We start from the raw sequence: 56,184 nt of genomic DNA, 5'->3' as shown, positions 1-56,184 counted from the left end.
CGCGGCCCAGGACGTCACCGGCAGGCACACCGTCAGCGCCGCCGAAGCACAGGGCGCCAGCCACCATCTGTAACTGCGACTCATCTCGCACCATCTCGTAGGAAGGGGGACGTACCGCACATCACCTTGGCCGACTTGATGAAAATCCCAAGAGCTTGAGGGCTGAGGTGGGAACAAAAGCGAGAAATGCCATCCATTCGCCGTACATCCGGCACCCCGAACGGTCCTGATGGCCTGTCAGACCGGTACGGGAACCGGAAACGGGCCCTCCGCGTCCTCTCCCGAAGGCCGGAACGATCACCGTCCCGCGCTCCGGCGAGAGGAAACCACCCGCATGGCAGCCACCACCGTCAGACGCACCCGGCGCACCCGCCGCGCCCCCGCCCGAGCGGCGTTCCGGTCCTGCGGGGCGCTCCTGGCACTCCTGGTGCTCCTGCTCGCGGCCCGGGCCGCCGGGCTCGACGCGGGCACCGTACTCGCGGTCCCGATGGTCCTCTTCCCGTACGCGAGCGTGCTCAGCGCGCTCGTGCTCGTCGCCGTCCTGTGCGTACGCGCCCTGCGGGGTTCACGGCTCCTGGTCGCCGCCGCCGTACTGATCACCGCCGGTTACGCCGTGCCGCTCGCGCCCCGCTTCGTACCGGACGGCCCGGACGCCCCCGCCGACGCGCCCGTGCTGCGGGTCGCGACACTCAACACCCACGTCGGCGCCGCCGAGGCAGCGGCCGTCGTACGACTCGTACGGGACGAGCGCGTCGACGTCCTGGCCCTGCAGGAACTCACGGCCCCGGGGATCGCCGCCCTGAAGGCGGCCGGGCTCGACGCGGTACTCCCCCACCACGAGCTCCACCCGGAGAACGACTCCTCGCTCTACTCACGCCTCCCGCTGACCGGGGGCGGCCCGCTGCGGGCGGACACCGCCTGGCCGCAGACCACCGCGCGGGTGGCCGTGGGCGGCCGGAGCGTCCGGCTGGTGGCCGTGCACACCTACTACCCGCTGGGCGACGCGGGGCGCTGGACGCGGGACATGGCCGCGCTCGCCTCCACCGCCCGGAGCAGCGGCCCCGACACGGTGTTCCTGGGCGACTTCAACGCCTCGCTCGACCACGCCCCGATGCGCGACCTGCTCTCCACCGGCCGCCTGGCCGACGCGCACGCCGACCTGGGCCGGGCCTGGGCTCGCACCTGGCCCGCCGGGAAGGGGCCGCTGCCGCCCCTGGTGCAGCTCGACCACGTGCTCCACGGCCCCGGGCTCGCCACGGCCTCGGTGAGCGAGCGGACCGTGCCGGGGACGGACCACCGGGCGGTGGTCGCGGCGCTGGCGCTGCTGCCGGTGGAGCCGCACGAGAACCAGGGCTGAGCCATCCGGCTCACTCCGCCGCCGGCACCTCCGCGAGCTGGCGCTCGGCCCGCTCGAGCCAGGCCAGGTACCAGGCGCCGAAGTCCGTGCCGGTCGGCGCGATCCCCCGGTCCATCGGGCGCAGGTCCTCCCACACGGACCCCTTGTGCGGGCCGGTCATCACCAGCAGCGAGGAGTAGCCGCACCCCTGCTCGCTGAGGAAGACCGCCCCGGCCTCCTGGGCGTCGTACAGCTCCTCGTACCGGTCGTCCCAGGCGGTGTGCGCCTGGAGGAAGGACGCGTCGTCGTCGAACGCGTCGGGCTTCGGCTCCTGTCCGTCCAGCACGTCGAGCTGCTTCTGGAGCGCTTCCGCCACGAAGGGCCGCCCGGCAAACCGGGCGGTGGTGGGCTGCCCCGAGAAGCCGAGGCCGACGCCGCGCCACTGCCAGCCGTCCTCAGCGGGGACCGGCGTCATCAGGCCGTAGTCGGGCCCGGCTCCCCCGGCGCCGACCCGGAGCAGGAACTCCCGGTACTCGACGGGGAGTTCCTGCCCCAGCTCCGCTTCGAGCGAGCGGACCTGACCGTGCTCCATGGCGGGACCGAGCGCGAAGCCGTGTCCGCGTGCGCCGAAGACGTCACCCGCGCGCGGGTGCGCGGCGAGACGGAGCACGCGCTCGCGCACGCCGGTCCATGTGTTCGCGTCCATGGCGGCACGCTACTGACGGCGGGCGCGCGGCGGCAGTGGTTTTTCCGGGGCGGGTGGGTCAGCGGACGACGGTTCCCGGCAGCGGCACGTCGTAGAGGAGGCAGCCGGCCCGGTTGTTCAGGTCGACGCGGTCGTACCTGCTCCAGGGCACCTGGGCGCCGTTCTTCCACTCCCACCAGCTCGCCTTGTGGCTGAGGCCCTCCCTGTTGTCCAGGCTGGGCCGGCGCCACTTGTCCCCGATGCCCCCTCCGTGGAAGAAGCTGACGTACGACCAGTCCTTCGTGGGCTGGCCGAAGTCGGCGCAACTGTTGGGCGAGAGCTTGACGTTGGCGAAGTCCCGGTCGGTCAGCACGGCGGACCGTCCGAAGTCGTAGGCGGGCGTGCCCTCAAGGTCGATTTCCTGTGAGCCCGCCTCGCTGGTGTGGACGACCACGATGTCGGCGTCCGTTTCGCCGTTGTAGTCCTCGTGCCGGTACAGGCAGAAGGAACCGCCGGGGCAGGCTTCGATTCCGTGGCCCTTGATGACGGTGACGGTGTGGACGGGGGCGGAGGCCGCGGTGCCGGAGGGGGCGCCGGTCAGGACCACGGCAGCGGCGGCGAGGGCCGCGAGGAGAGTCTTCTTCACGTGGGCGTGAACGGGTCGGGCGCGGCGAGGTCACGGGGGTGTGCGCCGTTGCGGTGACAGCGCTTTCCCCGCCTTGATCTGCGGAAACGTTCTCCCCCATGCCGTGCGGCGGTCGAGGCCGGCCCGGTTCGCACCGTTACTAAGTGTTACCCTTGGGCCTTCCTGCCCGCGGGCGCCCCGGACGGACCCCCGAGGCACCGAGCGCCCGCGCCGCACCCAACCTGCCGGGCCTTCCTCGGTACGTCCCTCTCGTGGAGGCTCCGCATGAACGACACCGACCCGCGCGGCAGTTCGCCCGAGACCGGGGACGGGGCCGAAGCCCAGGCACCGGCGGCGACCGCCCCCGCGTCCTCCTTCGCCGACACCGCCCTGCCCGCCGCCCTGCTGCGCACCCTCGCCGAGCAGGGCGTGCGCAAGCCCTTCCCGATCCAGGCGGCCACCCTGCCCAGCGCCCTCGCCGGGCGCGACGTGCTCGGCCGGGGGCGCACCGGCTCCGGCAAGACGCTCGCCTTCGGGCTGCCGCTGCTCGCCCGCACGGCGGGGCGGCGCGCCGCGGCCAAGCAGCCGCTCGCGCTGGTGCTCGTCCCGACCCGTGAGCTGGCCGAGCAGGTGGCCGACGCCCTGCGCCCGTACGCCGAGGCGGTCGGGCTGCGCCTGGCCGCGCTCGTCGGCGGCCTGCCCGCGGGCCCCCAGGTGGCCGCGCTGCGCGACGGCGTCGAGGTGGCCGTCGCCACCCCCGGGCGGCTGCGCGACCTGGTCGACCGGAGGGCCTGCCGCCTGGACCGGGTGCGGATCACGGTCCTGGACGAGGCCGACCAGATGTGTGACATGGGGTTCCTCCCGCAGGTCACTCAGGCACTGGACCAGGTGGCGCCCGACGGGCAGCACATGCTGTTCTCCGCGACCCTGGACGGCGACGTCGACCGGATCGTGGAGGGCTACCTCAAGGACCCGGTGGTCCACTCGGTGGACCCGTCGGCCGCCGTCGTGACGACGATGGAGCACCACGTGCTGGTCGTGCACGGCCCCGACCGCCACCCGGTGGCCACGGAGATCGCCGCCCGCGACGGGCGGGTGCTGCTCTTCCTCGACACCAAGAACGCCGTCGACCGGCTCACCGAGCAGCTGCGCTCGCAGGGCGTCCACGCCGCCGCGCTGCACAGCGGCAAGTCCCAGCCGCAGCGCACCCGGACCCTCGACGACTTCAAGGAGGGCCGGGTCACCGCGCTGGTGGCGACCAACGTGGCGGCCCGCGGCCTGCACGTCGACGACCTCGACCTGGTGCTCAACGTGGACGCGCCCACGGACCCCAAGGACTACCTGCACCGGGCCGGCCGTACCGCGCGGGCCGGCGGGTCGGGCCGGGTCGTCACGCTCGTCCTGTCCGGCCAGCGGCGGGACTTCGGCGCCCTCACGGACGAGGCGGGCATCAAGCCGACGGTCACCAAGGTCCGCCCGGGCGACCCGGAGCTGCGCAGGCTCACCGGCGCGCGCAAGCCCCCGGGGACGCCGCTCGACGCCGAGGCCGGGGACGGCAAGGCCAGGAACACCAACGCCCCCTTCCGCGGCCTGGGCAGCACCAAGGGCGCGGCGAAGCCCTCCGGCGGCCGCTCGGCCCGCAAGAGCGACGAGGCGCGCAAGCTCGCGGAGGCCCGCAAGGCGGCCCGCGCGCGCCGGGGACGCTGACTCCCGTACGACGACGGCCGTGACCACGACGGCGGCCACGGCTGCCGGCCAACCTCCGGGAAACCGAAAGGTGTTGGCAACACTGCGGCAATGGTCTCGGGCGCGACCGTAAGTGATCATGACTGGTGGACGCGGTGCCGCGTCCACCAGCCCTGTTCGCCGTACGCCGAGGAGTCAGCTCCGTGTCCGCCACGCCCGACGCGCCCGAGACCCGACCGCAGACCCACGACCGCGACCGGCTCGCGGACCGTACCGTCGTCCTGATCGGCGGCGGCTCCGGGATCGGCCTGCGCGTGGCGCACCAGGCCGTCGCCGCCGGTGCCCGGGTCGTCCTCGGTGGCCGCACCGAGGAGCGACTGGCCTCCGCCGCACGGGAGTTGGGCGCCGCCGCCACCTGGCGGACCGTCGACGTGACCGACGACGCGTCCCTGGCCGCCTTCTTCGACGGACTCGACCGCGTGGACCACCTGTTCACCTCCGCCGCCGACTACCAGGTGGGCCCGCTCAGGGAGTTGGGCCCGCGGGAGGCCGAGAGCCCGTTCGCGTCCAAGTTCTGGGGCCAGTACCACGCGGTGCGGCACGCGGCGCCCGCGCTGTCGCCGGACGGGTCCGTGGTCCTGATGGCGGGGGCGGCTGGTGCCAGGCCGCCCGGGCCCGCTCCCGCGTACGCGGCCTGCAACGCGGCGATCGAGGGCCTGGGGCGCGGCCTCGCGGTCGAGCTGGCCCCGGTGCGGGTCAACGTGGTCTCGCCGGGCACGATCGACGGCGACCTGTGGGCGCGGCGCCCGGCCGCGGCGCGCGAGGCGGCGTTCGCGCAGTACCGGCGCGACACGCTGCTGCACCGGGTGGGCGGCGAGGACGAGGTGGCGCACGCCGTGCTGTTCCTGTTCACCAACGGCTACACCACCGGCTCGACGCTCTACCCGGACGGGGGCTACACGCTGCGCTGACGCCGGGGGGACTACCCTCGGCGCGCGGAGGGGGTGGACGAACGCGGCGAAAGGACGTGCCGATGGAACCGGCCGGGCAGACCTGGATCCAGCTGGGCGAGCTCGCCCTCGCCCTGCTGCTCTCGGGGGCCATCGGAGTGGAGCGCCAGCTGCGGCAGAAGGCCGCCGGGCTGCGCACGTACACCGTCGTCGGCGTGGGCTCGGCGCTGTTCATGCTGGTCAGCAAGTACGGCTTCGACGACATACTGCGGGCGGGCACCATCAGCGTCGACCCGTCCCGGATGGCCGCGCAGATCGTCTCCGGGCTCGGTTTCATCGGCGCGGGCGTCATCTTCGTCCAGCGCGGCTCGGTCCAGGGGCTCACCACGGCCGCCACGATCTGGCTGACCGCCGCGATCGGCGCGGCGGCGGCCGCGGGGCTGCCGGTGCTCGCGGTGCTGACCACGGTGGCGTACTTCCTCGTCTCGTACGTGGTGCACCCCCTGGTCCACCGCCTGACCGCGCGGGGCACCGCGCCCTCGCGCTACCGGCTGACCCACGTGCGGCGGCCCGGGGTGCTCCAGGAGATCGTCGACACCTGCGCGCGGACCGGCTTCGAGATCCGCGAGCTGAGCGTGGAGCCCGGCGACCGCAAGGCCGCCGCGCTGGGGGACGGGGAGGTGCCCGTGGACGTGGTCCTGACCGCGCTGGGCGACGCCGAGCCCGGGACGCTCACGATCGAGCTGGCCCAGCTCAGCGGGGTGATCGCGGTCCGCCGCCTGGGGTCCTGACGGTGCGCGGGGCCGGGTTCCGACGGTCCGTGGGGCGGGTCCTGACGATGCGTGAGGCGGGCGCCGTACGAGCTCCGTACGGGCCCCGTACGGCCGCGCCTCGCCGGACCAGCGCAGTGGGCCGTACGGTCGTTCCTTGGGCATTCGGAGTGATCTGCCATCCGTTTCGGTGAATGAAGGCCGCGTCCGAGGAAGTCATATCGGCGTTCTGACGGGTCATCACACGGAGGCGGCATGGCGCGCTTCAAATGGACGAGTTCTGTCGTGCTGGGGTCGATGGTGCTCGGGGCGACCACCCTGATCGCGCCCGCCACCGCGGACGACGGATCGAGGACGGCACCGGTCACCGGCGTCGTCACACCACCGGTCGACAGCCGGGGCACCCCGGCCACCGACACCAGCGAGGAGACGGGCGTGGAGGTGGTGCGCTCCCGCGAGGCGCGGGTCGTGCCCGGCGCGCTCGCCCCCATCTGCGGCCGGTCCGCCAGCCGCGAGGTCGTCTTCCCGCTGTTCGACGACGTGACGGTGCGGGTCGTGGAGGAAGGACGCTCCACGGTCGACGGCCGCCTGGTCTGGAGCGGCGCCGTGGACGGGGCCGTCGGGCAGGACGTGATCGTCACGCTGGACGGGGGCTGCGACGCCAAGCCCGGCAACGAGCTGCTGAGCGCGCAGTTCATGCTCGGCGGCGACGTCTACGCCGTGGAGCCCAGCTCGCCCGGGAACGTGACCATCAGCGAGCTCACGCCGATGGCCGAGGAGGACGAGTCCGAGCTGGCCCCGCCCCCGGCGGCGCCCGCGCGGGTCCGCCCGGCCGCGGGCGCGCCCCGCGCGCCCAAGGTCGTCTGCAAGGGCGGCCAGAACATCTCCCTGGTCGACGTCCTGGTGGGCTACACGCCCAAGGCGGTCAAGGAGGCGGGCGGCGACGCCCAGATGCGCGCCCAGGTGACGCGCGGCATCACGCTGGCCAACGCGGCGTTCGCCGGCAGCGGCACGCGGGTGCGGCTGCGGCTCGTGCGCACGACGCCGGTGAGCGTGCCGGCGGCCCGGGACAAGGTGGACCAGGCGCTGCTGCGGTCGATCGCGGACCCCCGCGACGGCCTGGCGGACAACCTGCACCAGCTGCGCGACCAGTACGGCGCGGACCTGGTCTCGGTCGTCGCGGGCGGCCGGGACGCGGGCGGCCTCGGCTACGCGCCGGAGAACCCCGGGCCGAGCACGGTCAACTACGGCTTCAACGTGGTGGCCCAGAGCTCGATCGGCCACTACTCGATGGGCCACGAGATCGGCCACAACCTGGGCGCCTCGCACGACCGGGTCACCCAGCCCGTACAGCCGCCGCCGTACGGCGCCAACGGCTACTTCCCCAAGGACGGGGACTGGTCGACGATCATGGCGTACGAGTCGGGGTGCCGCAAGGCCACCAAGGGCTCGTGCAACCGGATCAACCAGTTCGAGAACCCGCGCATGAGCTACCGGGGCGAGGCGACCGGTGTCCCGCTCGGCATGCGCAACGAGGCCGACACGGCGGACGTGTTCGGCAAGACCTCGCAGGGCGTGGCCTCCTACCGGCCGCCGCTGCAGACCGCGTCGCTGTGCGCGGTGACGGCCACGGTGTCCCCCAAGGGCTCGGGCGTCGCGGAGGCGTCGCAGCCCGGCCCGTACCCGGCGGGGTCGACGACCGTGTACTCGGCGACCGCGCGCAAGGGGTTCGTCTTCTCGCACTGGATGCTCAACGGCAAGAAGGTGAGCGGGACTTCGGCGGGCGTACGGGTGCCGGTCAACGGCGACCAGGCGCTGGTGGCGGTCTTCCGCAAGGGCACCACGCCGACGTCGACGGTCACCACCAAGTCCAAGGGCGGGGGCACCGTCAAGAAGAAGCCCGCCGCCAAGCGCGGTGCGGAGCTGGAGGGCGCGGACCTGCTGTACGAGGCCGAGGCGAAGCCGGGCTGGCGCTTCACCGGCTGGCAGCTGGACGACTCCTACGCGGGTGAGGACGACACCATCGCGGTGGACGTCACCGAGGACAACATGAACCTCACCGCCCAGTTCGAGCGCCGCACGCACCAGCTCACCGTGGGTACGCGGGGCGGCAAGGGCTCGGTGTCCCTGTCCGAGTCCGGTCCGTACGCGGACGGCGACACCGTCTTCGCGTCGGCCACCCCGGAGCCGGGGTACGTCTTCGTGGACTGGCTGCTCGACGGCAAGTCGTACGGCGGCGACGACGAGAAGGCCAGGGGCGAGACCTCGCTGCTGATGGAGGAGGGCGACCACACGCTGACGGCGGTGTTCGGCTGCGGGTGCAAGCGCGACAGCTGACGTAACGTCACATCGCTTGCCGGGTGCGGCGGACGGGACACTCCCGCCCGCCGCACCCGCACGACGTCAGCCGTTCGGCGTGGCGCGCTTGAACTCTCCGCCGCCGCTCCCGGCGACGCCCTTCATGATCTCCACGCCGCCGTCCGCGGTCTTGCGGACGGATATCGAGTCGGGCATCTTCACGTCGCCGCCCTTCGACGCCTCCGCACGGTGCGGCCTGGCGTCCGGGCGTTCGCCGCCGGAGGAGGCGTTGGCCACCCCGGCCCCGAGGCACGCGAGGGCCACGGCGGCCGCTCCGGTCAGGGCGACGGCGGCGACTCCGGTACGCGTACGCATGCTCATGACTGCACTCCTCTGGTGTGGGGTGTTTCGGTGTGAATCACCCGTTGCACACCTTTCTACGGTGCGGCCGTTTGCAGGGAGATAAGCCGTTTCGCGCACGCTGCGGGACTCGGTCGAATCGGAGGGACCTCGTCCGCGTGAGCCCCCCACACGTGGGTAGCAGGCGGGCAGACCCCGTACGGGACGGGGCGGCCCCGGTCGTCCCGTGCCCGTGCCCAGGCACTACGAGGAGAGCACCAGGATGATCCCGAACGGCCTGTCCGACATCGCCGCCCTCTACGCCCGCCACTTCGCGGACCCCCGGACCACAGGAGAGGACGTCTTCGGCATGTTCGGCCCCGCGGTGGACGACGCGGGTGAGTCGTACGAACAGCAGACCGCCCTCTTCTACCTCAAGACCCACCACCGCATCGACCTCACCCACCTCGACGAGGCGGTCCTGTCGCGCATCGAGAACGACGCGAAGACGATCGAGCGGATCCTCAACACCGCCGACCTGGAAGTGGAGTTGCCCCAGCTGCGCTCCTGGCTCGACGACGAGCCCAACGAGCCCCTGGCCGACCCGGAGGCGCGCCAGGTCGCCGCACCCGCCGTGCTGCGGCCCTTCGCCACCGCCCGCGCCCTGGACACCGCGACCGCGGCGCGCCGGCTCACCGACGAGGTCACCCGGTTCATCGACACCGTCGCCACGGACGGCACCGTCAGCGCCTGGCGGGTGAACGCGCTCCTGCTGCGGGCGCAGGCCGCCGACCACTCCCGGGCCGCATAGGACGGCCTCGCCGCCCACCGCACGCCCCGGCGTCGGATCGCCGTCCGTCCGTACGGGCGCCCCGGCCGTCAGGGCCGGCCTCCGCGGACCCTTGGAGGCATCGGGTTTCCCCTTGCTGATTCCGCGGAGGCCGGCGTGCTGTGCGGCTACCCGTCGTGCCGTTCCGTACTCCGCACCGCGCACTCCGCACTGCGCCGGAACCACCCGGGCACGGTGGCGGGCCGCGGCTCGATCCGGCCCCTCGTCCGCCGCGGCGGGGTTTACCTGCTCCTTCCGGGGTTATCCGGCTGGCGTCGCCGTCCCACGGCGGTGCGCACCGCGCCGGACTTCCGCCACGACAGCAGGAGGCGTCACCCCGTGACCGAGGACATCTGGACCTACCCGCCCACCGCCGACCCCGTGGCGGACGGCGACATCACCGGCTGGCCGGTCGAGGCGGTCGACGGCCCCATCGGCACGGTCGGCCGGCACTCCGAGGAGGCCGGCTCCCAGTACCTCGTGGTCGACACGGGCACCTGGCTCCTCGGCAAGGAGGTCCTGCTGCCCGCCGGGACGGTGCTCTCCGCCGACCCCGGGGAGCGGGTCGTCCACGTCGGCCGTACCAGGGACGAGATCGGGACCGCGCCGGAGTTCGACGCGGCGGAGCACCTGGACAGTCCCGACTACCACCGGCTGATCGCCGAGCACTACGGCACGCAGCCCGGCCCCCGCGCCCCCGGCACGCCGCTCTAGGACCCAGACGGCAACGGCGGGCCGCTCACTGCTCGGGGGCGATCTCCTCGCCCAGGGTCGCGTACCCGGTGAAGTGCTCGTACGTCCCGGTCAGGCGCAGCAGCCGCTCCAGCCGCTCCGGGATCCCCTCCAGCTGGAGGAACAGGCCGTCCTGCGCGGCGCGCCGGTGGACGTGGAGCAGGGCGCTGAGCCCCATCGAGTCCACCGCGCCCAGCTCCCGGCAGTCCAGCCGCAGCACCGTCGCGGTCCCCTCGCGCTCGCTCAGGGCGCGGTCGGCGACGGCGAGCAGGTGCTCCCCGGAGTCGTGGTCCAGGTCCCCGTGCAGGGTGAGCAGGACCGCCTGGCGGGAGTGCGCCGTGCCGACGTGCAAGCCGTTCTCTGTGCGGGAGGGGTCGATGGTCACTGGAGGCCCTTTGGACGGATGAGGGGTCAGGGAAGAGGGGTGGGGGCGAGCGCCGTGTGCCCGGCCTCGACCAGGGAGGTGGCGCGCGGGAAGTCGCGCAGCTGCTTCTTCAGCAGGTTCAGGGCGGGCAGCAGGGACTGGGCGGGCACGCCGCGCGCGACCAGGATCTCGGCGGTCCACTGGAGGAAGCTGGTGAAGACCGCGCTGTCGTCGACGTAGAGGGCGGCCGTGAGGAAGTCGACGATGTGGGACAGGTCCTCGGCGGTGCGCTCCTTCTGATGCTCCTCGTAGTCGGCCATCGCGGGATAGGCGTCGAGCAGTCCCGCGTACGTGTCCCGGACCAGGCGCCGCGCGGTGCGGGAGACCAGGGTGTACTCCTGGTCGATCAGGTGCGGCAGGTCGTCGCTGAGCTGGTGCGGGGGCGGCGGCTGCGGGAGGGGCGTGGCGAGCCGGTCCGCCGCCGCCCGGGCGTCCGGTGCCCAGGCGTCCGCGCCGAGGCGGCGGGCCAGCCGTCCGTCGGCGCCGAAGGCCGCGCCGCCCGCCATGACGGGGACGCCGGTCGCCTGGCAGGCGGTGATCGCCTCGTGGGCGGCCGGGAGCCGGGTCGGCAGCGATCCGGACAGGCACACGGCCAGCGGGTTGGTGCGGTGGACGTGGGTGATCAGGTGGCGGGTGGGGACCTGGGCGCCGAGGTAGTCGACCTGCCAGCCGCGCAGCCGCAGGGTCTCGGCCAGGAGGCGGGCGGGCAGCGCGTGCCACTCCTGGTCGACGCAGGACACCGTGATCCTGCCCCGGCCCTCGGCGGGGCGCACCGGCGGCAGCGCGGCGATGACGCGGTCGCTGATCGCGGTGGCCGCGTGCTCGTCGGCCACGCTCATCCGGTCGGCCGCCCATTCGACGCCGACCTTCTGCTGGACGGCGGCGATCATGTCGAGCAGCACGGTCTCGGCGTCCAGGCCGGCGTCCAGGGCGTTGGCGATGACGTCGCGGGCGGAGTACTCGTCCATGTCGCGCACCGCGACCCAGAGCTTGTCCGCCCACTGGCGGACCCGGGCGGAGCCGGCCGGTACGGCGCCGGCGCGGGCGCCCGGGTCGCGTTGTCCTGGTGGTGTGGGTGACGGAGCGGTCATGCGGTGCGCCTTCCCCGGGCACCGCCGTTCACCGCGGCGTCCCCGGTGCTGTCCCGGGGCGCCGTGCGCGGCGCGGTGACGGCGAGGACGGCCATGTCGTCGTGGCGCTCCCGGCCGATCCAGTCGGAGACGACCATCTGCACGTGCTCGACGACGGCCTCGGCGGGCATGCCCGCGCAGCCGGCCAGGGTGCGCTTGAGGCGCTCCTCGCCGAACATCGTCTCGCCCAGCGGGCCGCCCACCGCCTCGGTGAGGCCGTCGGTGTAGAGCAGGCAGGTCTCGCCGGGCGCCAGGCTGGTGAGGGTCGTGCGGTGGGTGACCGTGGGCAGGACGCCGATCAGGGTGCCCTGGGTGTCGGCCGCCTCCACGGTGCCGTCGGTACGGACGATCAGGGGCGCGGGGTGCCCCGCCGAGGTGAGCTCCAGGTGGACAACGGGCCCCTCGCGGCGGGCCGAGGCCAGCACCATGGTCGCGAACCGGGTGTGGTGGCTGTTGACCAGCGCGGTGTTGAGCAGCCCCAGCATCCGGGGGTGGTCCTCCGCCATGGGCACCAGGGCGTGCAGGGTGTTGCGGATCTTGCCGGTCAGCACGGCGGCCTCCAGGCCCTTGCCGCACACGTCGCCGAGGACCGCGAGCGTCGCCGCGCCCTCCTCCGTACCGGGGTGCACGTCGTAGAAGTCGCCGCCGACCCGCTCCTCGTCGCGGCTGGGCCGGTAGCCGCCCGCGAACTCCACGCCGGCCACCCGGGACAGCTCGGGGGGCAGCAGTTCGCGCATCAGGACGTCGGTGATCGACTGCTGTTCCACGTACAGCCGGGCCGCCGACAGCGCGGCGCCCGCGCGTGCGGCGAAGAGGCCGGCGAAGGCCTCCTCCGGCGCGTCGAAGGTGCTCTTGCCCTCCTTGCGCAGCAGCACGAGCGCGCCCGCGGGGACGCCGTGCCCGGGCAGCGGGGCGATCGCCACGGACCCCACGGTCCCGAACCCGGGCGGCACCAGCCACGACGGGGTGGTGGCCGGGTCGATCCAGCGGGCCGGGACCGGCGGGAAGCCCTGGAGCGCCTCGGGCAGCCCGGGCACCTGGCGGGTGGCGTCGACGGCGACCGTGGACCGGGACAGCACGCCCTCGGCGTCGCAGACCACCACGGGCAGCTTGTTGCCCGAGGACGGCGCGATCACGACGGCCGCGTCGGCCAGGTGTCCGGCGGCCAGCGTCGCGGACACCTCCATGCAGCGCTGGAGGTTGAGCGAGGCGAAGAGGGCGGTCGACGCCTCGGACAGGAACCGCGTGTGCGCCTCGGCCTCGGCGAGCTCCTCGCGTACGGAGCGCAGCGCCGTGTCCTCCACCAGCCACCAGGCCACCCGCCCCTCGGGCAGGGGGGAGCTGTGCGCCGCGAAGGAACGCGCACCGACCGGGCCGGAGGCCTCGGGCAGGCCCGCGTCCGCGGCGCCCGTCAGCCATCCCGGCTCCGGCAGCGGCGCGCCCTCGCGCGCGGCGGGCAGCAGCCGCCTGGCCGCGTCGTTCAGCTCCACGACGCGCCCGCGCGCGTCGAGGACCACGAGCGGACAGGGGGCGGTGTTGGCTACGGTCGGCGCCGCCGACACGGCGGCTGCGGCACTCTCCCGGGGAGACGCCATTCGTTCCAGACCCACTACGCGGGGCCCTCACCTCACTCAACGACGAACGGACAAGATCGGACGTCACCAGTGTCCCAGCCGTGCGGGGGCCCTGGCTAACAGCGCATAAGCTCCAAATCGGATACATCGGCACGGAAGGCCACCGGGTCGGGCGCCGATCTGGAGTGCCACGGGTCACGGCCCGCACCCCGCGTGATGCGGGAACCGGCTGGCACGCGACCGAGCACGAGTGCGAGGATGCCGACATGCACGCGCAGGGCGCGCGCCGGTCCTCCTCGCGCCCCCTGTCCCGCCCCACAGGAAAGCCCCATGGCCATCCCGCACCCGGACCGCCCGGCGACCGAAGCCGGCCCGGTCTCCCCCTTGCGCCACAGCATGGCGTGGGGCGCCGAGCCGCCGCCGGTCGCCGCGGCCCGCGGCGCCGTGCGCGCGGTCCTCGCCCGGGCGGGCCACGCGCCGGACGGCCGCACCTGCCAGGACGCCCAGCTGGTGGTGAGCGAACTGGTCACCAACGCCTTCCGGCACGCCCCGGGCCCCGGCGGGCTCGAACTGGAGGTCCCGGTCGGGGGCGGCGTGCTGCGCATCACCGTCAGCGACACGTCCCCCGCCCCCCTGCGCCCGCAGCCGACCGGCACCAACCGGGTCGGCGGGCACGGCCTGGCCCTGGTCGCGCTGCTCTGCTCGGAGCTGCGCACGGCCGTACGGGACCCGGGCCCGGGCAAGCGGGTGTCCGCCGACTTCCCGCTGCCCCTGCCCTGACCCCACTGGCACACCACGACTCCGCCGGCGCACCACGTCATCCCGCCGTGCGCCATCCCCGCGGCTCGCCCTCCCCGCCCGGCGCGCGCTGCTGCTCGCGCGCGGTGTCGAGCAGGCGGCGCCAGGACTTTATGCCGGGGCGCCGGCGCAGCAGGGCGCGCCGCTCCCGTTCGGTCATGCCACCCCAGATCCCGTACTCCTCGCCGTTGTCCAGGGCGTACGCCAGGCACTCGGTGCGCACCCGGCACCCGTTGCACACGCTCTTCGCCCGGTTCTGGGCCGCGCCCTGGACGAACAGCTCCTCCGGATCCGCGGTACGGCAGGCGGCACGCTCGCGCCAGGCCTCTGTCTCCCACTCGTTCACTGATCCCGTCTCCTTGGGCCAGGGGGTCCCCCTCCCCGACTTCGCCGATCGCTCCCACGCGTGGGCCCACGACCGTATGCCAAACGTTTCCGCTGGTACACAGGTCAGTCAGGTGCTGACTCATTCGAGTGAACCCCCTTGCAAACAGCGCCCCTTGGGCGCGTGAAGCAGTGCCGACGGGGCATGCGGGAACTGATCGCAGCTTTCGCAGGCCGCACCCGGTCCGTGTCCCCCGCCCGACCCGGGCGGGTGTGCGCGCGGGGGCTGCGCCGAGGTCCGGGAGGACGAGGACATGGCCATGGTCGTGCCGACAGAGAGTGAACTGCGTACGGCGCTGGCGCACTTCGCCGAAGCGCGCTTCGCCCACGACGCCCACCCCACCGAGGCGACCACGCGCGCCCTGGAGGACGTCACGTACACCCTGTGCGTACTCACGAACACCCGCACCGCACCCCAGGCCCTGGCCTCGGCCGACGCCCTGCTGGAACAGTGCCGCGAGACGCCGGCCGACACCCCGCACGGCGACGCGACACTGGCGGCCTGAGCCAGCCGGGACGCACCGGCGGCGGACAGCACCGGCGGCGGAACGCACCCGCGGCCCGCCGCCGGTGCGCCTCCAGGGGGGGTGGGAGGCACTGCCGACAACGGGCCGCGGGTTCTCTTCAGACTGGCGGCCACCCCGGCTGGGGGGGAGTGCCGTGGAGGCCGCCGGACTCATGTGCAGTCCTGGTACCCCCGAACTCGCGCCTCACACGCGGTCGATTCGAGTGGCGTACGTCACACTGCCGTCCGGCGGCGATACCCGCGCCGAGCGCCCCGACCGGGCAGGGGCGGGCGGGACGTGCCGGGTGGCCCCGAGGACACGGCGGCCGCCGCTCCGGGTCTCGCCCCGGAGCCCGAGCGGTGGGTAGCCTCGCCCCATGACCAGCCACTCCCCCTCCGGACCCGAGCCCGCCACGCGGTCGTCGGCGGCCGAGTCGGAGATCACCCGGACCGACTGCCCGCAGTGCGGCGCGGAAGTGCTCGGTGTCAACGGCCGGTACGCCTGCACCCTCTGCTCCTGGTGCAACCACTGGTCCGAGGGGCACGGCGACCTCCCCACCGCCCAGGACGACCCGGACTACCCGTCGCCCGGCAGGAACAGGGGCAAGGGGGCCCAGCGGCGGCACGAGCGGCGCTGAGGACCTCCGGCGGGACGCCGGGATTCCGCATGTCGGCAGCGGACCGGACCACGGAATCCGTACGTGCCCGGACCAATCTGCCCGTTCGCGCCTCCCCGCGTCGCGAAGGGCGAGAGCATGTGCGAGCCGATCAGGCCCGCCCGCATCCTGCTCACGTCCCGCCCCCGGAGGCGCCGTGTCCGCCATACCCTGGCCCGAGGTCAGCCGTCCCGACGACCTCTCCCGCATCCCCTACTGGGACGCGGCCGAGCTCTCCGTCGCCGTCCGCCGCCGGGTCGTGTCCTGCGTGGAGGTCATGACCGCGTACCTCGACCACATCGACCGGCTCAACCCCCTGGTCAACGCCCTCGTCTCGGTGCGCCCCCGCGCCGAACTCCTCGACGAGGCGCGGGAGAAGGACCGCCTCCTGGAACAGGGCGTCCACCAGGGCTGGATGCACGGGTTCCCGCACGCGGTGAAGGACCTGTCCGACGTCGAGGGCCTACCCACCACCTACGGGCTCTTCCCCGCCGCCACCGCCGGGCCCGCCACGGCCGACTCCCTGTTCGTCGCGCGGCTGCGCGCCGCGGGCGCCGTCTTCATCGGCAAGACCAACACCCCGGAGCTGGGCCTGGGTTCGCACACGTACAACAACGTCCACGGCACCACGGGCAACGCCTACGACCCCGCGAGGACCGCCGGGGGCAGCAGCGGAGGTGCCGCCGTCGCGGTCGCCCTGCGGATGGTCCCGGTCGCCGACGGCAGCGACTTCATGGGCTCGCTGCGCAACCCGCCCGGCTGGAACAACGTGTTCGGCCTGCGCCCCTCCTTCGGCCGCGTTCCCTCGCCCGCCGGGGACGTGTTCGTCGACCAGGGCGGCGTGGAGGGGCCCGTCGCCCGTACGGCGCTCGACCTGGCCCTCCTGCTGCGCACGATGTCCGGCCACGACGAGCGGGCGCCGCTCTCCCTGACCGGGGACCCGGCCCCGCTCACCGACTTCGCCGAGCGCCACCGCGGCGCGAGGGTGGCCTGGCTGGGGGACCTGGGCGGCTACCTGCCCATGGAGAAGGACGTCCTCGACGTCACCCGCGCCGCCCTGGACCACTTCGCGCACCTCGGCATGACCGTGACCGAGGTCGACGGCCTGCCCGCCCACGGCATGTTCCGGGGGACCGAGGACCTCTGGCCGACCTGGCTGACCCTGCGCCACTGGCAGTGCGGCATGGCCGTGAAGGGCGTGATCGACGTGGGGGCCCGAGACCTGCTCAAGCCCGAGGCGCTGTACGAGTACGACGGCCTGGCGACCGGGACCGACGGGAACGGGCCCGTCAGCGGCATCGACGTCTACACGGCCTCGCTGCGGCGCAGCGACCTGTACCGGGCGTTCCGCGAGCTGTTCCGGGAGTACGAGTACGCGGTCCTGCCCACCGCGCAGGTGATGCCCTTCGACGCGGCCGACCACTGGCCGGCCGAGATCGACGGGGTGGAGATGTCCTCGTACCACCGCTGGATGGAGGTCGCGACGCTCGGCACCCTGCTCGGCGCCCCGACCCTGGCCGTCCCGGCGGGCTTCAACGGAGCCGGGCTGCCGATCGGGCTCCAGGTGATCGCCCGCAACCACGACGACTTCTCGCTCATGGACCTGGCCCACGCCTGGGAGGAGCGGACGGGCTTCGTACGGGACAGGCTGCCGCCGCTCCTGACGGCGAGGTGAGCGGGGACCGGGCGCCCGTCCTCACGTCCTCAAAGGCCCGCTCATTTCGACCTCACGCACTCCCATTGCCCTGCCATTCGAATTATCTTCACCACATCGGGGGTTGTTTGTGCGGCGGTCACGGGGGCACGCGTCCCTTACCGCGACAGCGGCTGGCAACCTTTGAGGAGGCGTGTTCCATGAGTGCCGGCGAGAAGGCCAAGGCCACGACCGAGCAGGCCAAGGGCAAGGCCAAGGAGGCCCTGGGCAGGGCGGTCGGCAACGAGCGCCTGGAGGCCGAGGGGAAGCGGGACCAGACGAAGGGCGACGCGCGGGCGGCCAAGGAGAAGGCGAAGGACGCTTTTAAGAACTGACGGCTCGCGCACTGTTCGACATTCCAGGATCCGTGATCGATCCACGTCCCGGACGCACGATTCCGGGGCGGCGGAATTCCGGAAAGGGGCCCTCCGACGGTAGGGCCCCTTTCCGCTTTCACGGCGGACGGCCGGGAACGGGAAGGGGTTGAGGCCGGCGTGCGAAAAGGAGAACAGGGCGGTGCGAGCGGTTCCACAGGGCAGGGTCCGGGTGTCCCTCCACGGGGACGTCTTCTGGGTGACGGTGCACGGCGAGACGGACTGCGCCGACGCCGAGGAGTTCGAGGCGGTCTGGCAGGCGGCCGACGAGGCGGGCCTCTCGGTGACGGCGGTGGACCTCAGCCGGGTGACGTTCGCCGACAGCATGCTGCTGAACACGCTGCTGGACGCCCGCCGCAGACATCAGCGGGCGGGGCGCGAGTTCATCCTGCTCGGCCCGCTGCCGCCACCGGTGCACAGACTCCTGGAGCTCAGCGGGACGCTCCCCCACTTCACCGTCGCCGACACGGGCCCCTCCACCACCAGCTGACCGCCGGGCCTCATACCGACGGCGACGGCGGGTAGGCGGGGAGCAGCACGCCCGCGACACCGGGCCACGAGACAAGGGACGAATCGACGCTCAGGAACAGCCTCATGGTCACCATGCCGCAGTACCAGATCTCGCCCGAGGGCGAACCCATCGGTCACACCGGTGCCATCCATCCCGCCAAGCCGACCCGACCGGCCGGCTCCGCCGAGCCCCTCCGCTACGGCACCGCGTGGGGCGCCGACCACCCGCCGGTCGGCGAGTCGCGCGACGCCGTGCGCGCGCTGCTCGCCCGCGCCGGAAGGCTGCCGGACCACCGGCCCAGCCAGGACGCCCAGCTGGTGGTCAGCGAACTGGTCACCAACGCCCACCGGCACGCTCCGGGCCCGGGCGCCCTGGAGATCGAGGTGGACACGCACGGGGCCGAACTCGTCATCCGGGTGCGCGACGGCTCCGCCCGCCTCCCGCAACGCCAGCAGCCCGACCCCAGCCGCGTCGGCGGCCACGGCCTGCACCTGGTCAGCCGCCTGTGCACGAGCCTGCGCACGACGGTGGTGGAGGACGGCAAGGTGGTGGAGGCGAGGATGCACCTGGGCGCGCCGGAGGACACGGACGCCAGGTAGCGGCTTCCCGTCCGTGCCGTGGCCCCGGCGCGCGATCGTTCAGGAGGCCGTACGGCTCCGGGCGGGCCGGGGCTCCAAGGGGCCGACCACGTCGTCGTAGAAGCGGTCCACCAGCTCGTCGACGCTCCGGATGAAGCCGCTCTCCGCGGTACCCCGGGTGTTGCCCATGTTCTTGCGCAACAGGGAGATGCGGAACCCGGTGATGGGCGCCCCGTCCTTCGGCAGCAGGTCGCCCGGTTCGAGCCGCAGCTGCCCGAGGGTTCCCCTCGGTCCTGCGGAGTCGCCCTGGACCAAGGTCTCCACGTGGAGGTCGGCGGGCGCCTCGGACAGGTGCCGCACCAACCGCTTGGCCCAGGTCAGCGGGTATCCCTGCTCAGGCGCCGGAACCTCGATCGAGCTGCGCAGCCGCCCGGTCCGCAGGTCGGCGACGATCCCGGTGGCCCCGGGCGTCCCCTCGATCCGGATCTCCGCGTGCAGCCGGCCGTCGTCGCAGAAGTCGTCCGCCATGGCCACCCGCCGCTCACGCGGGTCCGCGCCCCGGCGGGCGTACGGGACGGGGGCCACCTTGCGCCCGAGGCGGCCTTCGAGCCGCAGACAGACCTGGAGCACCAGCCGCTCCCAGCTCTCGATCACCTCGACCGCGCGCCCGTCGCCCCGGCAGAGCGTCTCGTCCTCGATCCCCTTGCGGACCGGCACCCAGGCGGCGCCCATGTTCTGGAAGCCGTGGCAGCCGGAGTTGTCGTGCCGCAGGTAGTGCAGGAGTTCCTGCAGCAGCCAGGCGTGGGCCGGGTTGGCGACGCCGTCGTGGCGCAGCAGCATCTGGGCGTGGTGGGCGACCTCGGCCCAGGAGAGGTGCCACAGGGCGACCTTGTGCTTGCGCCGGCCGTCCGTCTTGACGCTGACGAGCGGCGTGCCCTTGAGCGCCACGTCGTTGGAGAGCGTGATCACCGCCTCGTAGCCGCGCTTGGCGGCGATGTCCGTGTAGGCCTGGACCTGCTCCTGCTTCAGCGGGTTGCCGTTGGTCTTGGTCTCCACCAGCGCGGTCCACAACTTCCCGGCCCGCTGGACGCGGACCACGCCGTCGGGGCGCCTGGGGGTGTCGCCGTGCGGCAGCGGCACCTCGGTGTAGACCTCCATCCGGCCCGAGGGCGCGCCGAAGGGGACGGTGAGGCGGCGCCCGAGTTCGGGGACCTGGGCCATGACGGAGAGCAGGACCGAGGTCGCCCGCACCTCGCGGTCGCGGTCGCTCTTCATCGCGGGGACCGGGAAGAGCCGGGCCTCGTGCCAGTCGTCCTTCTCCGCGAGGGAGTTGCGGGGCGCCTCGGGGAGCGTGACCTTCTTCTTGGCGGTACGGGGACGCTTCGGGGCGGGCACCGCCTCCTCGGGGGCCTCCGCCTGGGCGGGGACGGCCGGTCGCGGCTCCTGTTCCACGCGCGGCGCCTCGGCCTGCACCTCGGGTCCGTCGAGGACGGAGGGTTCGGGCGCGCCGTCGGGCACGGCCCCGGCCGTCGTCTCGTCCGGGGTGTCGTCGACGTCGATGCCGAAGTCGGTGGCGAGACCGGCGAGTCCGGTCTCGTACCCCTGGCCGACGGCACGGAACTTCCACTCGTCATTGCGCCGGTACAGCTCGCCGAAGATGAACGCGCTCTCCACGCCCGCGTCGGTGATCGAGAACCCGAGGAGCGCCTCGCCTGTGCTGTCCGAGAGGGTGACGCGCAGGTCGTCGAGGTCGCCGAAGCGGCAGCCGGGTTCACGGCTGGCGGCGACGACAATGGTCTCCACGTCGGCGGGCATGCCGGCGAGGTCCAGGCTGATCCGGTCTTCGCTGCCGTCGGCCGTCGAGGTCTTGCCCAGCAACTGCACGCTGCCGTCCGCGGCCTCGCGGTTGTTGTAGAAGACGAAGTCGGCGTCCTGCCGGATCTTGCCGTTCTCGTTCAGGAGCAGCACCGACACGTCCGCGTCCGGGTTCCCGCTGCTCCTGCCCCGCCAGGAGAGGCTGGCGACGACACTGCCGGCGTCCTCGGTGAGTGCGCCGAGGCTGACGTTGGCACCCTTGACCATTTCTTGCACGTGGCCCCCCACGATCTTCGAGGACCGGTGGTGCACCCTCCCCAGGGGCTCCTGTCCTCGTACTGTTCACGCTGCGCGTGTTGCGCGTGGTACGCACCCTAACCGCAAGCGCGGGAGCCGGTGGGCGGTACAGCGATACGCACCGGGTCTTCTCGCACCCCCTCATTCCCGCACCGCGGCACGCGCGTTCGAGTCCGTCGTCCGGGGGTGTGCGCGGTCCGTCCGTGACCGTTCTGCCACGTGGCCCCCACTTGCCCGCCTCGACAGCGACGCGGACGCAGCCCCAGGCATCGGCCAAGAATCAGGCCTCGTCCTCGAGTAGGAAGCGAGATCCGGAGCTACGCGGTCGTGGTGTGGGTGAAGCCCAGGGAGACCAGCCCTTCGGACTGACACAGATGGTCTGAGGGGCCGTCGACCTCGGTCTGGAGGAGTTGGTAGGCGGCGCCATGGGACTGGCCCCAGTGCATCGCGGCCCGCCACAAAACGCGACCTAGTCCCCGGCCCCGGGCCTCGGGCAAGACGGCGAAGTACTGGGGCATCAGCTGGGGGTGACCGATGGAGTCGGGACGTACGTCCAAGGGGCCGATCGCGCCCACGATGCGGTTCTCCACAGCAGCGGCGAGGACCGGGCCGCACCGGTCGGCCCGCATCTGGGTGTGGAGGAAGGCCAGGCCGTCAGCGGCCATGGCCTCGGCGAACGGGGCGAAGGTCCCCTGCACAGTGGCCGGCCAGACAGTGACAGGCCGGACCGGACCACCCGGGTCGGGGCAGGCTCCGGCGGCGAAATCCTTCAGCTGGATGCGCGTGCCACCCGGGTGCATGGTCCCGGGTGGCAGGAGGCGTACGACCTTGGCGTTGACCACGTCGTGCGCGGCTGCGAGCTTGGCGGCCAGTTCGGCAGCCTCATCCACGGCGCTGTCGCGGAGCCCGTAGGCGAAGACTTTCACGGTGCCGCGTCCGCGCCGGCTCAGGGTGGGGATGAGGGTGCGCTCGGGCTGGTGGATCACGTCCTCGCGAAGTACTTTCTCGTCCTTCTCGCCGCCCCAGCGCCGGTCCTTGTCGTAGGGCAGGAAGTCCCCAGTTTCGGCCACTCGCAGCGTGTCCTCGAAGATGCCGACAGTCAGGGCGTCGGGGTGGACGGGACCGAGGGTCGGCACGATCGGCGCGGTCAGTTGAGGCCGGAGCCAGTCCCAGCGGAAGAACATGAGCCGCACCTTAGCGGCGGTACGAGCAAGGTTCAGGCCCCGACGCGAGTACGTCGGGGCCTGAACAGAGTTGACGGGATCGTGTCGGTCAGTGGGGGTTGTCGTCCCCGGCGTCGCAGGAGCACTCCGCGCTCTCCACGATCACGTCGAGGTCCTGGACGGCGGTGATCGCCGCGGTCGCGACGGGCGGGGCCGCGCGGCGGGCCGAGGCGGGCGGGCCGGGGAGGATGGTCACCGGTACGGGCGGGGTCATATGGCGTTCTCCTTGTCTCCGTGCTGGCAGTAGCTGTGCAGTGGCGCCTGGGCCTCCTGGTAGTGCTTTGCCAGGGGGCGGCAGACCCGGCAGGTGCCGGACAGGGCGCAGCCCTCGCACCCACCGGTGCGAAGCATGAGACGGTCGGCGATGGCGCCCAGCCGGGTGAGGCCGTCGATGCCTTCCGCCATGAGGTCGATCTGGTCGTCGCGGCCGACCTTGCAGATCGAGACCTTGGCGTGCGGGTCCGCATGGAAGAACGTGTGTCCCGCGTTACAGCCTGCGAACGGCTTGCGCTGCCGCAGGTGGGCGGCGGACTGAGCGAGTAGCGGCTCTCCGCCGCCGTAGATCGTGGGCGTCATGTTCGTGTACGCGTGGCTCTCGACGTTCCACTCATCAGCGAGGGCGGCCATCTCGTCTGCCTCGGAGGCGTTGTCCTCCGTCACCACGACGTTGATGCGCAAAGGCAGGCCCGCCTTGCATGCGGCGTCCATGCCGCGCCGGAACGCCTTCCACGCACCACGGCGCTGGGTGAGCGCGTCGAAGGTCTCCTCACTCGCCCCGTACATACTGACGACCAGGCGATACGGCGGGCAGTCCCGGAAGAGCTTGAGGATGTCCGGCCTCCAGAGCAGCGAGCCGTTGGTGGAGATCGTGAGCATCATCCCGGCCTGCCAGGCATACCGGTAGGCGCCCTGGAAGTGGGGGTCCATGGTGGGCTCGCCGCCGGTGATCTGGAGCCAGAGGACGCCAGCCTCGCGCATGATGTCGAGAAGTCGCACCTTGTCGTCCCAGCCAAGGCCGGAGAAGGGCCGCTCACCGAGGTAGCAGTGCTTGCAGCCGAAGTTGCAGCCGAGGTTGATCTCCCAGGACGCTCGACAGTAGCCGTACGGGGACGGCTCGCGCACCAGCACGGTGCCCTGCGTGGTCAGGCCGTCCAGGTCCACGCCCCACACGTCGGCGGCGGTCCGCACCGCCCAGGCGGGAAGCGACTCGCCGTCGGTGGCGGCCTGGCGCAGAACTCTGTAGTGCTCGGCGGAGATACGCGCGCCGGCCCTCGCCCCCGGCTTGAGGAGAAGGTGTCCGTCGAGGAACGGGGAGGCGATCAGGGCATGGGCCATGGGCAGCCCTCCTTTCAGATCACGGAACGAGATGGCGCACCGTGCTCCTGACGGCCGGCGCAGCAGTGAATCTCACCCAGTCCGTCGCAGGTGTCGCAGGTCTTCCCCGACGGGTTGGCGCCGCTGCCACCGCAGTCACCGCACTTTTCATTGCGCGGCGAGCGAGGCCGGCAGGGCTTGTGCGGGCTCGCGATCAGTCGGCGCACCTGCTCCGCGCACCGGGGGCAGACGCACGGCGGGTAGCGGACCAGGTTCTCCACCGGGTCCTCGCCCACGCGCACCTCCGCGAGAGCCCCCCACGTCTGGCCGGAGTCGCGAGAGACCCGCAACGTCATCCGCACGTCATTCTGTCCGTTCGCCATGGCCAGGAGCATCGCGATCCACGGGCCCAGCCGGAAAGGCCAAGCGGATTACCCAACTTGGTTAGCATTACCCTCGGTTGACCCAGAGCAGCGATCCGCAGTCCTGATGCCGGAGCGTGCCCGATGCCCGAGCCGTCTCGCTCGAAGGAACTCCCGGTCAGCCTGCTCACGGATCCAGTGATGATCGAGGCATGCCAGGCCAGGGACTTCGGCCGCATTTTCCAGCTGGTCAAGGCGCGAGCAGGCATCCATCCCTCGATGGTCGCGCGCCGTTGCGACCTGACCCCGAGCCGCGTGGGCGAGGTGATCGCCGGACGGCGGCAGCTGCTGCACATGGATGTGATCGAACGGATCTCCGACGGACTGCGCATCCCCGGACACATGCTCGGCCTCGCCCGACGCTCCTGGGAGACGCCGCCCAACCTGACAGTCATGCCCCGCGAACCGGCCGAGGTACCAGCCCTCTCAGCCGTCGAACCACTGGCCGCCGAACTACCGGGGGCGGACGTCGACAGCATTCTGGTCCTGGCAGCCGAGCGGGATCTCAGCGCCTCGACGCTGGCCGCGCTGCACTCGTCGATCGCGGACTACTGGCGCCGGGACGACGAGCACGGCGGCGCGACCTTACGGCCAGCGGTCGTCGGCCAGCTCCGCTACGTCGTCGACCTCCTCAAGGAGCAGCGTCCGGCGCCTCTGCGGGACGGCCTGCACAGCATCGCGGCCGAGCTGGCCAGGCTCACTGGATGGACCTACTTCGACGCGAGCCAGTACCACCAGGCACGCGCCTACTTCACCAAATCCCTCGGACTCGCCAAGGCGATCGACGACCACCAGTTCATGGCCAACGTCCTCGCCTGCATGAGCCTCCAGGCCACCTACCAGGACAAGCCAAGCGACGCCCTCGCACTCGTCACGGCCGCCCAGGACCAAGCCCGAGCGACCGCGGGGAACACTCCGCGCGTACTGGCCATGCTCGCGATGCGCGAAGCCTTCGCCCACGCCGCCCTCGGCAACCACGGCGCGACCCACGACGCGATCTCGGAAGCCCACACCCAGTTCGGACGGATCAGCGCCGGCGATCCGGACCCGGCCTGGGTCGCGTACTTCGACGAGCCGAAGCTGATCGTGGACACCGGCATCGCGCACGGCCGCTTGGGCGAAGCCGCCCTCGCCGAGCCCCTCATCGCGGACGCTCTGCGCCGAGAACACCGGACGAACCACCGAGGGCGAGCTCTCCACACTTTCTGGCTCGCCCGCACCCAGCTCCAGCGCGGAAAACTCGACGAGGCATGCCACACGGCCATCGAGGCCCTGGTACCGGCAGTGGCCGTCAGCTCGCAACGAGTCGCCAGCCATCTGCGTGAGTTCTACGAGCAGTTGGAGCCCTTCCGCCGGGAACCGGCCGCGATGGCATTCGGGGCCCGGCTCAGACAAGTGCTGCCCCGCCAGGTCAGCGGATCACCTCGTCCATGAGGACGTAGAGCAGCCCGACGAGGGAGCCGCTGCTGACGATCTCGCGGCGGTCGATCATGCTCCGCACGTCGGTCAGCGGGATCCACTCGATCCGGTCCGACTCGTTCTTCTCGGTCGGCGGGCCCTCGTACGTCGCGCCGTCGGCGCGGAAGACGTGGTGCTGGGAGTCCGTGATGCCGTTTGCCGGTTCGGCATAGATGAGCGGCTTGATCGGTCCGGGGCTCCAGCCCGTTTCCTCCAGTACCTCACGGGCCGCCGCTTCCGCCGGGCTCTCGCCTTCCTCGACCAGCCCCATGGGCAGCTCCCAGGCCCACGCGTCCGTGATGAAGCGGTGCCGCCACATCATCAGGACTTCACGCCGCTCGTTGACGACGGCGGCCACGGCCAGGTGCCGGAGCTTGACGACGTGGTGCTCCCAGCGGTTCCCGTCCGGCGTCTCGACGTCGGTGAGCCATAGGTTCACCCAACTGTTCTCGTAGATCGGACGTTCCCCGTGGATCTTCCACTGCATCGCTGCGACCCCTCTCGATCGACCTCCAGCATCCCAGAGAGAGAGGTGGCCAGGCGGAGGTCCGGCCAGGAATTGCGTCAGGCTGACGAATAGCGGTATGTCAGCCGCCGCTGTTGTGGCAGGGCCGATCCGTGGGCACGCCAAAACAGCATATATCGCACTACATCGGCGAGACGTTCGCTGTGCTGCGACGGAAGGGCTCCGAGAACCAGGTCAACCGCTGGGATTTGAGCGCAAACAGGTGACCTGTAAAAGCGGCCATCCCTGGCCAGAGACCGTCGAGGCACTGCGGACTGACGAGATCATTCAGGAGGCCGGGAGCGCACCCGATCCTCGACATCTTTTCCTCAGCCCACCGCAACACACACGCAGCAAAGGCTCACTCCGTAGAGAGCGATGGCCAGGTGCAGCACCACCCAAAGGCGGTGCAGTCGGACTCGGTGTAGCCGAGGAAACCTGCGATAGTGCTCCTCACGCGCCTGCTCGAGTCCCTCTTTGGAACCCAACACCCCTCGCGTCACCAGGTCTGCGGTCAATGCCCGCGCTTGAGAGAGGTGGTAGGAGGCACGTTCGTAGTACTTGGATACGACAACAGCCCCGTACGCGCCCGTCAGCACGACGAAGATACAGAGGGGTACGACATTGATCGTGAACTTCTGCTGAACGATCAGAGCACTCAGAGCCGCCGTAACGACGATCAGGAGGTTCGTCAGTGTGGAGCGTTGAGTTTCGCACTGCCGCAGCTGCTCACGGTGCTCTTTCCAGTAAGCGCGTATCGCCTCGTCTGAAACGTCGGGCATGGGACAACTCCTTCCCAGGGTCGGCACACTAGACACATGAGCCAACCGCTTCGCCGTGAAGGCGAACCCGGAGCAGTGGAGGCACCGTAGCGTGAAGATCTTCATCAGCAGCGTCCGCAAAGGCCTTGAGGAAGAGCGCAGCGCCCTCAAAGGGCTGATTCGCTCACTGGGCCATACTCCTGTGCGATTCGAGGACTTCTCCGCCCAGCCCACTCCCAGCCGGGAAGCGTGCCTGAAGGCTCTGGAGACCGCCGATGTATGTCTCTTCCTCCTTGGCCCGTTCTACGGTCATGTCTTCCCCGAAACCGGGCAATCGGCCACGCATGACGAGTGGGTGGCTGCACAGGCCGCAGGCATGCCCAGGATCGTCTACCGCAAGCAAGGCGTTGTGTTCGAACCGGATCAACACGAGTTCGTACGCGTCGTGGAAGCCTACGCTACGGGAGTGTTCCGCGACTCCTTCCATACTTCCGTGGAGTTGATGACCAAAGTCGTACAGAAAGTCAGAGAGCTGGAGTCAGGTGCGTCTCCTTTGGCATTCGCCAGGCTTGTGGAGCAACCGTCCATGCACTGGGCCTCGGTCGGCGCGGCTACCCGGAGTGTCAGCAGCCACGATGCCGTGCTGCAAGTACACGTCGTGCCACTGGATTTCCCCGGCTACTCAGCCCGAGAGCTGGACCAACTGAGTGCGTCGCTGATGGACCGAATCCGTGCTACTCGGATGATCGGGGGCGACATCGCGCTGAACCCCATCGCGTCTGATGAGTACGTAGCCGTCGGCGTTGCGGCCAGTCGGCCACCGTCGCGGGGCACGCCTCAGGGGGGCAAGCTCGTGGAATGCCGTCTGTACAAGACCGGACAGCTCTCCACACTGGCTACGTTGCCCCGAGACGACCTTGGCTCAATTTTGGATCCTGATGCCTTGCCTCAGCAACTCGCTGGCCTACTGAGGTTTTCCGGGGCGCTGAGTATCATCCAGACGGACCGCATCGTGGTGGCGGCCGGCGTGTCGACCGAGGCACTCGTGAGTGTCGACATCTTTGACCCACGTCACTCCCGACAGTCTGCGCAACCGATGGGCCTCGGGCGTGCGAGGCGCCCGCTGCGGACCGAACCCGACGAGTCCGTCACTCTCGCTGCCCTCGGGGCGGGCGCTGCGGAGGTTGCTCCCTCACTCGCTCAAGCGCTGATCAGGCAGGCCAGCAGGTAGCACCGAACCGACCTCAGTGGACCTGATGCGGACCTCCCGCGTCGACGAAGGGCGCGAGGGGCGGGTAAGGACGATAGAGCGATACGCACCCCGGCACGCCCGTTCGGGCCCGTCGTCCCGGGTCGTGCGCGGCCTTCCCCGTCGCCGTTCCTCCGCGTGGCCGGAAGTGCGCGTCCAGCGGCGGGGGTTCATCAGTTTCCGCACTCCTTCGGGCCGGCCCGGGTGACACCCCCGGTCGACCACACGGCCGAATCCCGTCGTCACCCCGCAAACCTCTCCCCCGCACGATCATCGCATCGAGTTAATGTCCCCCGGTTTCCCTGGTCAGGGGTGCGGTGGTGATCGCAAGATTCCAACCGTGTCCAAGGCGGTTCGGGGTCACCGAACCGGCCGTCGCACCGCCTTGGACCAGGCAAAGTACTGGACCCGTGTTGCCCGTTGCGCGACGAAGGAGACCCCGTTAGATGAGTCTTGGGACGAGCCCGGCGACCGAGGCGCGGCAGAACGAACAACTCAGCCTTGGTACGGCGGCCGCCCGCAAGCTGGCCACGCTCTCCAAGTCCGCGCCGCAGATGGAGGAGATCAGCTCCCGCTGGCTGCTGCGGATGCTCCCGTGGGTGGAGGCCCGGGGCGGGGCCTACCGCGTGAACCACCGGCTCAGCTACGCGGTCGGGGACGGGCGGGTCGACTTCGTGCAGGTCGGCGCCGACGTCCAGGTCATTCCGCGGAAGCTCGGCGAGATCGCCCCGCTGCGCGGGTTCGACGACCTGGAGGTGCTGACCGCGCTCGCCCGGCGGTGCGTGCAGCACGACTTCCGCGCCGGGGAGACCCTCGTCGAACAGGGCGCGCCCGCCGACCGGTTGCACCTGATCGCGCACGGACGCGTGAGCCAGAACGCCGTGGGCGCGTACGGCGACGACCAGGCCCTGGCCGTGCTCGCCGACGGCGAGCGGTTCGGGGACGCGGCCGTGCTGCGGGCCGACGGACAGTGGCAGTTCACCGCGACCGCCGAGACCAGCGGCACCGTACTCACCCTCTCCCGGGCCGACTTCGAAGCCGTACGCGACTCCTCTCCGCGGCTCCGGGAGCACCTGGCCGAGTTCTCCGAGCGCGCCCGCAGGCCGCAGACCCACAAGGGCGAGGCCGAGATCGCGATGTCCGCGGGGCACCAGGGCGAGCACACCCTGCCCGGCAGCTTCGTCGACTACGAGCTGAAGCCCCGCGAGTACGAACTCTCCGTCGTCCAGACCGTGTTGAAGATGCACACACGGGTCACCGACCTCTACAACGGGCCGATGAACCAGGCGGCCGAGCAACTGCGGCTGACGGTGCACGCGTTGCGTGAACGCCAGGAGCACGAGCTGCTCAACAACCGGGAGTTCGGGCTCCTGCACAACGTGGACTTCAAGCAGCGCGTCCGCGCCAGGTCCGGGGCGCCGACTCCTGACGACCTGGACGAGATCCTGTGCCGTAGGCGCGGTTCGAAGTTCTACCTCGCCCATCCCCGGATGGTCGCCGCGATCGGGCGGGAGTTCTCCGCCTGCGGGCTCTACCCGGAGTACATGGACCTGCACGGCGAGAAGGTGATGTCGTGGCGCGGGGTGCCGATCCTGCCGTGCGACAAGATCCCGATCTCCCCGCAGAACACCAGCTCGATCCTCATCATGCGCACCGGCGAGGCCAACCAGGGCGTCATCGGCCTGCACCAGACGGGTCTGCCGGACGAGTACGAGCCGGGCCTCTCGGTCCGCTTCATGGGCATCGACCAGCAGGCGATCACCTCCTACCTGGTCACCACCTACCACTCCGCCGCCGTACTCGTCCCGGACGCGCTCGGCGTGCTGGAGGACGTGCGCATCTCGCGGCGGTGACCCCCGCGGGAGTTCGGACATTCGTAAGGAATTCCGTACGCGATTGAGACAGCGGGCGGCCCCGTCGCGCCGGGCCGCCCGCGACACAGAGCAGCGCACAGGTGAGTCGAAGGCCGTCGCACGCCTCCTCACGCCCGTCGCGGGAGCCCCCGGGCCCTCCGCACCACCTCCGCACCGCGTCAGCAGAAAGCTTCCCCCTACGTTGGAGGCCCCCAGATGTCCGCTCCCGATCCCAGTCCCGCCACACCCCCGGAGCCGTCCGAGGCCGGTGCCCGTCTGGCCGAGGTCCTGCTCAACGCGGCGGCCGGCGCCCGTGACATCGGCCGGCTCGTCGGCGAAGGCTCAGGGGTTCCCGTACCGCCCCGGGTCCCCGCCCCCGCCGAGGTGCTGCCCGAGGCGCCCGCCGTGGCCTCGATCGCCGTACCGCCCGCGCCGCCGGGGTTGCCCGCGACCGTTCCGGAGCCGCCACCGCCCCCGGACGTCCAGGTGCCCCCGGCGCCCGCGGCGCTGCTCGGCCCCACCGGCATCGGCACCAGCGCCCTGCGGCTCCTGATGCCGCGGACGGCGACGGCCGCGGCGGGCTCCGGCCCGGTGGAGGAGGAAGGCATCCCGGTGCCGGGCCTCTACCACCACCCGATCCCGGCGCCGGACCCCGTACGGGTCGAGGAGGTCAGCCGCAGGATCAAGCAGTGGGCGGTCGAGGAGGTCGACCTCTTCCCGGAGGACTGGGAGAACCAGTTCGACGGCTTCCACGTCGGGCGCTACATGGTGGCCTGCCACCCGGACGCGCCCGACGTCGACCACCTGATGCTGGCCACCCGGCTGATGGTCGCCGAGAACGCGGTCGACGACTGCTACTGCGAGGACCACGGCGGTTCGCCCGTCGGGCTCGGCGAGCGGCTGCTGCTCGCGCACACCGCGCTCGACCCGCTGCACACCACCGGGGAGTACGAGCCCGACTGGGTCGCCTCGCTCTCCTCGGACGCGCCCCGGCGGGCGTACGCCTCCGCGATGCGCTACTTCTGCGAGGCCGCGAGCCCCTCGCAGGCGGACCGGTACCGGCACGACATGGCCCGGCTGCACCTGGGCTACCTCGCCGAGGCGGCCTGGACGCAGCTGGAGCGGGTGCCGGAGGTGTGGGAGTACCTGGCGATGCGCCAGTTCAACAACTTCCGCCCCTGCCCGACCATCACGGACACGGTCGGCGGGTACGAGCTCCCGGCCGACCTGCACGCACAGCCGGCCATGCAGCGGGTGATCGCCCTGGCGTCCAACGCGACGACGATCGTGAACGACCTCTACTCGTACACGAAGGAGCTCGACGCGCCCGGCACGCACCTGAACCTGCCCGTCGTGATCGCCGCCCGGGAGGAGCTCTCCGAGCGCGACGCCTACCTCAAGGCGGTGGAGGTCCACAACGACCTGATGCACGCCTTCGAGGCCGAGGCCGCCGACCTCTCGGCGTCCTGTCCGCTGCCCGGCGTCCAGCGCTTCCTGCGCGGCGTCGCCGCCTGGGTGGACGGCAACCACCACTGGCACCAGACCAACACCTTCCGCTACAGCCTGCCCGACTTCTGGTAATCCGCCCCCGGCGACGAGGAGAGAACACCATGACGACGACCACCACCAACTCCGTGACCGTGCCCGGCCCCGCGTCCCCCTACCAGGCGGACATCGCCAACTACTGGAACGCCGAGGCGCGTCCGGTGAACCTGCGCCTGGGCGACGTGGACGGCCTGTACCACCACCACTACGGCATCGGGGCGGTGGACCACTCCGCGCTCGGCGCGCCGGGCGACCCGGACGCCGAGCAGAAGCTGATCGCCGAGCTGCACCGCCTGGAGTCGGCCCAGACCGATGTGCTCCTGGACAACCTGGGCGAGATCGCCCGGGAGGACTTCCTGGTGGACGCGGGCTGCGGGCGCGGCGGCTCCATGGTGATGGCGCACCAGCGCTTCGGCTGCACGGTCAACGGCGTGACGCTGTCGTCGAAGCAGGCCGAGTTCGGCAACCAGCGGGCCCGTGAGCTGGGCCTCCAGGACCACGTGCGCTCGCACGTGCACAACATGCTGGACACCCCGTTCGACACCGGGCAGGCGGCCGGGTCGTGGAACAACGAGTCGAGCATGTACGTCGACCTGGACGACCTGATGGCCGAGCACTCCCGGATCCTGCGGCCGGGTGGCCGGTACGTGACGATCACGGGCTGCTGGAACCCGCGGTACGGCCAGCCCTCGAAGTGGGTCTCGCAGATCAACGCGCACTTCGAGTGCAACATCCACTCCCGCCGCGAGTACCTCAAGGCCATGGCGGACAACCGCCTGGTGCCGCAGGCGGTGATCGACCTGACCCCGGACACGCTGCCGTACTGGGAGCTGCGGGCCACGTCGTCGCTGGTGACGGGGATCGAGGAGGCGTTCATCAACTCGTACAAGGACGGCTCGTTCCAGTACGTGCTGATCGCGGCGGACCGCGTCTGACGTCCCCGCACGACGGCGACGCGTACGGCCCCGGTCGGTGACCGGGGCCGTACGCGCGTGTCCGAGGCCGTCAGCCGTCCGTCAGCATCGAGGCCGTCCGCCGCCCGTCAGCCGTACGAGAGGTTCTCGCACGGGTTGTCGTCCGCCGAGCGGGCCTCCTTGGAGAGGTCGGCGGGGGTGGAGGGTGCGGTCGGGGCGGTCTCCCCGGTGTACGAGCTGCCGACGATCAGGCGCAGGCCGGGCTCGGGCATCGCCTCGACGCGGGCGCCGGGGAAGAGCGTGGCGAGCGCGTCGGCCCGGGCCTGGCGGCCGGCGCCGTAGCGGATGACGGTGGTGATGAAGTCGCGGCGGTCGGCGTTGCCGGTGCCGACGACGGTGTAGTCGTGGGCGCGCAGGGAGGCGGCGGCGCGGGCGGCGAGTCCGGTGGTGTGGGTGCCGTTGAGGACGGTGACCTGGGTGCCCTCGCCGGGGGCGGGCTTGGTGGGGGTGGGCGTGGGGGCCGGTGAGGTGGCCTTCTTGGGGCCGTTCTTGCCGCTGGCGTCGGTGCCGTCGAGGGTGCGGTCGTCGCGCAGGGTCTGCCACAGGGCCTGGGCGTCGGGTTCGACGACGGCGACGCGCTCGCCCTCGTAACGCCAGGGAATGGTCAGGAACTTGGTGTTGTGCAGGTCGATGTCCTTGAGCGACATCGCGAAGTCGAGGAGCTTGTCGGCGGAGCCGAGTCCGGGGTCGACGGTCATCGACTTGGTGGCGGCCTCGGCGAGCGGCAGGAGCTTGGTCGGGGTGAACCCGTCGTCCTTGATCTTCTTGATGAGACTGGACATGAAGGCCTGCTGGCGCTTGATGCGGCCGATGTCGGAGCCGTCGCCGATGCCGTGCCGGATGCGGACGTAGTCCAGGGCGCGCTGGCCGGCGAGGGTCTGCTCGCCCTTGGGGAAGAGCAGGTCGCCGCGGACGCGCAGGTTGGGGTTGAGGTCGCGCTGGTAGACGTCCTTGGGCAGGCAGACCTGGACGCCGCCGACGACGTCGGTGAGGTCGGCGAAGCCCTTGAAGTCGACGACGACGGTGTGGTCGACGCGCAGTCCGGTGAGCTTCTCGACGGTGTTCTGGGTGCAGGCGGGGTTGCCCTTGGCGGTCTGTCCGACGGAGTAGGCCTCGTTGAACATGGTGCGCGGCTGTTCCTTGGTCCAGGTCCCGTCGGGCAGTCGGCACGAGGGGATGGTGACCAGGGTGTCGCGCGGGATGGAGACCGCCATGGCGTGCTTGTGGTCGGCGTAGACGTGGAGCAGGAACGCGGTGTCAGAGCGTCCGATGTCGCCCTTGTCGCCGCCGCCGAGGTCGCTGTTGCCGCCGGTGCGGGCGTCGGAGCCGATGACCAGGACGTTCTGGCCCTTGGAGTCGCCGGGGCGGTCGTCGGCGATGCCGTCGGCGCCGAAGGTGTTGATGTTCCCGGTGAGCTTCACGTACAGCCAGCCGATGCCGGCCACGGCGAGGATGACGACCGACAGGGCGATGGCGAGGGCGACGCGCAGCCGCCGGGGTTTGGCCGGCTCGCCGCCCTGGCGCTGCGCCTTGTCCGGCCCGCGCCGCGCTCCCGGGAGCTTCGCCCCGCCGAGTCGGCCCGGTGCCACGGCCTGGTGGTCGGTCGTCATGTACGCGTCCCCGCCGAATCCCTGTGTACGGCGGGGACGACTTGCCCCGCTCGCCGGTTGTACAGTTGCGCAATGTAGCAAGTGTTCTGGTCGTCGCGGCACCCCCGGGACGTCCCGGCGCTCCCGCTACCAGGCAAACGACGAAACGAGAAGGGCAGACACCCATGCTCCGCAACGCCCTCGAACCCTGGCACCTGTTGGTCGTCGCCATCGTGGTGATCGTGCTCTTCGGCTCCAAGAAGCTGCCGGACGCCGCCCGCTCCCTGGGCAAGTCCATGCGCATCCTCAAGAGCGAGGCGGCCGCGATGAAGTCGGACGGCGAGGCCGGATCCACCCCACAAGACGGCACGGCCGTGCGTCCGGTTCCCGTCGCCCGCCCCGCCACGGAGGGCGAGCCGAGCCCCCGCGCCTGAGCAGCGGGCCGGTAAGTGCGCCCCGCCCACTCCCGCCCCGCTCACTCCCCCGCCTCCCGTCGCCGCAGGACCCGCAGCGCCAGCGCATACACCGCGAGGACGACCGCGAGGCCCGCGTAGTACAGGGGCGGCAGCGCCTGGAGCCCCAGCGGCCCGCCCAGCGGAGTCAGCGGCAGCAGCAGGCCCACCGCGGCCAGGCTGAACGCCGCCGTCCGCACCGGGGCGGGCACCGGGCGCACCCCGGTGCGCAGCAGGACCATGACCAGCGCCTGGGTGATCAGGTTCTCGGTGAACCAGCCGGAGTGGAAGGCGTTCTGCTCGGAGGCGGCCGAGGTGCCCGCGAGCAGGACCGCGAAGGTCGCCAGGTCGGCCAGCGCGCCCAGCAGGCCGAAGCCCGTGATGAAGCGCAGGAACGGCAGGGTCCGCAGGGCCGCGGGGCGGCGCAGCGCGCGCTCGTCCGGCTTGTCGTAGGCACAGGCGAGCTGCGCGGCGTCGAACCACAGGTTCTGCACGAGCACCTGCACCGGAAGCATCGGCAGGAACGGCAGCAGCAGTCCGGCGGCGAGCATCGCGATCACGTTGCCGAGGTTCGACGACAGCGTGATGCGCAGGTACGAGGCGATGTTGGCGCTGCTGTGCCGGCCCGCGGCGACGGCGTGCCCGACGGCGGTCAGGTTCTTGTCCGCGAGCACCACGTCGGCGCTCTCGCGGGCCACGCCGACGCCGCCCTGCGGACAGATCCCGACGTCCGCCGCGCGCAGGGCGGGCAGGTCGTTGACGCCGTCGCCGAGGAAGCCGGTGGTGTGCGCGGTGCGCAGCGCGGTGACGATGCGGGCCTTGTGGTCGGGGCGGCAGCGCGCGAACACCCGGGTGCGGGCCGCCAGGGCGGCCAGCTCGCCGTCGCCGAGCGCGTCGAGGTCGCGGCCGTCCACGACGCGGCCGGGGTCGAGCCCGAGGTCGCGGCAGGCACGGGCGGCGGTGGCCGGGTGGTCGCCGGTGAGCACCTTGACGGCCACGCCGTGCGCGTCGAGCCCGGCCAGCGCGTCGCGGGCGCTGGGCACCAGGGCGTCGCGGAAGGTGACGAAGCCACGGAAGGCGAGGCCCCGCTCGTCGGCGGGTGCCAGGGCGCGGGCCCGGGCCGGGCGGTCGCCGGTGGCGACGGCGAGCACGCGCAGGCCCTCGTCGGCGAGCCGGTCCGCGGTGGCCAGCAGGCGCTCCCGCTCCCCGTCGTCCAGGGCGCACCGCTCCAGTACGCACTCCACCGCGCCCTTGGTGACCAGCAGGACGCGGCCCAGCGCGTCGGGGTCCTGGACCGCGGCCGTCGAGACGCGGCGGACCGCGTCGAAGGGCAGCGCGTCCACGCCGTCGTGGGCGAGCGCCGCGTCGAGGTCGGCCGCGTCGAGGAGCGCCTCGTCCAGCGGGTCGGGGGCGGGCGGGTCGGCCAGCTGGAGCGTCCACCAGGCGTTGACGGCGGCCCAGTCGCGTACGGCCGGATCGGGCCTGCCCTCGCCGTCGAAGGCGCCGTGCGCCTCGGGCCGGTCGCGGGTGAGCGTGCCGGTCTTGTCGACGCACAGCACGTCCATCGCGCCCAGGTCGTGCAGCGAGGGCAGCCTGCGCACGATGACCTCGTGGCCCCGGGCCAGCAGGGCGGTGCCGCGCGCCAGGCAGGTGGTGACCACGACGGGCAGCATCTCGGGGGTCAGGCCGACCGCGACGGCCACCGCGAACGGCAGCGTCTCCAGGCCCCGGCCGCGGAACGCCGCGTTGGCCATCAGCACCAGCGGCGGCGTGAGCAGCATGAACCGGATCAGCGCCCAGGAGATCCCGCGCACCGACCGGTCGAAGGTGGAGGGGGTACGGGGCGCGGGCCCGGGCGGACCCGCCGCGGCCAGCGCGGTGTCGGCGCCGGTGGCGACGACGACGGCGAGGGCGGTGCCCCCGGCGACGCCGCTGCCCTGGAAGCAGGTGTGCGGCCGGTCGAACCCGGTGCCCGGGCCCGCGCGGTCGGAGGCCTGCTTGGGCACGGGCGTGGACTCGCCGGTCAGCGCGGACTGGTCGACCAGGAGCCCCCGGGTGCGCAGCAGCCGCAGGTCGGCCGGGACGACGTCGCCGGGGCCGAGGCGGACCACGTCACCGGGGACCAGCTCGTCGACGGGCAGTTCGCGGGTGCGGGTGCCGTCGCCGGTGCGCCGCTGCACGGTGGCGGTGGAGGCGACCAGGGTGCGCAGCCGGGCCATGGAGTCCTCGGCCCGGTGCTCGCCGTGCGCGCGCAGCGCGCAGCTGACGACGACGAGGGCGAGGATGACCGCGGCGGTGCTCCAGGAGGAGACGAGCGCGGAGGCGAGTCCGAGGCCGAGGAGCACGGCGGTGAAGGGGTCCCGCAGGCCGCGCAGCGCCCGGCGGGCGCGGGAGGCGCCGCGGCGGGCGGGCAGGGTGTTGGGTCCGTGGGCGGCGAGGCGGAGCGCGGCTTCGTCGTCGGTGAGGCCGCCGGGCGCGGAGTCGAGCTCGCGCAGGACCTCGAAGACCGTCGTACGGGTGTCGGCCGCGCGCGGCCTGAGCCCGGTGGTCCGCTCCTCAGGCACCGGTACCGCGCGCCCGTCCCTCGTGGCGGCCTTCCTGGTGCCCGCTCTGCTCGATCAGCAGCCGTACGACCGCGACGACGCCGGGGTCGTCCACGTAGTAGACCTGGCGGCGGCCCTCGCGGCGGGAGCGCACCAGACCGGCGAGCTTCAGCTTGGACAGGTGCTGGCTGACGGCGGGCAGCGCGCCGCCGACCCGCTCGGCGAGGTGGCTGACGTCGCTCTCGCCGTGGGCGAGGATCCAGACGATGTGCAGGCGCGCGGGGGCGGCGAGCATGCCGCAGATCTCGGACACGCGCTCCAGCACGTGCCCGTCCGGTTCGGCCGGCTGCCCGGTACCGACGACCCGTGCCGTCACGTCCACTCCCTCGCCCTCGCTGCTGTCGGTCAAGACTAGGCGCTGCGGGACGGGCGGTGGTCCGTCGGGCCGAAGGTGGCCGCTGGTGGACACGTTTGCGGACGGCGGCGGCGAAGGGGCGGTGCTTGCGCCCGTGACGATCAAGGTTCAACACTTGCGCAAGCGTGGGAACTTTCGCTGGTCGGGGCCCGTTCCCCGGGGGACACCGCCCGCCGGGCGCGCCGTACGTGATGTGGAGGAATGACCGTGAGTGTTTCCCTTGCCAAGGGCGGCAACGTCTCGCTGAGCAAGGCGGCCCCCGGCCTGAGCGCGGTCCTGATCGGACTCGGCTGGGACGTACGGACCACGACCGGCGCGGACCACGACCTGGACGCGTCCGCGCTGCTGTGCGACGGGGGCGGCCGGGTCCTCTCCGACGAGCACTTCGTCTTCTACAACAACCTGAAGAGCCCCGACGGCAGCGTCGAGCACACCGGCGACAACCTGACCGGCGAGGGCGAGGGCGACGACGAGTCGGTGAAGGTGGACCTCGCCGCCGTGCCGGCCCAGGTCGAGAAGATCGTCTTCCCGGTCTCCATCCACGACGCCGAGGCCCGCGGCCAGAACTTCGGCCAGGTGCGCAACGCGTTCATCCGGGTCGTCAACCAGGCCGACAACCAGGAGATAGCCCGCTACGACCTGACCGAGGACGCGTCGACGGAGACCGCCATGGTCTTCGGCGAGCTGTACCGGCACGGCGGCGAGTGGAAGTTCCGCGCCGTGGGCCAGGGCTACGCCTCGGGACTTCGGGGCATCGCCCTGGACTACGGGGTGAACGTCTGAGCCGGTTCGGGTGACTCACCCCCCGCCGCGGTCGTCGTCCGCATCGAGGGCGGGCGGGGCCGCGGCGGCGACGCGTTCCAGCAAGTCGTCCGCCGGGTACGCGCGCCCCGCGTCCAGCCCCGCCGGGACCGGGGCCGCGGGAACGAGCAGGTCCGACCGGTCCCCGTGCAGCCACACGGCGATCAGGTGCACGGCCGGGACGTGCAGGAGCCGCACCTCGGCGTCGCCCTGCCGTGCGGCGTCCGCCCCGGCGGCGGTGTCGAGCGCGGCGGCCGTCCCGGCCACGAAGGGTCCGTAGTTGAGCTGGCTGAAGACGTGCTCGCCCGCCGCGTCCCGTACGGTCTCGGCGAGCGCGACCGGCTCCTCCCCGTGCCGCACGAGGTAGCGCCAGGCCACGGGCGTCGCGGAGGCCAGCGGGGCTCCGGGCGCGAGCGCGTACATCTGTACGGGATCGGCGAGGCGCAGGTCGTCCGGTGCGGCCGGGAGCAGGGTCGCGGTCCGCACCCGGCCGAGCCCGGCGAGCAGCTGGACCCCCGCCTCGGCCGCCGCGCGGGACGGCTCGGGCGGCTGTGGTGACTGGAGTGTCATGGTCGGCCCCTATGCGCGCGTGTAGTAGCTGTGCGTCCAGGTGCCGCTGCCCTGGTAGCTGGTGGCGAGGGTGTTGTACACCTGGTCGGACTTGCCGTAGATCGGGTCGTCCACGGCCACGATCGCCTGGTCCGCCGGGGCGTCCACGCCGATGGCGGTGCAGAAGTGGCCGCCGCCGGACGCCCAGCCGATCCGGACGCACAGCGGGCGCCCGGCCTTGAGCTCGTTCTCCACCTCGGCGAAGTCGACGCGGTTGCCCACCATCCGGTCGAGGTGCCCGACGATGCGCAGCGGGTTGTCCAGCGGCTGCTGGCTGTTGCAGGTGGCGCCGGAGGCCCCGGCGGGGGTGCAGCAATTGGTCGCGCCGGTCTGCGAGTTGGCGACCTGGCACTGGGTCCAGGTGCTGCCCGCGTTGTAGAAGCGGGCGACGCTGACCGAGACGGCCGCCCAGCACCAGTTGCTCTGGGTCTGCGCCTCCATGTTGAAGGCGAGCCGCTGCCCGTCCCAGAGCCGGTAGTCCGGCTTGGCGTCGAGCACGGTGATGTCGGTGACGATGTTCAGGGGCGCGCCCCAGTCCACGGTGACGACGAACGTGACGCCGTGGTTGGGGTCGTACGGCGGCGAGTGCGGACTGATGTTGCCGACGCGGACGTTGGCGTCGCCCACGAAGCGGGGGCTGTGCTTCACGTCGCGGGGGTCGACGGAGTACTCGGACACGCTCACGAGGACGGTCGAGTCGTGGTCGATCTCGCCCCAGTTGAAGTTGAGGACGGTACGGCCCTTGAGGCCGTGCCAGTACTGGCGCACGGTGCGCGGCATGGAACCCGACCCCCTCAGCCGCTCTGGTACTCGATGTCGACCGGCGGCCCGTCCAGGACGGTGATGTCGGTGACGACGTGCAGGGGCGCGCCCCACTCGACGTTGACGACGAAGGTGACGCCGTGGTTGGGGTCGTAGGGCGGCGAGTGCGGGCTGATGTTCTCGACCGTGATGGTCGCGGCGCCCACGAAGCGCGGGCTGTGCCGGGGGTCGTTGCCGTCCACGCTGTACTCGGACGCGGTGACGAGGACGGTCGAGTCGTGGTTGATCGCGGCCCAGTTGAAGTTGAGCCTGCACCGGCCTTGCAGGTTCCACCAGTACTGGCGGCAGGTCTGGGGCATGGGGGCCTCCGTGCTGTCCGGGGCGTTGCCGGGACGGGGTCCAGGATGCACCCGTCCGCGCCGGGCGGACCCTGCCGCGCGGGCGCGCGTGGGGACGCGTGGGCGCATTCGGACGAGCGGCCGTGCCGCACGGCGCGCGTGGGCGGTAGACGCGGTGCGGCGTGCGGGAACGCGCCTCCGGCTTTGCGGGGGCGTGGCAGGCACGGGACTTGACGCGGCGGGCTACTCGGGGGTGCCCGGCCGCCCCTCCCCGCGCAGCCCCAGCAGGTACGTCGCCGTGAGTGCGACGGCCCGGTCGCCGTCCTGCTGGAGGCCGGTGAGCGCCCGGGTGGCCGTGTCCCCCGGGATGCCCGCGAGGGCCTGGGTGAGGCGGCCGCGCGCGGGCGGCTCGGTGGTGGCGTCGGCCAGCAGGTCGGCCAGGCGCGCCGCGATCGCGTCCGCCGACGCGGCGTCGGAGGCCAGGACGCCCAGGGCGTCGGCCGCGTCGGTGTCGTTGCGGCCCGCCACGACCATGTCGACGAGCACCGGTACGGCCCCGGCCTCGCCCCGTGCGCCGAGGGCCACCGCCGCGCGGCCCCGTACCGCCGGGTCCGGGTGCGCCAGCGCGGTGCGCAGGTGCCCGGTCGCCTCGTCGCCGGGCAGGGCGGCGAGGCACTGGGCGGCGCGGTCCCGCACGGCGGCGACCGGCGAGTCCAGGCCCCGGACCAGCGGGGCCGCCGCGTCGGCGCCCGAGCGCGCCAGGGCCCAGCGCAGGGCCCCTGCGACGTTCGGATCGGCCTCGCCGAGCAGCGCCTCGACCAGGGCCTCCGCCGGCACCGCCTCGTCGGCCGAGGAGAGCGCGGCGCGCTGGCGCGCGTCGGGGCTCTTGGAGCCGAGCGCCTGGAGCAGGGCCACGACCTGCAGGACCTCCTCCCAGCCCGCGGGCTCCACGGCGTCGATCCGGGCGAGCCGGGTGAGCAGCTCGGTCTCGGCCGCGATGCGTTCGCGGGTCCGCCGGATCAGGTCGCCGACCAGGGCGGCGGGCGCGAAGCCGGGGTCGTCGAGCGCGCGCCCGATGTCGCGCAGCGAGAGGCCCAGCGAGCGCAGGCTCTCGACGTGGAAGATCCGCCGGATGTCCTCGTCCGCGTACTCCCGGTAGCCGGACCCCGTACGGCCCGAAGGGCGCACCAGGCCCAGCGACTCGTAGTGCCTGAGCATCCGGGCGCTCACCCCGGACCGACGCGCCACCTCACCGATCAACACGCTTCATCATCCGCCCTGCGGCGCGCCGTCCAGGGCCACCACGCGCTTGGCCTCCTCGATCGCGGACTCGAACCGGGTGTCCGGGTCGGCCAGCATCCGCAGCGTGGCGAGCGCGTGCGCGCGCACCTCCGGGTCCGGCGCGCGCTCCGCGCCCCGCACGGCCGGGACCATGGCGTCGCCCAGGTCGACCAGGGCGCGGCTCAGGCTCAGCTGCGTGTCGCGCCCGCCGCGCCCGAGCTGGGAGGCGAGCACCCCGGCCAGCGCGGGCTCCTCGCCCGGCGGCACCAGGACGACGGCCGCCCGCCAGGCGCTGCGCGCCACCTCGTCGTCGGGGTCGCGCAGCAGCTCCGGGGTGAGGAGCGGCCAGGCCGTCCGGTCGCCGATCTTGGAGAGCGTGTGCAGCGCCTGGCTGCGCGCCTGTACGCGCTCCGAGCGGACCTCGTCGAGCACGGCGGGGAGCGCCAGGTCCTGCGGGTGCCGGGTGAGCGCCCAGGTCAGCATGTCGCGGACGAAGAACTCGGGCTCGACCGCGCAGCGTTCGACGAGCGGGGCGACGAAGCGCGGGTCGGGCTCCGTGCCGACGGCGAGCGCGGCACGCAGGCGTACGGAGGAGTCGGCGTGCCGCAGGGCGCGCAGGGGCGCTTGGACGTCCCGTACCGCAGGTCGTACCGCGTTGGTGCCGTCGTTGCCGGCCTCGTTGCCGATGCCCTCGTTACCGGACTCGTTACCGGTCTCGTTGCCGGTGTCCTCGTCGTTCGTGGTCGTCATGGCGGGACCACCTCCTCGGCAGGAAGTGAAGGGCTTGTCACCGTGTCAAGGTCAAGCGCGGTGCCCCGCGGGGGTCCGCTCGTCCCCGGCCGGGTAGTGCTTGCGCAGGTCGGCGGTGGTGAGCCGGTCGAGCACCCGGTCGGGCAGCACACGGGCGGCGCGCACGAGGAAGGCGGCCGTGGTGCCGATGGTGTAGCGGGTGCGGGGCTTGGGATCGGTCACTGCCCTGGCGATCTTCCGGGCCGCGACGTCGCTGGTCACGCCCGCCTTGGTGAACGCGGCGATGTGGGAGGGCAGCGCCCGCATCAGGCCGCCGTACCGGCTGCGCTGGTCCTCGGTCATCCGCTCGTCGAGTCGTTGCAGGCCCGAGCTGCCGTGGCCCGCCATCTCGGTCTTCACACCGCCCGGTTCGACGACCACCACCCGTACGCCGGTGGGCGCCAGCTCGTTGCGCAGGGCGTCGCTCACCGCCTCCATGGCGAACTTGCTGCCCGCGTACGGGCCGTAGCCGGCCATGGAGAGCTTGCCGCTCATCGAGGTGATGTTGACGACGCGGCCCCTGCTGCGCACGAGTGCCGGGAGCAGCGCCTGGGTGACGGCGATGTGGCCGAAGACGTTCACCTCGAACAGCCGTCGCCACTCGTCGACCGGCACCAGCTCGACCGGCCCGGCGCCGGGGATGCCCGCGTTGTTCACCAGCGCCCGCAGGGCCCGCCCGCGCGGGTCGGCGTCGACGCGGGCCACCAGGGCGGCGATGTGGTCCGGCTCGGTGATGTCGAGGATCACCGGCTCGATGTTCGCGGCCCGCAATTTGTCGCCGTCGCTGTCGCGGCGCACCCCGGCCAGGACGTGGAATCCGCGGCGGGCCAGCTCGCGCGCGGTGGCCGCGCCCATGCCGGTCGACGCCCCGGTCACGACGACCAGGCCCCGAGCCGCTTCTGCGCCGGTTGCTTGCTGACCGACTGCTTCCTGACCGGGTGCTTCCTGACCGGCTGCGCGATTCCGAGATGACGTTGTCATCTCATGAGCGTGCGCGACTGGGATGACATTGTCAACTCACTCGGGTGACGCTGTCATCGCCCGGCGTTAGGATCACGGGCATGACCAGCCGCGCCGAATCCGCCGCCGCCACCCGCCGCGCCCTGCTCGACGCCGCGGCCGACCTGCTGGACCTGGGCGGCCTCGAAGCGGTGACCCTGCGCGCGGTCGGCGCGCGGGCCGGGGTGACCCGGGGGGCGCCCTACCGGCACTTCCCCGATAAGGAGAGCCTGCTGATCGCGATAGGCACACGGGCCTGGGACCGGCTCGGGGACCGGATCCAGGAGCTGCGCGCGGATCCCGGGTCCTCGGCCGCCGAGAAGCTGCGCGCCGGGATCGTGGCGCTCGTCGACATCGGCCGCTCCCAGCCCCACCTCTACACGCTGATGTTCAGCAACCCGCCCGGCGACCCCATGGCACTGGCCCGCGCGGCCGGACGCAGCCAGGCCGACTTCCTCGCGATCGTCGCCGACCTGGTCGGCGAGCACGACGCCCGGCGCTACGGCGCCCTGCTCATCAGCAGCGCGAACGGCATCGCGGGCATGGAGGTGAGCGGCCAGCTCCCCCACGAGAAGTGGGGCGGGGTCCGTGCCGAGGAACTCGTCGACGCGCTCGTGGAGATGATCGCCGACCGGGGCGGCCCGACCGGCCGGTCGGAACGTGCGCAAGCGGAATGATCAGTGCGGTACGGGTAGGGGGGCGCGCGGGACGAACGCCTGCGGGGACGCCCCGGCGCGGAGCGCGGGTGGCAGGGCCACCTCCACGAAGCGCGGGCGGTACAGGCTCGCGTCGGTGCGGTTGTCGGCGGGGTCGAGCGAGTTCACGTTGTAGCTGACGAGGAGTTCGCCCGGGCGGGCGAGGTGCTGGTGGAGCCGGGCGTCGTAGGTGATCACCGGCCCGCCCGGGGTCGGCTCGGGAGCGGTGAGGAGCGTGACCGGGTCGGTGAAGGGGCCGGTCGGTGCGGTGGCCGTGTAGGCGACGACGTCGGGGCTGAAGGGGGTGCGGCCGTCGCTGGTGACCAGGAGGTAGCGGCCGCCCGTCCGCTCCACCGAGTAGGCGGTGTTGACGCCCCGAGCAGCCGGGCCGAGTCGGCCTCCCGGGTGGACCACCCCGTGCCGTTCCAGAACTCCCAGGCCCCGCCCAGCCTGTCCGCCGCCGCCCGCGCCAGGTGGGCGTAGCGCCCCTGACCGGCGAACTCGGTCCCGTACACGTAGTCGTACACGCCGTCCCGCAGGATCGACTGGCCCCAGGCGGTCGTGCTCCCGAGCGGCAGGTCCCTGAGGGAGGTGAGGGCGAGCGAGGGCAGGGCGAAGGTGGCGAGCGCGTTCCCGGCGAGCGCGATGTCCAGGCTGCCCGTGCCGGTGTGGCGGTAGCGGTTGTAGAGCACGCGCAGCGACCGACCCTCGACGGCGCCGCCGGCGACCCAGTACCCGGCGTTGCCGCGCTCCCCGTCGCGCTCGCCGCCGACGAGGGACAGGGGCGCGGCGGGGGTGCCGCCGGTGAGGGTCCGGGTGAGGGCGTCGCCGGACTGCACGACGAGGGAGTTGTGGACGAACTTGTTGTCGTCGGGCCGGGAGCCGTCGGGGTTGACGGGCCCGAGGAAGGTGTCGGAGAACAGCCAGGCCACGCGCCCGTCGGGGAGGGGCACGGAGACGGTGCTGTCACCGCCGTTCCACCGCCCGGAGGTGTCGCCGTAGGTGGCGAACATGGTGTTGAGGGCCTGGGCGGATGCGGGAGTGGGGGCGGGGGCTGTACGGGTGGGGGCGGCAGGGGTGCCCGCCTGGGCCGTACCGGGCGCGACGAGGAACGCGGCACAGGCCAGGAGGACGGCGAGCAGGGCGGACAGCGGGCGTCTGTTGGGGTTGGCGGTGCTCATGGAGGGTTGACTACCCGGCGGGGGCCACGAGCCCGCGGTGCGCGCCCGGTCCGGTGCCGCGAGGCGTCAGGACTGCGCGTACACGGCCGTCAGGACTGCGCGTACGCGGCGACGAACAGGGACGGACACACGACGAAAGTGGCCCCGGCTGGACGGGGGAGACCAGCCGGGGCCGTACAAGGTGGGCTGCGAAGGGCGGTCGCCTCTCGGCGAAAGGCTCCATGGGGCTTCAGCCGAACGATCTTCCCCATGGGCTATAGGTGAGGCCCGGGGACACTGTCCCCTTCGCATCCACACCCCTTCCAACGGGGCACGCCCCCGGATTGTTCCGGCCCCCGTCCACGGCCTCCGGTGACCTGAGCCACACCCCGCTCGTACCGGGCCGACGCGAGCAGCGTGCTTTCTCTCGGGGCTCTCTTCGCGCCCTCTTCGGGCGCCGTGAAACGTCGCGTTCCGACGCGCACCCGCCGACGCTCCTCCCGTCCGGTACGACGGCGCATCAGGATTCCCAGAAGGCCCCGGACTTCGCGCTCCGAGAATTGTCCACAGGCGCCGCTCATCGATACCGCTTTGGTGCCCTGGGTCGGCCATTCGCCCGCCTTCCGGAGACGGCCGTGAGTCGCCCCCTCCCGCACTCACGACCTTCACGTTCTCCCAGCTCATGGCGCTGCCCACGGCCTCGGCAGCAACACGGAATACACCGCCGCCCTCCCCCGCACCAACCGGTCCAGGATTCGACCGCCACCCTGGGCATCCGTACCCGCCCGGCCCCTTTCGCCCCCGCACCCCATTTCCCTCGTGCATTTCCCGAGGAGGGATTCCCGAGGGGAATTCCCCTTTGCCGCCTGCCCGCCGCCGTACTCGCCCGCCCCGAACCGCCCCCGGTCACACCGTAGATGGGCCGTCCTCGCCCCCGTACGTTATTCCGGAAAGGGACCCGCTCCCCACCGGGACCCTCCCGCCCCCTCCCCTCGCCTGCCGGACGAAGGAGCGCCGCATGACCGCCGAAACCGCCTCCCCCGCCGCCGTCCCCGACACAGCGGAGGCGATCCTCGCCCATGCGCGCACCCTCGCCCCCGTGCTGCGGGACGCCGCCGTGCGCATCGAGGAGAGCCGCACGCTGCCCCCGGACATCGTCGAACTGCTGCGGTCCGGAGGGGTGTTCAGGGCCGCGGCGCCCAAGGCCTGGGGAGGGCCCGAGCTCGACTCCATGCAGCAGTGCGAGCTGGTCGAGATCCTCGCCACCGGTGACGCCTCCGCCGCCTGGTGCGCGATGATCGGCATGGACTCCGGGATCTACTCGGGCTACCTGGACGACTCCGTGGCCCGCGAGATGTTCCCCGACCTGGACGTCGTGACCGCCGGGTGGATCTATCCGCAGGGCCGGGCCGTACGCGTCGAGGGCGGGTACCGCGTCACCGGCCGCTGGAAGTTCGGGTCGGGCTCCGGCCACTGCGACTGGCTCAGCGCCGGATGCATGGTCACCGACGAGGACGGCGAGCGCGAGACGGACCCGGTGACCGGCGCCGCCACCCACTGGCGCGTCATGATGGCCCGGCCCGCCGCCTACACCTTCCACGACACCTGGCACACCACGGGCCTGGCCGGATCCGGCAGCCAGGACTACTCCTGCGAGGACCTGTACGTCCCCGACGAGCACTCCTTCTCCTTCACCGACCCCAAGCGCGGCGGTCCCCTCTACTCCTCCCCCGACTCGATCATGCGCAACATGCCCGGCGTCCCCCTGGGCATGGCCCGCGCCGCGCTCGACCACGTCCGCGCGCTCGCCCCCACCCGCACGGACCGGCAGACCGGCACCCGGTGGGTCGACGACCCGGCCGTCCAGAGCGTCATCGCCCGCCTGGAGGGCGAGTTGCTGGCCGCGCGGTCCGGCGTCTACGCGAGCCTCGGCGCCCAGTGGGCCGCGCTCACGGGCGGTACGGAACCCACGCCCGACGCCCGCGTCGCCACCGCCATCGCGCGCCGGCACGCGTTCCGGACCTGCCGCGACATCGTGCAGACGCTGTACGACCTGGTGGGCGGCTCGTCCGTGTACAAGCCGTCTCCGCTGGACCGCTGGCTGCGCGACGCCTGGACGATGAACCAGCACGCGGTGGCCCAGGACTCGGTCCTCCAGGTGACGGGCACGGTCCTGCTCGGCGGTGAGTCGACGAACCCGTTCATCTGAGGGCCCGATGAGGCCCGGTGAGGCCCGGTGAGGCCCGGTGAGGGCCGGTGAGGGCCGGTGAGGGCCCGGCTCAGCGCCCGGGGACCGTGGCGGTGAGCGGCTCGCGGTACACGCGGGTCGTGACCCCGCCGTGCTGGATCGTCCACGCGTCGGCGACGAGGCCGAGGCGTTCGGCGACCCGGGCGGACGGCAGGTTGGTGTCGCGCACCAGCGCGACGAGGTCCTCGCCGGGGAAGCGGTCGCGCGCCAGGTCCCGCGCGGCGCGCGCGGCTTCCGTGGCGTAGCCGGAGCCCCAGGCGTCGGGGTGGAAGCGGTAGTAGAGGTTGAGGACCGGGCGCCCGTCCGCCTCGCGGCGCATCAGTCCGCTGAAGCCGACTACCCGGCCGGCCGGGCCCCCGTCCGCTTCCCGGGGCACCACGGCCCAGTAGCCGAATCCGTACCGGTCCCAGTGGGCGATCCAGTCGCCCAGCATCCGGGCGCTCTGGGCGACGTCGGTCACGGGGCCGGCCGGGTTGTGGCGGTTGGTGCGGGGGTCGGCGTGGATGGCGTGCACGGCGTCCAGGTCATCCTCGGTCAGCCGTCGCAGGCGCAGCCGCGGGGTGACGGGCTCCGCCCCCTCGACCATCAGCGACTCGGCCGCCTCGGCCACTTCTCCCGCTTCCCCTTCTTCCCCCTTGGTCACAGTGATCACAGCGATCCCTCCCACAGACGACTCGTGACTGTCGTCAATCGATTCAACAGGTACTCTGTGGACACTAGACAGAGAGGACGTGACTGGTCAAGTGAACTTCAACAGTCACAGCGCCGAGATGGTGGCCCTCGCGGCCGACCTCGTGAACACCGCGACCCCCGGCATGCGGCAGACCCGCCCCTACGCACCGCCCGAGGCGGCGGAGCTCGCGGCCTCGGTCAACTCCGCCCTCACGCGCTGGGACCGGCACGCGACGGCGTTGGACCAGGCCGCCGCACGACGCCTCGCCGACCGCGCACCCCGGCTCCGCGAGGTCTTCGCGCTCCTGGACGCCGAGGACCCCGACCGGGCCGCCGCCGCGCTCAACGCCCTGCTCGGCGAGCTGCGCCCGGCCCCCTTCCTCGACCGCGAGCCGGGCCGGCCGTGGCACCTGTACTTCCGGGGCCCCGGCGACGACCCCGCCGACGACTGGGCCGCCTCCTGCGCGATCGCCCTGGCCACGGCCCTCGGCAGCGACTACGCCCAACGGCTCGGCGTCTGCTCCGCGCCCTCCTGCGACCGCGTCTACGTCGACACCTCCCGCAACGGCACCCGCCGCTTCTGCTCCACCGCGTGCCAGAACCGCGTGAAGGCCGCCGCCCACCGCGCACGGCAGCGCGAGAGCCGGACGGGGGCCTGACCGAACTCCGGCAGCCGCCACCAGAACTCCACCAAGAGGATTGACGTCGCATCCACGCCTCTGCTATTAATCCACCAAGTGGTTGGTTGATTAACGGAGGCGGGCATGGCGACGACGCGACGAGGCAGGCCACCGGCCGGTCCGGAACGCCGGAACACCCTGGTGCTGGCGGCGTACCAGTGCCTGGCCGAGGACGGGTTCGAACGCTTGCGGCTGCGGGACGTGGCCACCCGCGTGGGCATCGACCACTCGTCGATCCACCACCACTTCCCCACCAAACAGGACCTGGTGGTGGCGGTCGTCGACCACGCCACCCAGCAGTTCCGGTCGACCACACCGCCGGAAGGCAGTCCCGTCGAGCGCCTGCGGCAGCACCTGGCCACGCTCGGCCGGAGGATCGTCGACGAGCCCGAACTCCACATCGTCCTGCGCGAACTGGATCTGCGGGCCCGGCGCGACCCCGAGTTGCGGGAGATCATCACCAGCCATGAAGAGGGCTGGCGGAACTCGCTGCGCGCTCTGCTGACCGATGCCGCGGCTGCCGGAGCGCTGGTCCCCGGTGTCGATCCGACGACGGGAGCGGAGCTCATCATCGCCACCGTCAAGGGAGCGAGCCTGGCTTCCGGCCACGCCGACGACGTACTCGAACTCCTCGAACAGCTGCTGATCCGCGCTTGATCCCCGCCGGCCCCAGGAGGAACACCTCATGTCCACACGTCAACTCCGGGTCGTCGTCATCGGCGGAGGCATCGGCGGCCTGTGCCTGGCGCAGGGGCTGAACGCCGCCGGGATCGACGTCGCGGTGTACGAGCGCGACGCCGCCCCCGATGCACGGACGCAGGGATACCGGCTCAACATCGAACCGGTCGGCAGCCGGGCGTTGCACGACTGCCTGCCTGCGCACCTCTGGAACGTCCTGGTGGCCACCGCCGGTGATCCCGGGCCCGGCATGGGGGTGTTCACCGAGGAACTGCGGCTGCTGATGCGGGAGGACGCCCCGCCCGCAGGGCTCGACCCGTCCGAACAGGCGCACGCGGTCAGCCGGATCACGCTGCGGCGGCTGCTGCTCGCCGGACTGGACGACATCGTCCACTTCGGCACGGAGATCACCGGCTACCGGCAGAACACCGACGGCACGGTCACGGCCCTCTTCGCCGACGGCACATCAGCCACCGGCGACGTGCTGGTCGGCGCGGACGGAGCCAACTCGCGCGTGCGGCGGCAACTGCTGCCGCACGCGCGGCGGACCCCCGCACCCGGCGTCGGGATCGGCGGCAAGCTCCCGCTGGGCGACGGGTCGGCCTGGCTGCCCGAAGAACTGATCAGCACCAAGAACATGTTCCTGCCGAAGCGGGACTTCCTGTTCACAGCGGTCTTCCGCCGCCGGGAGACGGAGCGGACCGCCACCGAACACATCACCGACCGGATACGGGCCGCAGGCCTGGACCCGGATCTGCTCGTCCAGGACGCCAAGGACGACGACTACGTCATGTGGGCCTACGTCGCCCACCGGCGCGCGCTGCCCGCCGACCTCCCCGACCCCTCGGCGAGCGGGCCCGGGCAACGGCTGCGCGAGCTGGTCACGTCCCGCTTGCTCAACTGGCATCCTGACCTGCGCAAGCTGATCGCCCAGACGCCCGCGGACACCATCGAGCGGTTCGACTTCGCTGCTGCCGAGCGCATGAAGCCCTGGCCGACCACCAACGTGACCGTACTGGGCGATGCCGCCCACTCCATGCCGCCGGTCGGCGGTCTCGGCGGCAACGCCGCACTGTACGACGCCAACGTGTTGCGCCGCGCACTGATCGCGGTCGACCGGGGGGAGGCGGAACTGATCCCCGCCCTCGCCGCGTACGAGCGCGCGATGTTGAAGAACGGCTTCGCCGCCGTGCGGGCCGCCACCATGTACCTGCGCCTGGCCACCCTGCCCAGCAGCGTGGTCCGGACCGTCGCACGGACCTTCTTCCGGCTGTGCGGGGCAGTCCCCCCACTGCGCCGCGCGGTCTTCTCCGACTGACCGGTCACCGGGCGTTCCCAGCCGGTGGTGCGGCCGGCGACGAAGAGCCCGTCGCCGGTGACGGCCACGATCCGGCCGTACCAGTCCGTGCCGTGACGACTCTCCCCGGTCACCCCAGGTCACGTTCGTGCCAAGGTTTCAACGGGCGCCCCTGAGCACGGTGTTCGCCCTCCTACGCTCCCTTGCGATCACTGTCGAGGAGTCGAGGAAGGGTTGGGCACTTGCGTACCAGGAGCACGCTCACAGCCGTACTGTCCGCATTCGCGGCCGCAGCGCTCGCGCTCACGGCCGGCACCGCTTCGGCCACCGCCGCGAGCGGTGCGCCCAGCGGCCAGGCCGGTCGAACCGGCGCGTCGTGCGGCAGCCTGCGGCTGACCGGGGACCTGCCCGCGCCGCCCGCCGGGATGGCCGTGCGGCAGGACGTCACGATCGGCGCGGGCTGCCGTCCCGTCTTCGGGAAGGTCACCCTCGTCCCGGCGCGCGAGAGCGCGAAGGCGGGCAGCCTCTCGGCGGCCGGTGCCACGCGGCAGCTCAAGAGCTGGAACGAGATGTACGACTGCTGCAACATCCGCATGACCGGCGTGTACACCACCTCGCAGTGGACCACGGACGGCGGGCGCGTCACGAACGCCGCCACCGACGTGACGCAGCAGTGGAACAGGGAGCCCTGGAACGCCGGTTGGAACCTGAAGTCGCAGAGCAGGAGCACCGACTGCGTCACGGACTGCCGCGTCTCCAGGACCGAGGCGCACGCGGACTTCACGTACAAGGGCATCTTCGACGTCACGGGCGACTGGTACGCCACGACCCACCACTCGTACGTCGACCTCAACGCCGACTCCACCGCGACCTGCCGCTTCGAGGTCGAACTGCGCCACACCTTCATCGGCTGGAACTGGCGCCGCGGCTGCCAGTGACGGGACCCGGTCCGGGGGGTGGGTGCCTCTCCCACTCCCCCGGACCGGCGCCCGGAACCAGCCGATGTGCACCCCTCCCCGACGGCCCTCGGGCCCCTCCCGGGGCTCGGCTCGCACGTGTCATCCGGGGCCCCGCCGCCGCCCACCTCCCCCGGCCGGATAGCGACGATCGTCCTTGCGGGCGTATCGGGCCTGTGTGAGCATGCGCCTGCGCCAACGTGATCTTGCAACCGGTCGCGGGGAGGGCGATCCCCGGCCCGCACCGATCCGTCGACGAGAGGTACGGGATGAATCCGTCAGCCGACTCCGACCGCCACGCCACGCACACCACCCCGCACGACCAGCGGGACCCACACGACCCCGTCGTCGAGCGCTTCCACTTCCTGGTCAACGCACCCGCACTCTTCAACGCCCTTGTCACAGCGCTCGATTGGGACCTCTTCGGCCAGCTCTCCAAGCGGGCGGGCTCCGGCGCCTCCTTCGAGGAACTGCGCGAGTCCACCGGCGTCCCCGCCCACTCGCTGCGGGTCCTGCTGCACGCCGTGTGCACCACCGGGCTGCTGGAGCGGCACACCGACGGCACGTACCACAACGCCCCGGCCGCCGAGCAACTGCTCGTCCCCGAGGGCCCGGACAGCTGGCGGCACATCCTCACCGGCTGGAAGGAGATCTACTACCCCGCCTTCCCGCGCATGACCGAGGCCCTCTCGGCGGGGACCAACACCGCGCTCGACGCGCACCCGGGCGAGGAACCGACCCTCTACCGCCGCCTGTCGCACGATCCGGAGCTGGAGGGCGTCTTCCACCGCAGCATGAGCGCCTTCACGCTGAAGAGCCTCGACTCGCTGGTGGAGTGCGAGGAGTTCACGACCGTACGGCACCTGCTCGACGTGGGCGGCGGTGACGGCACCACCAGCAAGCACCTGACCGATCGTCACCCCGCCCTGCGCACGACCATCTTCGACATACCCTCGGTGTCGCGCATCGCGGCCGACCACAGCGTCGACCCCCAGACGAACGGCGACCGCATCACCCTGCACCCCGGCGACCTGTTCACCGACCCCTTCCCGGTCGGCGCGGACGCGGTCCTCTTCAGTCACGTACTGGAGATCTTCTCCGGCGAGCAGATCACCGAGCTGCTCGCCAAGGCGCACGCCGTACTCCCGCCCGGCGGCCGGGTGTTCGTGTACGGGTACAACGTCTCCGACGACGAGACGCGCGGCTGGTACTCCGCCCGGCTCTCCCTCTACCTCAACGTGCTGGCCAGCGGGCAGGGCATGGCCTACCCCGCGCGCGACTACGAGGAGTGGGCGCGCCGGGCCGGCTTCAGCGACGTACGGACGCTCACCGACCACCCGTACGAACACGGTCTCACCATCGGCACCAAGGCGTGAGCCACGCCCTCGGCGGCCGTGCCAACTACCCCGTAGCCGAACCTGGTTCACCGGTCACCACCTCCCCCGTCCGCTTCCTGGTGTGGCTCGCCACCCGGCACCCGGGCAGCCTGGCCCTCGCCACGGTGTTCGGGGTGCTGTGCACGCTCGCGCAGGCGCTGGTGCCGGTGGCCATCGGCCTCGGCATCGACCGGGGGCTGCTGCCGCGCGACCGGGGCGCGCTGCTGGCGTGGGGCGGGGCGGTGCTGCTGCTCGGCGTGTTCCAGGCCGTCGTGGGCACGCTGCGGGACCGGGCGGCGACGACGAACCGGTTCGGGGCGGTGTACCGCGCCACCCAGCTGGTCGTGCGGCAGTCCACCGCGCTCGGCGCGGAGCTGCCCCGGCAGGCCTCCACCGGCTCGGTGGTGAGCGTCAGCGCCATGGACGCCGGGCACCTGGGCACGGCCGTCGAGGGCACCGCGCGCGGTGCGGGGGCGGTCGTCTCGATCGTCTTCGCGTCCGTGTTCATGCTGGTCACGTCGTGGCAGCTGGGGCTGGTCGTGATCGTGGGGGTGCCCCTGATCGCGCTGGCCGTGGCCCGGCTGATGCGCCTGCTCCACGGCCGGCAGGAGCGGTTGCGCGACCGGCAGGGAGCACTCACCGAGCTGTCGGTGGACATCATCGACGGGCTGCGGGTGCTGCGCGGCCTGGGCGGCGAGGAGGTGTACGGGCGCCGCTACCGCGCCGCCTCCCAGGGGGTGCGCGCCGAGGGCGTCCGGGTCGCGGTGACGGTGGCCGACATCGCCTTCCTGCGCGTGCTGCTCCCGGGCGCGCTCCTGGTCGTCATCGTGTGGCTGGGCGCGCACCAGGTGGCCACGGGCCGCCTGGAACCGGGCCTGCTCGTCGCGTTCTACGGGTACGCGGTCTTCCTCACCGAACAGCTCGGCCGGGTCACCACCACACTGGACCAACTGACCCGCGCGGTGGTGGCGTCGGGGCGACTCCTCGACTTCCTCTCCCTCACCACCGAACTGCCGTCCGGTGAGCGGCCGTTGGACAGCACACCACTGAGCCTGCACGACCCGGCCTCCGGCCTGACCGTGCCGCCCGGGCGGCTCGTCGGCGTCGTGTGCGCCACGGACGGCGACGCCCGGACCCTGGCCGACCGCCTGGGGCGGTACGCGGACCCGGCGGCCCGGAACGGCACGACGCCCTTGTCGGCGTACCGCACGGAGGACGTACGCGCCCGGGTCCTGGTGTCCGACAACGCGGCCACGCTCTTCTCCGGACGGCTCGGCGCCCAACTCGACGCCATGCGGGGCGATGTGGGCGAGGACTACGACCGCGCGGCCGTGCTGCGCGCCCTGGACGCCGCCTGCGCCGTGGACGTGGCCGACGCCCTGCCCGACGGCGTGGACCAGGAGGTCGGTGGCGGCCGGGAGTTCTCGGGCGGCCAGCAGCAGCGGCTCCGGCTGGCGCGGGCCCTGCTCGCCGACCCCGAAGTCCTCGTCCTCGTCGAGCCCACGAACGCGCTCGACGCCCCCACGGAGGACCGGATCGCCGCGCGTCTGGGGCCGTACCGGAAGGGCCGTACCACCGTGGTGTTCACCACCAGCCCGGTCCTGCTCGCCCGTGCCGAGCACGTCGTGTTCGTCCGGGACGGCAGGGCCGTGAGCTCGGGCGGCCACCCGGACCTGCTCACGGACCCCGGCTACCGGGCCGTCGTCACCCGGGAGGTGTCCGCGTGACGGCTCCGACCCCGGGCCCGCTCGCCGACCGGCTGCCGGTCGCATCACAGCGCGAGGTGCGGGCGTACGCGCGGCGCACCGCGCTGCGCCACCGCGCGCCGCTGGCCCGCTCGCTGCTGCTGCACGCGCTGGCCTGCGTCGCCGCGCTGGTCGCGCCCCAACTCCTGGGCCGGATCGTGCAGAACGCGGCGGACGGCGGGCTCGACGTCACCCCGGTCGCGCTCACGATCTGCGCGGCGGTGGTGTTCCAGGCGGTGCTGACGCGGTTCGCGCGGCTGGCGTCGCTGCGGCTCGGCGAGATCGTACTGGCCGATCTGCGCGAGGAGTTCGTCGACCGGGTGCTGGCGCTGCCGCTCCACGCGGTGGAGCGGGCCGGGACCGGGGAACTGGTCACGCGCACCACCCGGGACGTCGACGTGCTGGCGTTCACCGTGCAGCGGGCCGTGCCCGACACGCTCGTGGCGGGCACCACGATCGTGCTGACGCTCGGCGCCGTCTGCCTGACCGATCCGCTGCTCGTGCTGCCCTGCCTGGTCGCCGTACCGGTGCTCTGGCTCTCGACGCGCTGGTACCTGCGGCGGGCGCGGGCCGGATACCTGCGGGCCAACGCCTCGTACGCGACCCTCACCGACCACCTCGCCGAGACGGTCACGGGCGCCCGCACGGTGGAGGCCTTCGGGCTCGGCCGATCGCGCCGGGCGCGCACGGACCGGGACATCGCGTCCTCGTACGCGGCCGAGCTGCGCACCCTGAACCTGCGCAGCGTCTACCTGCCGATCGCCGACACCGGCTACATCCTGCCGGTGGCCGCGACGCTGGTGGTCGGCGGACTGATGTACGTCGACGGGCTGGTCGGCCTGGCGGCCGTCACGGCGGCCACCCTGTACGTCCAGCAGATCATCGCGCCCGTGGACACCCTGCTGTTCTGGATGGACGAACTCCAGGTGGGCGGCGCGTCGTTGGCCCGGGTCCTCGGCATCCACCAGGCCGCCGCCCAGCTGGAGCGGAACCACCAGTCCTCGCCCTCCGGGCCGGCGCCGGAGGGCGGGATCGAACTGAAGGGGGTCCGCTTCTCGTACCGGGACGGCCGGGAGAGCCTGCGCGGGGTCGACCTGCGGGCGGCCCCCGGCGAACGGCTCGCGGTGGTGGGCCCGTCGGGCGCGGGGAAGTCCACGCTCGGCCGGCTGCTCGCGGGCATCGACAGCCCCGCGGACGGCAGCGTGACCCTGGGCGGACTCCCGCTCACCGAGCTGCCCCCGGCCGAGCTGCGGCGGGAAGTGGTGCTGGTGACACAGGAGTACCACGTGTTCCGGGGGACCTTGGCGGACAACCTGCTCCTGGCACGCCCGGACGCGGACGCGACGGACCTGGAGCGGGCGCTGCGGGCGGTGCAGGCGTGGGAGTGGGCATCAGGGATGGGTCTAACACGCGATATGACCCTGAGTGGCCTGGAGTTGACCCCGTCCCAGGCCCAACAACTGGCGCTGGCACGGCTGGTGCTGCTCGACCCGCCGGTGGCGGTCCTGGACGAGGCGACGGCCCTGCTCGACCCGCACACGGCCCGGGCCCTGGAACGCTCCCTGTCCGGTCTCCTGACGGGCACGGTGATCTCGATCGCCCACCGCCTGCACACGGCGTACGACGCGGACCGGGTGGTGGTGATGGAGGAGGGCCTGGTCGTCGAGACCGGCCCGCACGAGGAACTGGTGGCCCGCGGCGGGACGTACGCGGAGTTGTGGGGGGCGTGGCCCTGCTGGCCCTGGCGTTCGGCTGGCTGCTCTTCGGCCTCGCCCGCTCGCCGCGCCCCACGCCGGTGGTACTGAC

The 56,184-nt window shown here is 72.4% G+C and carries 54 protein-coding genes and 1 pseudogene; 30 read left to right on the top strand and 25 right to left on the bottom strand.

Annotation, left to right across the window (positions count from 1 at the left end; translation table 11 throughout):
• Positions 1–334 precede the first annotated feature (334 nt).
• Positions 335–1,357 (top strand): endonuclease/exonuclease/phosphatase family protein, encoded by a 1,023-nt coding sequence (locus ABT160_RS32850; RefSeq protein ID WP_351651587.1) that lies wholly within the window; start codon positions 335–337, stop codon positions 1,355–1,357.
• Positions 1,358–1,367: 10 nt separating this feature from the next.
• On the opposite strand, the gene ABT160_RS32845 is transcribed toward ABT160_RS32850, so the two are convergent.
• Both ABT160_RS32845 and ABT160_RS32840 read right to left on the bottom strand, forming a co-directional pair.
• Complete coding sequence (locus ABT160_RS32845; protein ID WP_351651586.1) at positions 1,368–2,042, bottom strand: SMI1/KNR4 family protein; 675 nt, start codon at positions 2,040–2,042, stop codon at positions 1,368–1,370.
• Between the two features lie 58 nt (positions 2,043–2,100).
• Positions 2,101–2,667 carry a hypothetical protein gene (locus ABT160_RS32840; RefSeq protein ID WP_351651585.1) on the bottom strand — a complete coding sequence of 189 codons (567 nt, stop codon included), beginning with the start codon at positions 2,665–2,667 and terminating at the stop codon, positions 2,101–2,103.
• A 264-nt stretch (positions 2,668–2,931) separates the two neighbouring features.
• On the opposite strand from ABT160_RS32840, the gene ABT160_RS32835 reads away from it, so the two are divergent.
• The 4 genes from ABT160_RS32835 (at position 2,932) to ABT160_RS32820 (ending at position 8,389) form a co-directional block, all read left to right on the top strand.
• Positions 2,932–4,353, top strand: a complete 1,422-nt coding sequence (locus ABT160_RS32835; protein ID WP_351651584.1) for a DEAD/DEAH box helicase — start codon at positions 2,932–2,934, stop codon at positions 4,351–4,353.
• A gap of 182 nt (positions 4,354–4,535) precedes the next feature.
• Positions 4,536–5,303: an SDR family oxidoreductase gene (locus ABT160_RS32830; protein ID WP_351651583.1), complete on the top strand. Its 768-nt coding sequence runs from the start codon at positions 4,536–4,538 to the stop codon at positions 5,301–5,303.
• A gap of 62 nt (positions 5,304–5,365) precedes the next feature.
• Positions 5,366–6,073: an MgtC/SapB family protein gene (locus ABT160_RS32825; RefSeq protein WP_351651582.1), complete on the top strand. Its 708-nt coding sequence runs from the start codon at positions 5,366–5,368 to the stop codon at positions 6,071–6,073.
• A 234-nt stretch (positions 6,074–6,307) separates the two neighbouring features.
• Positions 6,308–8,389 carry an InlB B-repeat-containing protein gene (locus tag ABT160_RS32820; RefSeq protein ID WP_351651581.1) on the top strand — a complete coding sequence of 694 codons (2,082 nt, stop codon included), beginning with the start codon at positions 6,308–6,310 and terminating at the stop codon, positions 8,387–8,389.
• Between the two features lie 66 nt (positions 8,390–8,455).
• Here the strand turns inward: ABT160_RS32820 and ABT160_RS32815 are convergent, their stop codons facing one another.
• The gene (locus ABT160_RS32815; RefSeq protein ID WP_351651580.1) at positions 8,456–8,731 is read right to left on the bottom strand and encodes a hypothetical protein; all 276 of its coding nucleotides are present in this window, start codon (positions 8,729–8,731) and stop codon (positions 8,456–8,458) included.
• Positions 8,732–8,972: 241 nt separating this feature from the next.
• Here ABT160_RS32815 and ABT160_RS32810 point away from each other — a divergent pair, with 241 nt between their 5' ends.
• Together ABT160_RS32810 and ABT160_RS32805 are read left to right on the top strand one after the other, a co-directional pair.
• Positions 8,973–9,500 carry a hypothetical protein gene (locus ABT160_RS32810; RefSeq protein ID WP_351651579.1) on the top strand — a complete coding sequence of 176 codons (528 nt, stop codon included), beginning with the start codon at positions 8,973–8,975 and terminating at the stop codon, positions 9,498–9,500.
• A gap of 357 nt (positions 9,501–9,857) precedes the next feature.
• Positions 9,858–10,232, top strand: coding sequence for a PRC-barrel domain containing protein (locus ABT160_RS32805; protein WP_351651578.1), 375 nt, complete (start codon positions 9,858–9,860; stop codon positions 10,230–10,232).
• A 25-nt stretch (positions 10,233–10,257) separates the two neighbouring features.
• On the opposite strand, the gene ABT160_RS32800 is transcribed toward ABT160_RS32805, so the two are convergent.
• Genes ABT160_RS32800 through ABT160_RS32790 form a run of 3 tightly spaced genes read right to left on the bottom strand, consistent with a single transcriptional unit; the run spans position 10,258 to position 13,399 of the window.
• The gene (locus tag ABT160_RS32800; RefSeq protein WP_351651577.1) at positions 10,258–10,635 is read right to left on the bottom strand and encodes an STAS domain-containing protein; all 378 of its coding nucleotides are present in this window, start codon (positions 10,633–10,635) and stop codon (positions 10,258–10,260) included.
• 26 nt (positions 10,636–10,661) lie between these two features.
• Complete coding sequence (locus ABT160_RS32795) at positions 10,662–11,765, bottom strand: cobalamin B12-binding domain-containing protein (RefSeq protein ID WP_351651576.1); 1,104 nt, start codon at positions 11,763–11,765, stop codon at positions 10,662–10,664.
• Positions 11,762–13,399 (bottom strand): SpoIIE family protein phosphatase, encoded by a 1,638-nt coding sequence (locus tag ABT160_RS32790; RefSeq protein WP_351651575.1) that lies wholly within the window; start codon positions 13,397–13,399, stop codon positions 11,762–11,764. Before ABT160_RS32790 ends, ABT160_RS32795 begins: the two co-directional genes overlap by 4 nt.
• 309 nt (positions 13,400–13,708) lie before the next feature.
• On the opposite strand from ABT160_RS32790, the gene ABT160_RS32785 reads away from it, so the two are divergent.
• Positions 13,709–14,158: an ATP-binding protein gene (locus ABT160_RS32785; RefSeq protein ID WP_351651574.1), complete on the top strand. Its 450-nt coding sequence runs from the start codon at positions 13,709–13,711 to the stop codon at positions 14,156–14,158.
• 37 nt (positions 14,159–14,195) lie between these two features.
• On the opposite strand, the gene ABT160_RS32780 is transcribed toward ABT160_RS32785, so the two are convergent.
• Positions 14,196–14,522, bottom strand: coding sequence for a WhiB family transcriptional regulator (locus ABT160_RS32780; RefSeq protein ID WP_351651573.1), 327 nt, complete (start codon positions 14,520–14,522; stop codon positions 14,196–14,198).
• Positions 14,523–14,814: 292 nt separating this feature from the next.
• Between ABT160_RS32780 and ABT160_RS32775 the strand changes: the two genes are divergently transcribed.
• From ABT160_RS32775 to ABT160_RS32750, 6 genes are all read left to right on the top strand, one after another.
• Complete coding sequence (locus tag ABT160_RS32775) at positions 14,815–15,066, top strand: DUF5133 domain-containing protein (RefSeq protein WP_502984342.1); 252 nt, start codon at positions 14,815–14,817, stop codon at positions 15,064–15,066.
• Between the two features lie 376 nt (positions 15,067–15,442).
• A complete protein-coding gene (locus ABT160_RS32770; protein ID WP_351651572.1) occupies positions 15,443–15,703 on the top strand; it encodes a hypothetical protein in 261 nt (86 codons plus the stop codon).
• Positions 15,704–15,878: 175 nt separating this feature from the next.
• Entirely contained in the window at positions 15,879–17,396 is a 1,518-nt protein-coding gene (locus ABT160_RS32765; protein ID WP_351651571.1) for an amidase, read from the top strand.
• 179 nt (positions 17,397–17,575) lie between these two features.
• Entirely contained in the window at positions 17,576–17,749 is a 174-nt protein-coding gene (locus ABT160_RS32760; RefSeq protein ID WP_351651570.1) for a CsbD family protein, read from the top strand.
• Between the two features lie 181 nt (positions 17,750–17,930).
• Positions 17,931–18,278: an STAS domain-containing protein gene (locus ABT160_RS32755; protein ID WP_351651569.1), complete on the top strand. Its 348-nt coding sequence runs from the start codon at positions 17,931–17,933 to the stop codon at positions 18,276–18,278.
• A 104-nt stretch (positions 18,279–18,382) separates the two neighbouring features.
• Positions 18,383–18,898 carry an ATP-binding protein gene (locus tag ABT160_RS32750; protein ID WP_351651568.1) on the top strand — a complete coding sequence of 172 codons (516 nt, stop codon included), beginning with the start codon at positions 18,383–18,385 and terminating at the stop codon, positions 18,896–18,898.
• 39 nt (positions 18,899–18,937) lie between these two features.
• Here ABT160_RS32750 and ABT160_RS32745 read toward each other — a convergent pair whose 3' ends face one another.
• The 4 genes from ABT160_RS32745 to ABT160_RS32730 form a co-directional block, all read right to left on the bottom strand.
• Positions 18,938–20,959 carry a TerD family protein gene (locus tag ABT160_RS32745; protein ID WP_351651590.1) on the bottom strand — a complete coding sequence of 674 codons (2,022 nt, stop codon included), beginning with the start codon at positions 20,957–20,959 and terminating at the stop codon, positions 18,938–18,940.
• A 347-nt stretch (positions 20,960–21,306) separates the two neighbouring features.
• Entirely contained in the window at positions 21,307–22,173 is an 867-nt protein-coding gene (locus ABT160_RS32740; protein WP_351651567.1) for a GNAT family N-acetyltransferase, read from the bottom strand.
• 88 nt (positions 22,174–22,261) lie between these two features.
• Positions 22,262–22,426 carry a hypothetical protein gene (locus tag ABT160_RS32735; RefSeq protein WP_173266466.1) on the bottom strand — a complete coding sequence of 55 codons (165 nt, stop codon included), beginning with the start codon at positions 22,424–22,426 and terminating at the stop codon, positions 22,262–22,264.
• A complete protein-coding gene (locus tag ABT160_RS32730) occupies positions 22,423–23,547 on the bottom strand; it encodes a radical SAM protein (RefSeq protein ID WP_351651566.1) in 1,125 nt (374 codons plus the stop codon). The genes ABT160_RS32735 and ABT160_RS32730 overlap by 4 nt, the downstream gene beginning before the upstream one ends.
• Before the next feature lie 485 nt (positions 23,548–24,032).
• Here ABT160_RS32730 and ABT160_RS32725 point away from each other — a divergent pair, with 485 nt between their 5' ends.
• Complete coding sequence (locus ABT160_RS32725) at positions 24,033–25,382, top strand: NsdA family TPR-like regulatory protein (RefSeq protein ID WP_351651565.1); 1,350 nt, start codon at positions 24,033–24,035, stop codon at positions 25,380–25,382.
• Here ABT160_RS32725 and ABT160_RS32720 read toward each other — a convergent pair.
• Positions 25,360–25,893, bottom strand: a complete 534-nt coding sequence (locus ABT160_RS32720; protein ID WP_351651564.1) for an NUDIX hydrolase — start codon at positions 25,891–25,893, stop codon at positions 25,360–25,362. The two genes, ABT160_RS32725 and ABT160_RS32720, sit on opposite strands and share 23 nt — an antisense overlap.
• A 347-nt stretch (positions 25,894–26,240) precedes the next feature.
• Positions 26,241–26,693, bottom strand: coding sequence for a hypothetical protein (locus ABT160_RS32715; RefSeq protein WP_351651563.1), 453 nt, complete (start codon positions 26,691–26,693; stop codon positions 26,241–26,243).
• Positions 26,694–26,784: 91 nt separating this feature from the next.
• Between ABT160_RS32715 and ABT160_RS32710 the strand changes: the two genes are divergently transcribed.
• From ABT160_RS32710 to ABT160_RS32695, 4 genes are all read left to right on the top strand, one after another.
• On the top strand, positions 26,785–27,903 hold the full coding sequence (locus ABT160_RS32710; protein ID WP_351651562.1) for a DUF4062 domain-containing protein: 1,119 nt from the start codon (positions 26,785–26,787) through the stop codon (positions 27,901–27,903).
• 464 nt (positions 27,904–28,367) lie between these two features.
• The gene (locus ABT160_RS32705) at positions 28,368–29,774 is read left to right on the top strand and encodes a family 2B encapsulin nanocompartment shell protein (protein WP_351651561.1); all 1,407 of its coding nucleotides are present in this window, start codon (positions 28,368–28,370) and stop codon (positions 29,772–29,774) included.
• A gap of 216 nt (positions 29,775–29,990) precedes the next feature.
• Positions 29,991–31,355 carry a family 2 encapsulin nanocompartment cargo protein terpene cyclase gene (locus tag ABT160_RS32700; protein WP_502984341.1) on the top strand — a complete coding sequence of 455 codons (1,365 nt, stop codon included), beginning with the start codon at positions 29,991–29,993 and terminating at the stop codon, positions 31,353–31,355.
• Positions 31,356–31,384: 29 nt separating this feature from the next.
• The gene (locus ABT160_RS32695) at positions 31,385–32,254 is read left to right on the top strand and encodes a geranyl diphosphate 2-C-methyltransferase (protein WP_351651560.1); all 870 of its coding nucleotides are present in this window, start codon (positions 31,385–31,387) and stop codon (positions 32,252–32,254) included.
• 107 nt (positions 32,255–32,361) lie between these two features.
• Here the strand turns inward: ABT160_RS32695 and ABT160_RS32690 are convergent, their stop codons facing one another.
• Positions 32,362–33,903, bottom strand: a complete 1,542-nt coding sequence (locus ABT160_RS32690; RefSeq protein WP_351651559.1) for an LCP family protein — start codon at positions 33,901–33,903, stop codon at positions 32,362–32,364.
• A 164-nt stretch (positions 33,904–34,067) separates the two neighbouring features.
• Here ABT160_RS32690 and tatA point away from each other — a divergent pair, with 164 nt between their 5' ends.
• Entirely contained in the window at positions 34,068–34,316 is a 249-nt protein-coding gene (tatA, locus tag ABT160_RS32685) for a Sec-independent protein translocase subunit TatA (protein ID WP_351651558.1), read from the top strand.
• A 41-nt stretch (positions 34,317–34,357) separates the two neighbouring features.
• Here the strand turns inward: tatA and mgtA are convergent, their stop codons facing one another.
• Together mgtA and ABT160_RS32675 are read right to left on the bottom strand one after the other, a co-directional pair.
• Positions 34,358–36,898, bottom strand: a complete 2,541-nt coding sequence (gene mgtA / locus ABT160_RS32680) for a magnesium-translocating P-type ATPase (protein ID WP_351651557.1) — start codon at positions 36,896–36,898, stop codon at positions 34,358–34,360.
• Positions 36,891–37,253 carry an ArsR/SmtB family transcription factor gene (locus tag ABT160_RS32675; RefSeq protein ID WP_502984343.1) on the bottom strand — a complete coding sequence of 121 codons (363 nt, stop codon included), beginning with the start codon at positions 37,251–37,253 and terminating at the stop codon, positions 36,891–36,893. Before ABT160_RS32675 ends, mgtA begins: the two co-directional genes overlap by 8 nt.
• Positions 37,254–37,499: 246 nt before the next feature.
• Here ABT160_RS32675 and ABT160_RS32670 point away from each other — a divergent pair, with 246 nt between their 5' ends.
• Positions 37,500–38,075 carry a TerD family protein gene (locus ABT160_RS32670; RefSeq protein WP_351651556.1) on the top strand — a complete coding sequence of 192 codons (576 nt, stop codon included), beginning with the start codon at positions 37,500–37,502 and terminating at the stop codon, positions 38,073–38,075.
• 15 nt (positions 38,076–38,090) lie between these two features.
• On the opposite strand, the gene ABT160_RS32665 is transcribed toward ABT160_RS32670, so the two are convergent.
• The 6 genes from ABT160_RS32665 to ABT160_RS32640 form a co-directional block, all read right to left on the bottom strand.
• Positions 38,091–38,663: a hypothetical protein gene (locus ABT160_RS32665; protein ID WP_351651555.1), complete on the bottom strand. Its 573-nt coding sequence runs from the start codon at positions 38,661–38,663 to the stop codon at positions 38,091–38,093.
• A 9-nt stretch (positions 38,664–38,672) separates the two neighbouring features.
• Complete coding sequence (locus tag ABT160_RS32660) at positions 38,673–39,482, bottom strand: papain-like cysteine protease family protein (protein WP_351651554.1); 810 nt, start codon at positions 39,480–39,482, stop codon at positions 38,673–38,675.
• Positions 39,483–39,496: 14 nt separating this feature from the next.
• On the bottom strand, positions 39,497–39,823 hold the full coding sequence (locus ABT160_RS32655) for a hypothetical protein (RefSeq protein WP_351651553.1): 327 nt from the start codon (positions 39,821–39,823) through the stop codon (positions 39,497–39,499).
• Positions 39,824–40,045: 222 nt separating this feature from the next.
• Positions 40,046–41,065: a MerR family transcriptional regulator gene (locus ABT160_RS32650; RefSeq protein ID WP_351651552.1), complete on the bottom strand. Its 1,020-nt coding sequence runs from the start codon at positions 41,063–41,065 to the stop codon at positions 40,046–40,048.
• Positions 41,066–41,071: 6 nt separating this feature from the next.
• The gene (locus ABT160_RS32645; protein WP_351651551.1) at positions 41,072–41,833 is read right to left on the bottom strand and encodes a HEAT repeat domain-containing protein; all 762 of its coding nucleotides are present in this window, start codon (positions 41,831–41,833) and stop codon (positions 41,072–41,074) included.
• A 51-nt stretch (positions 41,834–41,884) separates the two neighbouring features.
• A complete protein-coding gene (locus ABT160_RS32640; RefSeq protein WP_351651550.1) occupies positions 41,885–42,748 on the bottom strand; it encodes an SDR family oxidoreductase in 864 nt (287 codons plus the stop codon).
• Between the two features lie 185 nt (positions 42,749–42,933).
• Between ABT160_RS32640 and ABT160_RS32635 the strand changes: the two genes are divergently transcribed.
• Positions 42,934–43,548, top strand: a complete 615-nt coding sequence (locus ABT160_RS32635) for a TetR/AcrR family transcriptional regulator (protein WP_351651549.1) — start codon at positions 42,934–42,936, stop codon at positions 43,546–43,548.
• Here the strand turns inward: ABT160_RS32635 and ABT160_RS47160 are convergent, their stop codons facing one another.
• Together ABT160_RS47160 and ABT160_RS47155 are read right to left on the bottom strand one after the other, a co-directional pair.
• Positions 43,549–43,920, bottom strand: a complete 372-nt coding sequence (locus ABT160_RS47160; RefSeq protein ID WP_502984340.1) for a DUF5005 domain-containing protein — start codon at positions 43,918–43,920, stop codon at positions 43,549–43,551.
• Between the two features lie 35 nt (positions 43,921–43,955).
• Positions 43,956–44,579, bottom strand: a pseudogene (locus ABT160_RS47155) (DUF5005 domain-containing protein); the annotation flags it as partial.
• A gap of 1,165 nt (positions 44,580–45,744) precedes the next feature.
• On the opposite strand from ABT160_RS47155, the gene ABT160_RS32620 reads away from it, so the two are divergent.
• Positions 45,745–46,935, top strand: coding sequence for an acyl-CoA dehydrogenase family protein (locus ABT160_RS32620; protein WP_351651546.1), 1,191 nt, complete (start codon positions 45,745–45,747; stop codon positions 46,933–46,935).
• Positions 46,936–47,005: 70 nt separating this feature from the next.
• Here the strand turns inward: ABT160_RS32620 and ABT160_RS32615 are convergent, their stop codons facing one another.
• Positions 47,006–47,626, bottom strand: coding sequence for a GNAT family N-acetyltransferase (locus ABT160_RS32615; RefSeq protein WP_351651545.1), 621 nt, complete (start codon positions 47,624–47,626; stop codon positions 47,006–47,008).
• Between the two features lie 79 nt (positions 47,627–47,705).
• On the opposite strand from ABT160_RS32615, the gene ABT160_RS32610 reads away from it, so the two are divergent.
• The 7 genes from ABT160_RS32610 (at position 47,706) to ABT160_RS32580 (ending at position 56,183) form a co-directional block, all read left to right on the top strand.
• Positions 47,706–48,305 (top strand): CGNR zinc finger domain-containing protein, encoded by a 600-nt coding sequence (locus ABT160_RS32610; RefSeq protein WP_351651544.1) that lies wholly within the window; start codon positions 47,706–47,708, stop codon positions 48,303–48,305.
• 105 nt (positions 48,306–48,410) lie between these two features.
• Positions 48,411–48,983, top strand: a complete 573-nt coding sequence (locus ABT160_RS32605; protein WP_351651543.1) for a TetR/AcrR family transcriptional regulator — start codon at positions 48,411–48,413, stop codon at positions 48,981–48,983.
• A 28-nt stretch (positions 48,984–49,011) separates the two neighbouring features.
• On the top strand, positions 49,012–50,322 hold the full coding sequence (locus tag ABT160_RS32600; protein ID WP_351651542.1) for an FAD-dependent oxidoreductase: 1,311 nt from the start codon (positions 49,012–49,014) through the stop codon (positions 50,320–50,322).
• 221 nt (positions 50,323–50,543) lie between these two features.
• Positions 50,544–51,239: a hypothetical protein gene (locus ABT160_RS32595; protein WP_351651541.1), complete on the top strand. Its 696-nt coding sequence runs from the start codon at positions 50,544–50,546 to the stop codon at positions 51,237–51,239.
• A gap of 287 nt (positions 51,240–51,526) precedes the next feature.
• Positions 51,527–52,633, top strand: coding sequence for a methyltransferase (locus tag ABT160_RS32590; RefSeq protein ID WP_351651540.1), 1,107 nt, complete (start codon positions 51,527–51,529; stop codon positions 52,631–52,633).
• The gene (locus tag ABT160_RS32585) at positions 52,630–54,360 is read left to right on the top strand and encodes an ABC transporter transmembrane domain-containing protein (RefSeq protein WP_351651539.1); all 1,731 of its coding nucleotides are present in this window, start codon (positions 52,630–52,632) and stop codon (positions 54,358–54,360) included. The genes ABT160_RS32590 and ABT160_RS32585 overlap by 4 nt, the downstream gene beginning before the upstream one ends.
• Complete coding sequence (locus ABT160_RS32580) at positions 54,357–56,183, top strand: ABC transporter ATP-binding protein (RefSeq protein ID WP_351651538.1); 1,827 nt, start codon at positions 54,357–54,359, stop codon at positions 56,181–56,183. Before ABT160_RS32585 ends, ABT160_RS32580 begins: the two co-directional genes overlap by 4 nt.
• The last annotated feature ends 1 nt before the right edge of the window (position 56,184 follow it).

It is taken from the genome of Streptomyces sp. NPDC001941 (assembly GCF_040296945.1).
In the GTDB taxonomy this organism is placed as follows: domain Bacteria; phylum Actinomycetota; class Actinomycetes; order Streptomycetales; family Streptomycetaceae; genus Streptomyces.
The sequence above is the reverse complement of the archived record's forward strand: the minus strand, read 5'-3'. Positions and strand labels throughout refer to the sequence as shown.

Bases quoted from the DNA above. Each gene is read 5' to 3' on its own strand.
- ABT160_RS32850 (WP_351651587.1), top strand. From the start codon at position 335: ATGGCAGCCACCACCGTCAGACGCACCCGGCGCACCCGCCGCGCCCCC.
- ABT160_RS32845 (WP_351651586.1), bottom strand. From the start codon at position 2,042: ATGGACGCGAACACATGGACCGGCGTGCGCGAGCGCGTGCTCCGTCTC.
- ABT160_RS32835 (WP_351651584.1), top strand. From the start codon at position 2,932: ATGAACGACACCGACCCGCGCGGCAGTTCGCCCGAGACCGGGGACGGG.
- ABT160_RS32825 (WP_351651582.1), top strand. From the start codon at position 5,366: ATGGAACCGGCCGGGCAGACCTGGATCCAGCTGGGCGAGCTCGCCCTC.
- ABT160_RS32820 (WP_351651581.1), top strand. From the start codon at position 6,308: ATGGCGCGCTTCAAATGGACGAGTTCTGTCGTGCTGGGGTCGATGGTG.
- ABT160_RS32815 (WP_351651580.1), bottom strand. From the start codon at position 8,731: ATGAGCATGCGTACGCGTACCGGAGTCGCCGCCGTCGCCCTGACCGGA.
- ABT160_RS32810 (WP_351651579.1), top strand. From the start codon at position 8,973: ATGATCCCGAACGGCCTGTCCGACATCGCCGCCCTCTACGCCCGCCAC.
- ABT160_RS32795 (WP_351651576.1), bottom strand. From the start codon at position 11,765: ATGACCGCTCCGTCACCCACACCACCAGGACAACGCGACCCGGGCGCC.
- ABT160_RS32790 (WP_351651575.1), bottom strand. From the start codon at position 13,399: ATGGCGTCTCCCCGGGAGAGTGCCGCAGCCGCCGTGTCGGCGGCGCCG.
- ABT160_RS32785 (WP_351651574.1), top strand. From the start codon at position 13,709: ATGGCCATCCCGCACCCGGACCGCCCGGCGACCGAAGCCGGCCCGGTC.
- ABT160_RS32775 (WP_502984342.1), top strand. From the start codon at position 14,815: ATGGCCATGGTCGTGCCGACAGAGAGTGAACTGCGTACGGCGCTGGCG.
- ABT160_RS32770 (WP_351651572.1), top strand. From the start codon at position 15,443: ATGACCAGCCACTCCCCCTCCGGACCCGAGCCCGCCACGCGGTCGTCG.
- ABT160_RS32760 (WP_351651570.1), top strand. From the start codon at position 17,576: ATGAGTGCCGGCGAGAAGGCCAAGGCCACGACCGAGCAGGCCAAGGGC.
- ABT160_RS32750 (WP_351651568.1), top strand. From the start codon at position 18,383: ATGGTCACCATGCCGCAGTACCAGATCTCGCCCGAGGGCGAACCCATC.
- ABT160_RS32745 (WP_351651590.1), bottom strand. From the start codon at position 20,959: ATGGTCAAGGGTGCCAACGTCAGCCTCGGCGCACTCACCGAGGACGCC.
- ABT160_RS32740 (WP_351651567.1), bottom strand. From the start codon at position 22,173: ATGTTCTTCCGCTGGGACTGGCTCCGGCCTCAACTGACCGCGCCGATC.
- ABT160_RS32735 (WP_173266466.1), bottom strand. From the start codon at position 22,426: ATGACCCCGCCCGTACCGGTGACCATCCTCCCCGGCCCGCCCGCCTCG.
- ABT160_RS32730 (WP_351651566.1), bottom strand. From the start codon at position 23,547: ATGGCCCATGCCCTGATCGCCTCCCCGTTCCTCGACGGACACCTTCTC.
- ABT160_RS32725 (WP_351651565.1), top strand. From the start codon at position 24,033: ATGCCCGAGCCGTCTCGCTCGAAGGAACTCCCGGTCAGCCTGCTCACG.
- ABT160_RS32720 (WP_351651564.1), bottom strand. From the start codon at position 25,893: ATGCAGTGGAAGATCCACGGGGAACGTCCGATCTACGAGAACAGTTGG.
- ABT160_RS32715 (WP_351651563.1), bottom strand. From the start codon at position 26,693: ATGCCCGACGTTTCAGACGAGGCGATACGCGCTTACTGGAAAGAGCAC.
- ABT160_RS32705 (WP_351651561.1), top strand. From the start codon at position 28,368: ATGAGTCTTGGGACGAGCCCGGCGACCGAGGCGCGGCAGAACGAACAA.
- ABT160_RS32700 (WP_502984341.1), top strand. From the start codon at position 29,991: ATGTCCGCTCCCGATCCCAGTCCCGCCACACCCCCGGAGCCGTCCGAG.
- ABT160_RS32695 (WP_351651560.1), top strand. From the start codon at position 31,385: ATGACGACGACCACCACCAACTCCGTGACCGTGCCCGGCCCCGCGTCC.
- ABT160_RS32690 (WP_351651559.1), bottom strand. From the start codon at position 33,903: ATGACGACCGACCACCAGGCCGTGGCACCGGGCCGACTCGGCGGGGCG.
- tatA (WP_351651558.1), top strand. From the start codon at position 34,068: ATGCTCCGCAACGCCCTCGAACCCTGGCACCTGTTGGTCGTCGCCATC.
- ABT160_RS32665 (WP_351651555.1), bottom strand. From the start codon at position 38,663: ATGACACTCCAGTCACCACAGCCGCCCGAGCCGTCCCGCGCGGCGGCC.
- ABT160_RS32660 (WP_351651554.1), bottom strand. From the start codon at position 39,482: ATGCCGCGCACCGTGCGCCAGTACTGGCACGGCCTCAAGGGCCGTACC.
- ABT160_RS32655 (WP_351651553.1), bottom strand. From the start codon at position 39,823: ATGCCCCAGACCTGCCGCCAGTACTGGTGGAACCTGCAAGGCCGGTGC.
- ABT160_RS32645 (WP_351651551.1), bottom strand. From the start codon at position 41,833: ATGACGACCACGAACGACGAGGACACCGGCAACGAGACCGGTAACGAG.
- ABT160_RS32635 (WP_351651549.1), top strand. From the start codon at position 42,934: ATGACCAGCCGCGCCGAATCCGCCGCCGCCACCCGCCGCGCCCTGCTC.
- ABT160_RS32620 (WP_351651546.1), top strand. From the start codon at position 45,745: ATGACCGCCGAAACCGCCTCCCCCGCCGCCGTCCCCGACACAGCGGAG.
- ABT160_RS32605 (WP_351651543.1), top strand. From the start codon at position 48,411: ATGGCGACGACGCGACGAGGCAGGCCACCGGCCGGTCCGGAACGCCGG.
- ABT160_RS32600 (WP_351651542.1), top strand. From the start codon at position 49,012: ATGTCCACACGTCAACTCCGGGTCGTCGTCATCGGCGGAGGCATCGGC.
- ABT160_RS32590 (WP_351651540.1), top strand. From the start codon at position 51,527: ATGAATCCGTCAGCCGACTCCGACCGCCACGCCACGCACACCACCCCG.